This window comes from Paracoccus sp. JM45 (assembly GCF_003590715.1).
GTDB lineage: Bacteria > Pseudomonadota > Alphaproteobacteria > Rhodobacterales > Rhodobacteraceae > Paracoccus.
Genome location: NZ_QQVY01000001.1, coordinates 280676 through 337101, shown reverse-complemented (window position 1 = coordinate 337101; position 56426 = coordinate 280676). Strand labels below are relative to the sequence as shown.

Below are 56426 nucleotides of genomic sequence, written 5' to 3'. Positions count from 1 at the left end.
GATCTTGTCGCAAACACCCAGATACATCGCCGAATCAAAGCAGTCATGCGACAGTGCGACACCGGCGGCCAAGGCAATGACATCGCGGGAAAACAGCGACAGCTCCATCCCCGGGCGGCCTTGGGTCACGCCGTCACACATGGCCGGAACGCCACCTGCAACCTGAACCGTCGCGCCCGCCGCATGGCCTGCACTGCGGATCATCGCGGGATAATGTTCGAAAGGCTGATGCGCCGACAGCATGTCGTTATAGGCCGAAACGATGCCGATGTTCGGTTTGCGCGTCGTGGCCATGTCTTCCTTATCCGCCATCGCGGCATAAGCATGGGCCTGGTTGCCGCAGGACAGATGGGCGCGGGCGGGGCCGTTCTGGGCGGCGCGGGCGATCTTGTCCAGATAGGCGGCACGCGTTTTCAGCGAACGTTCGCGGATGCGGTCTGTCACCCGGTCGAGAGTGGCGTGAAGGGTCATGGCTGGCCTCCTTTGGGTTTGACCTACTATAGTCCGTTAGCGTTAACGGTTCAACCATTGCCTGTGATTATCGTGTCGCTAGATGGTCGATCATCGTATATTTTCCGATCAAAGCTAGGTGGCGCGCCTTGTGCGAAGGCGGGTCACATGTCAGATCAGCCGCGAAAGGATTTTTTCCAATGAATGATCTGCCCGTCATCCGCTTGCGTCCGAAATCGAAGCCTCAGGCAATCCGTCACGGATTCCCGTGGGTCTTTGCTGATGAGGCCGTGCTGGATCGCCGCACCAAGGCCCTGCCAGCAGGCGGCTTTGCCGTCCTAGAGGATGCTGAACGCCGCCCCTTGGGTCTGGTGACCGTCAACCCCGTGTCCAAAATCATCGGTCGGGTCATGGACCTTGACCCCGATGCGCAGATCGACGGCGCATGGCTGCGTGCCAAGCTGACCCGCGCGTTGGAAATGCGGACCCGTCTTTACGACGAACCCTTCTATCGTCTTGTCCACGCCGAGGCTGACGGCCTTCCCGGCCTGATCGTCGACCGCTTTGGCGATGCCGTCGTGATGCAGCCCAATGCGGCATGGTCCGACAATATGGCGCAGGATATCGCCGATGCGCTGGTCGAGGTTGTGGGCGTCAAGACCGTCATCGCCAACGGTCAGGGCCGTGCGCGCGGGCTGGAAGGTCTGGCCGAACGCATGGATGTGTTGCGCGGCGATGCGCCCGACGCGCCGGTGCAGGTGTCGATGAACGGCGCGATCTATCTGGCGGATATGATGGGCGGTCAGAAGACCGGCCTGTTCTATGACCAGCGCCCCAACCACGCTTTTGCACAGCGCCTGTCCAAAGGCGCGACCGTTCTGGATGTTTTCAGCCATGTCGGCGGTTTCGGTCTGGCAGCATTGGCCGCAGGTGCGACCCATGCAACCGCCGTGGACGGCAGCGCGCCTGCGCTGAAGCTGGCCGTCGGCGGTGCCGAAGCGATGGGTGCCACCGGCCGCTTTGAAACCATGCAGTCGGATGCCTTCAAGGCACTGGAAACGCTGGCCGAACAGGGACGACAGTTCGATGTCGTGATCTGCGATCCCCCCGCATTCGCGCCGTCGAAATCGGCGCTGGACGCCGGTCTGCGTGCGTATGAGCGTGTTGCCAAACTGGCTGCACCTTTGGTGTCGCCGGGTGGATATTTGGGGCTGTGCAGCTGTTCGCATGCCGCCGATCTGACCGCCTTCCGCAACTCCAGCGCGCGCGGTATCGGCCGTGGCGGGCGTCGCGGCGTTCTGATCCATTCGGGTCAGGCAGGCCCCGACCACCCGACGTTGCCGCAGCTGGCGGAAACCGGCTACCTCAAGTCGCTGTTCTTCCGGCTGGATTGATGCGCGCCGTTCTGGACGCCTGTGTGTTGTTCCCGACCATCCTGCGCGAGATCCTGTGCGATCTTGCCGCAGATGGCCGCTTCACCCCCTTGTGGTCGGAACGGATATTAGAGGAGTGGCGCCATGTGGCGCTGCGACTTGGTCCCGATGCGGGGCAGATCGCCGGTGCCGAAATCGCCCTGCTGCGGCTTGGGTTTCCCGATGCGGTTCAACCCCATGATGGGGATCGGGCCATTGATCTGGATTTTCCCGACCCCACCGACCGCCACGTGGTCGAGGCGGCATTGGCTGGTGATGCAGATGTGATCATCACCGCCAATCTGCGCGACTTTCCGCAACGGATGATGGCGGGGATCGGCCTGCGGGCTGTCCACCCCGATGCCTTCCTGCTGGACCTTTTCCGAAAAGACCCCGACCATGTCACCAAGGTTATCGGTGCCGTTTGTGACAAGGCTGTGGCTATGGGGGGTGATATGACCCCTGTACAAATGCTGAAACGTGGACAATTGCCGCGCATGGCCAAAGCGGTGCGATCTTGAAACGCATTGCCGTTAACGCTAACAACAGTTATGGCGAAAGCCACCCATAAGGAGGACAGCATGGTCTCGCGTGTCATTCCGGTCGAAGATTTCGACCTTGTGATCTTTGGCGCTACGGGCGACTTGGCCCACCGCAAGATTTTGCCCGGGCTTTACCGGCGCTTCAAGGCCGGGCAGTTCCCGACCACCAGCCGCATTATCGGTGCCGCAAGGACCGAACAGGATGACGCCGCTTTCCGCGTCGAGGCGTCCAAGGCCATTTGCGAATTTGCCAAAGTGTCGGAAGACGATCCGCAACTGGCGCAATTCCTTGAACTGCTGGGCTATGTCGCGATTGATGCGCGTGGCGAAGGCGGCTGGAAGGAATTGAAAACGCGGATGCGGCGCGGCACGGTGCATGCCTTCTATTTCTCGGTCGCACCGGCCCTGTTCGGGGATATCGCCGAACGTCTGGCAGGCCATAAGATCGCCGATGCCAACAGCCGCATCGTTGTGGAAAAGCCTTTTGGCCGCGATCTGGCCAGCGCCAAGGCGCTGAACGCCACGCTGGCGCTGCATTTCCAGGAAGACCAGATCTATCGCATCGACCATTATCTGGGCAAGGAAACCGTCCAGAACCTGATGGCCGTGCGCTTTGCGAACATCCTGTTCGAACCCTTGTGGAACGCGCAATTCATCGACCACGTCCAGATCACGGTGGCTGAAACCGTCGGCGTGGCCGGTCGCGGCAGCTATTATGACAAGTCCGGCGCAATCCGCGACATGGTCCAGAACCACATGATGCAGCTTTTGTGCCTGATCGCGATGGAGCCGCCCTATCACTTTGACCCCGATGCCGTTCGGGACGAAAAGCTGAAGGTGATCCGCGCGCTGGAACCGGTCGAAACATCCGATATCGTGCGCGGCCAGTATCAGGCCGATGAAGACACCACCGGCTATGTCGAGGATTCCGAGGATCCCAATTCGCGCACCGAAAGCTATGTCGCGATGAAGGTCCGTATCTCGAACTGGCGCTGGCAGGGGACGCCTTTCTATCTGCGCACCGGCAAGAAGCTGCGGTCGCGGACCAGCGAAATTGCGATCACGTTCAAGGAACCGCCGCATTCGATTTTTGACGACAGCGGCACGCCCAAGGCCAATGAACTGGTCATCCGCCTTCAGCCCAATGAAGGCATGAACATGAAGGTCATGATCAAGGAACCGGGTCCGGGCGGTATGCGTCTGGTGCAGGTGCCGCTGGACATGTCCTTTGCCGATGCTTTGGGACCGGAAGGTGCCGATATGCCCGACGCCTATGAACGTCTGATCATGGATGTGATCCGTGGCAACCAGACCCTGTTCATGCGCGGAGACGAGGTCGAGGCCGCTTGGGCATGGACCGATCCCATCATCAACGCATGGGAAGACAGCAAGCGTAAGCCGGAACCCTATGATGCCGGATCCTCGGGGCCGGAAGAAGCGTTGCGCCTGATGCACCGTGACAACCGCCGTTGGAGGGAGATCAGATCATGAGCATGCAGTTCAAGGAATATCCCGACCGCGAAATGCTGGCCCTGTCATTGGCAGACCAGCTGGCCTCGCAATTGACCCAGCACCTGCGCAGCAATGACAGCGCGACGCTTTGCGTGCCGGGCGGAACGTCGCCCGCGCCGGTTTTTGAAACTCTGTCCGGTGCTGATCTGGACTGGGGCCGCGTGACCGTGGTTCTGGGGGACGAACGCTGGGTGGATGGCGATCACAAGCGGTCGAACACCCGCCTGCTGCGCCGTCACCTGCTGAAGGATAAGGCGTTCACGGCTGATTACATCGATCTCTATACCGGCGATGCCTCGCCCGATCTGGCAACGGAAAGTCTGGCCGAACGGCTTCAGCCGCATCTGCCGTTGACCGTAGCGCTGCTGGGGATGGGCAATGACATGCACACCGCCAGTCTGTTCCCCGGTGCCGATCATCTTGAGGCCGCGATGGCGAATAATGCGCCGCCCCTGATGGCCATCCGTGCCGAAGGCGCCGAAGAACCGCGGATCACCCTGACGCGTCCGGTTCTGGCTGATGCGATCAATATCCACGTGCTGATCATGGGCCCCGAAAAGCGCGAGGCGCTGAACCGCGCCATGAAGCTATCCCCGATCGAGGCCCCGATCCGTGCCTTCCTTGATGCCGCCACCGTCCACTGGGCCGAATGACCAAAAGGAATAGCTTGATGTCCGACAGCTGGAACCTTCTGAAATCCCATCGCCAATCGCAGGGCGATACCCGCATTGACGGCCTGTTCGCCGCCGATGCGTCCCGTGCGACCGATTATTGCACGAATGCTGACGGGCTGGTCTTCGACTGGTCCAAGACCAGCATTGATGCCAAGGCCCGCGATCTGCTGCTGGATCTGGCCCGCAATGCCAAGGTCGAGGATCGTCGTGAGGCGATGTTCACCGGCGAAAAGATCAATGAAACCGAAGGCCGCGCCGTGCTGCACACAGCATTGCGCAACCTGTCGGGCAGCGTGACGGTTGACGGTCAGGACGTGATGCCAGCGGTGCGCGACACCTATGCCCGCATGGCCGCGTTTTCGCGCGATGTGCGGTCGGGTGCCTTTACGGGGCAGGGCGGCAAGATCACCGATATTGTTAATATCGGCATCGGCGGGTCCGACCTTGGACCTTATATGGCGGTGCTGGCGCTGGCCCCTTATCACGACGGGCCGCGCGCGCATTTCGTCAGCAACGTAGATGGCGCCGATATCGCCGACACGCTGAAGGGTCTGGACCCGACGACGACGCTGGTGATCGTCGCATCTAAGACCTTCACCACCATCGAAACCATGACCAACGCCAAAACCGCCCGCGACTGGATGGCGGCCAAGGTCACCGAACCTGCGGCGCAATTCGTGGCGCTGTCCTCGGCGGTTGATAAGACCGGCGACTTCGGCATCGACCAATCGCGCGTCTTCGGGTTCGAGGATTGGGTCGGGGGCCGTTATTCCGTCTGGGGTCCGATCGGCCTGTCGCTGATGCTGGCCATTGGCGACGAAGGCTTTGACCAGTTTCTGGCAGGCGGCGCGGCGATGGACGCCCATTTCCGCAATGCGCCCTTGGCCGAAAACCTTCCGGTGATGCTGGCTCTGGTCGGCATCTGGAACCATCAGGTTTGCGGCTATCCGACCCGCGCCGTGCTGCCCTATGACAACCGTCTGCTGCGTCTGCCCGCCTATCTGCAGCAGCTGGAGATGGAATCGAACGGCAAGCGCGTGGCGATGGACGGCAGCGATCTGGCAGTTGTGTCCGGTCCGGTCGTCTGGGGCGAACCCGGCACCAACGGCCAGCATGCGTTTTACCAGCTGATCCATCAGGGCACGACGCCGGTGCCATGCGAATTCATTCTGGCCGCCAATGGCCATGAACCCGAATTGGCACATCACCACATCCTGCTGGCCGCAAACTGCCTTGCCCAGTCCGAGGCGCTGATGCGGGGCCGCACGCTGGACGAAGCGCGCGCGCTGATGGAAGCCAAGGGTCTGACCGGCGACGAACTGGAACGTCAGGCACGTCACCGCGTCTTCCCGGGAAACCGCCCTTCAACCACGCTGCTGTTCGACAAGCTGACGCCTTATGTCTTTGGCCAGATCGTCGCGCTGTATGAACATCGCGTCTTCGTCGAGGGCGTGATTCTGGGCATCAACAGCTTTGACCAGTGGGGTGTGGAACTGGGCAAGGAACTGGCGCTGAAAGTTGCCCCCTTGCTGGAAGGTCAGGATGCACCGGGGCATGACGCCTCGACCCTGCATCTGGCATCGCTGATCGTCGCAGGTCGCGGCTGATACTTTCGGGCGGCGGCAGCCCCGTCGCCCGAACCCATCGTTGGTGGCTTTTCCTTTGCGCGCCAAACAGCTAGGGTCGGCCCGCATTAAATGAGGTCGGATCATGGCGTTTTTCTCGAAACTGCGCGAGCGGCTGAGCCGGTCTTCGACAAAGATCGGTTCGGATCTTGACGATATTGTGGGCGATACCCCGCAACCCGAAGCCCCCGCTGCCCCGCAGGTGACCCCGCTGGCGCTGCCGGATGTGGTTCCAGAACAGCCCGAACAAAAACCTGCCCCGCAACCCGGACTTGTCGGTCGCCTGTTTGGCCGGTCCGAGGCAAAGGTCGAAGAACCCCGCCGCGCGCTGGATGACGACATGCTGGAGGAGCTGGAGGACATGTTGGTCCAGGCCGATCTGGGTGTCGAAACTGCTTTGCGCGTCACCGCCAACATCGCCGAAGGCCGCATGGGCCGCCGCGTGTCCTCGACCGAGCTGAAAGAGCTGCTGGCCACCGAAGTCGCCCGCATCCTGCAACCGGTCGCGCGGCCCTTGCCGATTTACGCCAAGAAACCCCAAGTCGTGCTGGTTGTCGGCGTCAATGGCGCAGGCAAGACGACAACCATCGGCAAGCTGGCCAGCCAGTTCAAGGCGGCGGGAAAATCGGTGGTGATTGCCGCAGGCGACACCTTCCGTGCAGCAGCTGTCGAACAGTTGCAGATCTGGGGCGATCGCGCCGGCGTGCCGGTGATGGTTGCGCCGCAGGGCAGTGACCCTGCCAGCCTTGCCTTCGATGCGATGGTCAAGGCCGAGGCTGACGGTGCCGACCTGCTGTTAATCGACACCGCCGGTCGCCTGCAAAACCGTCAGGACCTGATGGAGGAACTGGCCAAGATCGTCCGTGTGATCCGCAAGAAAGACCCCGATGCGCCCCATAACACGCTGCTGGTTCTTGATGCGACCACGGGTCAGAACGCGCTGAGCCAGGTCGATACCTTCTGCAAGCTGGCCAATGTTTCGGGTCTGGTGATGACCAAGCTGGACGGCACGGCGCGGGGCGGTGTGCTGGTGGCCTTGGCCGACCGTTTCGGCCTGCCGATCCATGCCATCGGGGTGGGTGAACAGATCGACGATCTGGATGCGTTCGACGCGCAGGACTTTGCCCGCGCGCTGGTCGGTCTGTCCTAGGGACAGACCACCGCCATCGACGCCGATGTTCCCCTTTCGCGATAGGGGGTGCTGCCGTATTGCGCGCGGTAGCATTTCGAAAAATGCGACGGGCTGGAAAAGCCCGACGCCAGCGCAATCTCGATAATCGACATTTCGGTCTGCATCAGCAGATTGCGCGCCCGCGCCAACCGCGTTTCCATGTAATAGCGTTTCGGACTGCGGTTCAGGTATCGCCGGAACAGCCGTTCCAGTTGACGGGTGGACATGCCCGCGTCTGTGGCCAGTTTCGCGGGGCTGATTGGATCCTCAAGGTTCGCCTCCATCCGCGCGATCACGGCGGCAAGGCGCGGATGGCGCACGCCGATGCGCGTCGGGATCGACAGGCGCTGGCGGTCCTGATCAGTGCGAATCGCCGTATGCAACATCTGGTCGGCGACATCCGCCGCCAGCGCATCACCGTGGCTTTCGGCGATTAGATGCAGGATCAGGTCGATCGAACTGGTCCCGCCCGCTGCTGTCAACCGGTTGCCATCATGCACAAAGACCGAACGGAACAAATCGACCTGCGGGAAAGCCTCGGCAAAACCATCGTGGTTTTCCCAGTGGATGGTGGATTTTCGCCCTTCCAGCAACCCTGCTTCGGCCAGAATCCATGCGCCTGTGCAGACGGCCCCGATCGAGGCCCCGCCCCGTGCCTGTCGCCGCAGCCATGCCAGAACCGGACGGGTCGCCTCGCGCGCGATTTCGGTGCCACCGCAGACGATGATCACCTCGTCCCGACCGGGGGGCGGGGCATCTGCGTCCAGTCCTCCGTCCAATACGACCCGCGCGCCGTTCGAACAGACCGACATATCGCCCCGCGCGCCCACCAGCCGCCAATCATACAGCAATTGCCCTGAAGCACGGTTGGCCAGACGCAACGGTTCGATGGCCGCCGTAAAGGGCAGCATCGTGAAACGGTCCAGCAGCAGGAAGGTAAAGCGGCGTGGTTTGTCCGGTGTCATATGGGTGTCTTTGACCTGTCTAAGACCCGCAGCCAAACAGGCTTTCCGATCCACGGCAAGTGTCGCAGTCCTTTGGACGGAAACACTGCCTAACACGGCAGCAAGGTCTTTCCCTGACGGCCGTTCCCGACTATACCAGCCCGACAATTTTTCCAAGGAGCGCAGGACATGACGCAGGAGAACCGCAAGACCGCCGCCACCCAGAACTGGGACAAGGCAGGCTGGCGCGCCTATCCGCGCGTCCAGATGCCGGATTATCTTGATTCACCGGCGCTGGAGGCAGTTGAGGAACAACTGCGCCGTTATCCGCCGCTGGTGTTCGCAGGCGAGGCGCGTCGCCTTAAATCACAGCTGGCCGATGTGTCGGAAGGCCGTGGTTTCCTGTTGCAAGGCGGCGATTGCGCCGAAAGCTTCAGCGAATTCAGCGCCGATAATCTGCGCGACACCTTCAAGGTGATCCTGCAGATGGCGGTCGTGCTGACCTGGGGCGCGCAGATGCCTGTGGTCAAGGTTGGCCGTATGGCGGGCCAGTTCGCCAAGCCGCGCAGTGCGCCCACCGAAACAATCAGTGGTACGGAATTGCCCAGCTATCGTGGTGACATCATCAACGGCTTTGATTTCACCCCCGAAGCCCGCATTCCCGACCCCCAGCGGATGCTGGCGGCCTATACGCAGGCAGCGGCGTCGCTGAACCTGCTGCGGGCCTTCAGCACCGGCGGTTTTGCCGATATGCAACGCGTCCAAAGCTGGATCGCTGATTTTGTGGGCGGCCCCGAGGCGGCGAAATACCGTGAAATTGCAGGCCGGATCAGTGATGCGATGGCCTTCATGCAGGCCGCTGGCGTCAATTCCGACACCGCGCACCAGCTGTCCAAGGTCGATTTCTATACCAGCCACGAAGCGCTGTTGCTGGAATACGAAGAGGCTTTGGCACGCATCGATTCGACCTCGGGTCTGCCGGTGGCGGGTTCGGGTCACATGATCTGGATCGGCGATCGCACCCGTCAGCCTGACGGCGCGCATGTCGAATTTGCCCGTGGTGTGCAGAACCCGATCGGTCTGAAGTGCGGTCCCTCGACCACGGCGGACGACCTGAAGGTGCTGATGGCCAAGCTGAACCCCGAAAACGAGGCGGGCCGTCTGACCCTGATCGCACGCTTTGGTGCCGGTAAGGTCGGCGACCACCTGCCGCGTCTGGTTCAGGCCGTCAAGGAAGAGGGAGCGAAGGTCGTCTGGTCCTGTGATCCGATGCACGGCAACGTCATCAAATCCTCGACCGGTTACAAAACCCGCGCGTTTGATTCGATCCTGCGCGAAGTCCGCGAATTCTTTGGCGTGCATCAGGCCGAGGGTACCATTCCCGGTGGTGTGCACTTCGAGATGACCGGCAAGGACGTGACCGAATGCACCGGCGGCGTCCGCGCTGTGACCGATGAGGATCTGTCGGACCGTTACCACACGGCTTGCGATCCGCGCCTGAACGCAAGCCAGTCGCTGGAACTGGCATTCTTAGTGGCCGAAGAACTGCGCGCGCGTCGCGAAGGCGCTGCCGCCGAACTGGCTGCCAAAGCGGTCTGAAACTGCTGACACCAAATGAAACGGCCCAAGGTTTTCCTTGGGCCGTTTTCTTATGCGCGGGTCATTTCCAGCGGCGATGTATCCAGAACCATTGGTCCATATGCTGGCGGATCAACCTTTCCAGATCGTCGTTCAGGGCCTGCATCATCCGGCGTGGTTCGTCCTGTTCGACAGGTTCCCCGACATGCACGCGAAAGGCGAGGCCGTCGGGCTGGCGAATTCCCGAAATCGGCACCAGCAGCGCGTCATAGCGGGCGGCCAGCTCGGCAGGTGTCAGCACGGTTTTGGTCGGCAGGTCAAAGAACCGCAGCTCGGCCCCGTCGCGCAGATATTGGTCGAACCCCAATGCCAGCCCGCCGCCGCCTTTCAGAAAACGCAGCATCGCGGCAAAGCCTGATCGGCCACGGGGAAAGATGGGTTCCGCAATGGCGGTGATGGCCGGGATGTAATGGCGGTTAAAGGCCTGATTGTTCATCGGGCGGTAAAGCGCCCCCACGGGCCAGCCCCGTCCCGTCAGTGCGGCCCGCATGGCGTCGTAATTGCCAAAATGCGCGCAGGCCAGAATGACAGGGCGACCTTCTTCGAAAGCGGCTTCCAATGCGGGCAGGCCGGGACCTTCCAGCGGGTCGTCTTCGTGGATGCGTCGGGTGAATTCCTCACCTGCGTAAATCTCGGCCAGTGATCTGCCTGCATTGTCGGGGACAGCGCGGACAAGCGCCTCGACCTCGGGCTTGGTCAGATCGGGGCGGGCCAGATGCAGGTTGTCGCGGATACGGGTCCGCCAACCTGCGACCGGTGCGATCACGCGCGAAAACACCCAACCCATCGCCGGAATGCGGCGGTCATAGGGCAGCAGCCTTGCCATCGCGATGATCGCCAGAAATGCGGAATTCGCTACCCGATCCATGACCGAGGGTTGTTCGTCGCGCATCACGCCCCCTTTGTCACGCGGGCTTCACGCGACCAGACATACAGGCCCGCCACAACGATAAGCGTCGCGCCCGCAATCGTCCAGTTGTCGGGCAGGTTGTCGAAAAACAGCCAACCCCAGACGCCCGCCCAGATCAGACCGGTATAGCCGAAAGGCGCCAATGCCCCTGCCTCGGCGGCGCTGAAGGCGCGGACGAGCAGATATTGGCTGACGGTGCCGAAAATCCCCAAAAGGGCAAAGGCCCAAAGATCGCCTGCCGCAATCGGTTGCCAGAAGAATGGTGCCACAAGACTGGTCGCGACCGTTCCGACAACCGCCGACCACATGACCGAGGTGGCGACGGAATCCGACCGCACCATCCGCGTCAGCAAAGCACCCGCGGCATAGGTAAAAGCCCCCGCCAGCGGCAAAAGCGCGGCGGGTTGAAAGACGCCCAGACCGGGCCGGATGATCAGCAGCGCGCCGACCAGTGCTGCCAGAATGCCTGCGACGCGACGGGGGCCGATTTTTTCACCCAAGAAAAGCGCCGCGCCAAGCGTGATCAGAACCGGATTAAGATCCATGATCGCTGTCGCTTCGGCCAGCCCGATATATTGCAGGGATGTAAAGAACAGCCCCACTGATCCCAGTTGCATGAAAGCGCGGGCCAGTTGCATTTTCGGCTGACGTGTCCGCATCAGGGGGATCATGCCCTGCCGGAAGATCAGTGCAAAGATCAGCAGATTGCCGACGAAACGCGCCCAGATCACCTGAGCGGGGTGATAGGTCTGCGTCAAATGTTTGGCCGTGGCGTCCATCAGGGTGAAGCCCAGAACGGCGGCCAGCAACAATGCGATGCCCCGTGCCTGATCGGACCGTGCCTGATCGGACCGTGGCTGGCGCAGGCCGTCGCGTTCGCGGCCCATCAGGGCAAAGGCACGGGCAAGAGCGCGCATCAGGTCAGGTCCCTATAATGAAAGTCGCCACGGGAAAGCGGATGCTTCCCCGTGGCGATTGTAGTTCCGCCAAGGACGGTTCTTGGGATCACAGCATGCCTTTGACGTGCTCGACCACTTTTTCGGCGGTGATGCCGAAGTCGTTGTACAGTTCCGGTGCCGGGCCTGATGCGCCGAAGCCTTGCATGCCGACGAATGCCGATTTGGCCTCTTGTCCGCGTTCACCCAGCAGCAGCCAGTCCCAAGGTTGGCGAATGGCCGCTTCGATGGCTATGCGGACGGTCTGCGCGGGCAGAACTTCCTCTCGATAGGCGGCGGGCTGGTCGCGGAACAGCTCCATCGAGGGGACCGACACAACGCGGGTCGGGATGCCTTCAGCCTCTAGCACGTCGCGGGCAGCGACAGCGATTTCCACCTCGGAACCGGTGGCCATGAGGACCGCCTTGGGCGTGCCGCCAATGGCTTCGCGCAGGACATAGGCACCTTTGGCGGACAGGTTTTCACCACCATCTTGGCGCAGCGTCGGCAGGTTCTGGCGCGACAGGGCCATGACCGAAGGGGTGCTGTCCTGCGACAGTGCAATTTCCCATGCTTCGGCGGTTTCGATCTGGTCGCAGGGACGCAGCACCAGCGTGTTCGGCGTGGCGCGGCTGATGGCCAGATGTTCCACCGGCTGGTGGGTCGGACCGTCTTCACCCAGACCGATGCTGTCATGGGTCATGACGTAAACAACCGGCAGACCCATCAGCGCCGACAGACGCATCGCGCCGCGGGCATAATCGGTGAAGGTCATGAAGGTGCCGCCATAGGGGCGGAAACCGCCATGCAGCCAGATGCCGTTCATCGCAGCAGCCATACCGTGTTCACGGATACCGTAATGCAGGTAACGGCCCAGACGGTCTTCTGGGCTGAAGATGCCCTGATCGCTGGTCTTGGTGTTGTTCGAGCCGGTCAGATCGGCCGAGCCACCAAAGTTTTCCGGCATTTCCGCGTTCAGCACACCCAAGACATTCTCGCTGGATTTGCGGGTTGCCAGTTTGGGCTTTTCCTCAAGCGTCTTCGCTTTGAAGTCGGCGATGATCTTTTCCAGCTTGGGGTTGGTATCGGTGCCGATCCGGCGGGCGAATTCCCCGCGGTGGTCGCTGGACAGGGCGTCGACGCGGTCGTTCCAAGCCTTGCGGGCGTCCGCGCCCTGCTGGCCAATCTTGCGCCATTCGGACATGATCGCATCGGGAATATGGAACGGCTCGGCGTCCCAGCCATAGGCGGCGCGGGTCGCGGTGATTTCGTCTTTGCCAAGGGGCGAACCATGCGCCTTGTTGGTGTCGGCCTTGTTGGGCGCACCGAAACCGATGATGGTTTTGCAATCGACCAGAACCGGACGGCCATCGTCCTTGGCGGCTTCGGTCAGGGCGCGGTCGATATCGGCGGCATCATGGCCGTCACAGGACAGCACGCGCCATCCGGCGGCGGCAAAGCGGGCGTGCTGGTCGGTGGAATCCGACAGGCTGACACGACCGTCGATGGTGATGTCGTTATTGTCCCACATGACAACCAGACGGCCCAGCTTCTGGTGGCCGGCAAGGGCAATCGCCTCTTGGCTGATGCCTTCCATCAGGCAGCCGTCACCGGCGATAACCCAGGTGCGGTGGTCACACAGCGAATCGCCGTATTCCGCGCGCATGGCTTCTTCGGCGATGGCGAAACCGACAGCGGTGGCGATGCCCTGACCAAGCGGGCCGGTGGTTGTTTCGACACCTTCGACATGGCCGTATTCAGGGTGACCTGCGGTGATCGACCCCATCTGGCGGAAGTTGCGAATCTGGTCCAGCGTCATCTGTTCGTAACCGGTCAGATGCAGCAGCGAATAGATCAGCATCGAGCCGTGGCCCGCCGACAGGATAAACCGGTCGCGGTCGAACCAATGCGGCGCCGAGGCGTCGAATTTCAGGTGGTTTTTGAACAGGACCGTGGCAACATCGGCCATGCCCATGGGCATGCCGGGATGGCCGGAATTGGCGGCCTCGACCGCGTCCATGGACAGAACGCGGATCGCGCTGGCCAGATTCCAGTGGTCGGGGTTGGCGGTGCGGCGGGCAGCAATGTCCATGACGATCCCTTGCGGCTAAAAATGATGCAATCGTGTTAGGGGTGATGCGGGACGGTTGCAAGCCGCCCGCGCATTCCCAAGGCGTTAAGTTTCGGTGCCGTTCAGCATCACCAGTGGTCTGATACGCAGGCGTGTGATGCGGTTTTCACGTCTGGTCACCACTTCGAAGCGGTAACCGTGGAAGGAAAACACCTGTCCCTGTTCGGGGATCGACTGGGCCATATGGATGACCAGACCGGCAACGGTATTGGCTTCGTCATCGGGCAGGGTCCAGTCCAGCTGGCGGTTCAGGTCGCGGATGGTCATGCCACCCTCGACCAGATAATCGCCCTGCGCGTTGGGTTTCAGGGTCTGGTCGGCCTCGGTGTCATGCTCGTCGGCGATTTCACCGACGATTTCCTCAAGGATATCTTCCAGCGTGATCAACCCGCGCAGGCTGCCGTATTCATCCACGACCAACGCGAAATGCGTCCGGCGCTTCAGGAATTCGCGCATTTGTTCGTCCAGCGCGCTCGTTTCAGGCACGAAATAGGGGGCCATGACGACAGACATGATGTCAAAGCGCGCCGCTGCACTGGGGTCATTCGCCTCGCGCACGGCACGGTTGACGGCGCGCAGCAGGTCTTTGGCATGGACGACACCGACGACATTCTCTCGTTCGTCACGGAAAACGGGCAGGCGGGTATGCGGGCTGGCCAGAATAGTCTCGAGGATTTTTTCGGGCGGCAGATCCGCGTCGATCATCTGGATTTCGCTGCGGTGCAACATCACCTCTTCGACGGCGCGGTTGCCAAGGTCCAATGCGCCCAGCAGACGGTCGCGATCCTCTTTCAGGACAGCGCCCGATGCATGACCGATCGACAGCGCACCGGCGATTTCCTCCTCGACCGAAAACATATGGGAATCCGGATCGGTTCTCATGCCGAAGATGCGCAGCATGCCGCGTACGATCAGACGGACGACGGTGACAATCGGCGACAGGATGATCGTGATCAGACGGATAGGTCGCGCCACCTTGCTGGCCACCTTTTCAGGGGCGGAAATGGCATAGGTTTTCGGCATGACTTCGGAAAAGATCAGCACCAGAACCGTCATGACAATGGTGGCGATGGCCACGCCGCTGCCGCCAAGAAGGCGGGTGAACAGGGCGGTGGCAAGGCTGGCCGACAGGATGTTGACGACGTTATTGCCCAGAAGGATGGCGCCGATCAGACGCTCGCTGTCGGAAGACACTGCGATGGCGGCTTGCGCACCGGTATCGCCCTTATCGGCCCTTGCGCGCAACTTGGCGCGGCTGGCGGCCGTCAGGGCCGTTTCCGACCCCGAAAAAAAGGCCGACATTGCCAGAAGTACGATAATAGAGGCGGCGGTCAGCCACAAAGCAGCGTCGAGAGTACTTGAAGGATCGTCCATGGGTCCAAATCAGGTTGAGGTGTCGCCGGTATCCCGGCATTCGCCGGCAACGCGCGCCAGCGGGTGATGGTTCAAAACAAGGTCGCGCATCCGTTGGTCCAGCACATGGGTATAGATTTCGGTCGTGCCAAGATCGGCATGGCCAAGCAGCATCTGGATGCTGCGCAGATCGGCCCCGCCTTCCAGAAGATGGGTGGCAAAGGCGTGGCGGATGACATGGGGCGTGACGCGGGACGGGGAAATCCCCGCCTCGACCGCCATTTCGTTCAACAGGCGCGACAGGGTCTGGCGCGGCATATGGCCTGCGGCGCCGATCGCGGGAAACAGCCAGCGGGCGCTGTTGGTTTGCAACAAACGGTACAGCGGGCTACCTTGCGGGGCGGCGTCACGCAGCGTGATCCAGTCACGTAATGCGGTTTTTGCAGGGGTGCTAAGCGGGACCATGCGGTCCTTGCCACCTTTGCCGCGCACCACCAGCACCGAGGGATCACCGCGACAGCCAGCCACCGGCAGGGACACCAGTTCGGTTGCACGAAGGCCCGTGGCATAAAGCAGCTCGATCAGACAGGTGTTGCGGGCGCGGTCACGCTCGGTCCGGCCAAGACGACCGGCGGCGGATAGCAGGGCATTCACCTCGTCGCGGTCCAGCGTCTTGGGCAGGCGCTTGGCACGGCCCGGACCGGTAATACGCAAAGCGGGGTCGTCGGTGCGCCAGCCTTCTTCCAGTGCAAAGCGGGTGAACTGGCGGATGGCCGACAGGCGACGGGCGCGGGTGGCCCGCGACAGGCCCTGCGCGTCGCAATGGGCCAGATAGTCGTCGATCTGGTCGCGGGTCAGATTGGCCATGGTCAGCCTTTTGCGCCCCAGCCAGTCGGACAGATCACGCAGATCGCGCCCATAGGCCAACAGGGTGTTGCGCGCGGCCCCTGCCTCGGCGGCCTGTGCATCCAGAAAATCCGAAATGGCACGGTGATCGCTCATGTCGGGTCCTCGGACAGTTCGGGCAGCAAGGCAATCTGTGCGGCGGCGCGGTCGGCGTCATCGGTCAGCCCCAGCGCGCGCAGCATGGCCACACCGCGTGCGGCGCGGGCCGGATCGCCTTCGACGGCTGCGTCGATATCGGTCATCGCGGTCAGCAAAGCCTCGCCCTTGGCCGTTTCCGGCACGTGGGGCAGGGGAAGCGTTTCCAAAGGCTCGACGTCTTCCGGCACGGGGGCAATGTTCTGCCACGCCCGCAGCAGCGCAGTGATCCGCGCGGCTTCGGGGTCATCGCTGTCGGGCAGTTCCTGCGCGATCATGCCTGCCAGCAGATCGGCCATTCCCGCAGTGCGGAATTCATCGAAGGCGCGGGGCAGGGCCTGACTTAAATCGCCTGTGGGCAAGGCAGCCTCCAGCGTGCGCATCACACCGGCGCGTTCCCAGACCCCGCCCGAGGCCGCAGGTCGCTGTTCGGCATAAATCGACCGCAGCTGTTGGGGTGACAGGGCACCGGCGCGCACCAGACGTTCCGCCGCCTCGACCCGCGCCTTGAAGCCGTTGTTGATCCGCAGATCTGATTGGGCAAAGGCGACGGGCAGCGACGTGGTGGGCAGCGGCTGGCCGATCGCTTCGTGGATGCGGAACTCGATCGGAGTCATGCGGTCGCTGGGGTCCAGCAACTGGTCGCTGTCCACGAAAGCGTCGTCCAGAAAATGCGTCAGCAGGATGGCGCGGCGTTCGTCGATCAGGCCAAGCGCCTCGGCGCCATGCAGGCTGACGGCGGCAGCGGCCCAATCACCGGTCTGGGCCAGACAGAAGATACGGGCCGCGAAACTGGGGGCGATGCCGGGGGTGCTGTCCATAATGGCGCAGGCGCGTGATTCGTCGCCTTCCAGCAGGGCAATGTCGAACATGCGACGGAAGATTTCAGGCTCACCCGGACCGGCGGCAATCAACAGGCCTTGGGCGGATTGCAGCGCACCCATGTCCAGCAGGCGGTCGGCGCGGGCCAGAAACAGCTGTCCCGGATGCGAAGGCGATTCGGCGCTGCTTTGCTGCGGCGGCGTCAATTGTGCGGTCAGCACCCGCCGCATCAGGTTCTGCATCGCGGGCAGACGGGCAGGGGTGGACAGAACAAGCTGCGCCAGAACGACAGGATCGCTGCCGGCCCACAGATCGACCGGCAGACCGGCGCGACGGGCGCTTTGGGTGCCGGTGTGATCGGGGTTTGTCTGGTCCAGCCGTGTGACCTGCACCGCGCCGACCGCACCGCTTTCGGCAACCGCGCGCTTGCTGGGCTGGCCTTTGCGGTCCGGACGGCGACTGCCGACATCGCCGGGCCGCCATGCCGAACTTTCACGTTGCGGCCCGCGCACACTGCCCGACAGCCAGTCACTGGCCGACAGGGGCTGTTGCGCGACGGCGGCAAACGGCTGGACCGTCATGGCCGCTGTCAGGCATAACGCCAAGGTGCGCGTCAGGCAGGGACCGGCTTTAGTCACTGGCAGGCTCGGCCGTGTCATCAGTGGCGCCCAGTGCCAGCGGGCTGCGTGTTTCGGTGCGGTTTGGGGCCATATCACCGAAATAGGCATAGCCTGTAAGGCCGATCAGACCTGCCAGAACCAGCACAACCACTACTTTGATCATCCGCATCACATTCGCCTTTGCTCGACCGTGTTTTATTTGGCTTGGGCCGGTCTTACGCCGGTTTCTCCCGAATATATATGGCAATTTCCGAAAGATCACGTCATTCAGTGACCCGATTGACGGGGGTTGGAATGACCAAGGGCCTTACGCGCCATATCGTGCTGATCGGAATGATGGGTGCGGGGAAAACTGCCATCGGGACCGAGCTGGCCCGCAGGTTGCGGGTGCCATTCACTGATTCCGATGCGGAAATTGAATCGGCAGCCGCCATGACCATCAGTGAAATTTTCGACCGCGACGGCGAAGGCTTTTTCCGTGACCGCGAAAGTCAGGTGCTGACACGGCTGCTGGCAGCCCGTCCCGGCGTCGTGTCGACCGGCGGGGGGGCGTGGCTGCGGCCCGAAAACCGTGCCTGTATCCGCAGGCGTGGAATATCGGTCTGGCTGAACTGCCCGCCTGATGTTCTGTGGAACCGCGTGCGCCAGCGCAGCACCCGCCCGTTATTGAAAACCGCCGATCCCAAAGGCACATTGCTGCGGCTGCTGGCCGAACGCAGTCCGGTCTATGCCCGATCAGAGGTCGAATTCCTGTCCCATGCAGGTGACACCGTCGAGGGGTCGACCACACGGCTGATCGCGCAATTGCAGCAGGCCGATCCGAAACTGATCACCGAGGACAAATCATGACCGCACCTGTTACCGTCCATGTGCCTTTGGGCGACCGCGCCTATGACGTGCGGATCGGCACGGGTCTTATCAACCGCGCAGGGGTGGAAATCGCACCGCTGCTGGCACGGCCGCGTGTCGTTATCGTCACCGATGAAAATGTCGCCCCACTGCATCTGTCGCCCTTACAGGCCGCATTGAAGGCCGAAGGCATTGCGCATGAAACCCTGATCCTGCCTGCCGGTGAATCCACGAAAAGCTGGCCGCATCTGACCCGATGCGTCGAATGGTTGCTGGAACAGAAGGTCGAACGCCGCGATGTCGTTCTGGCCCTCGGGGGCGGGGTGATCGGCGATCTGGTCGGCTTTGCCGCATCGATCCTGCGGCGGGGGGTGCGGTTCGTGCAACTGCCGACATCGCTTCTGGCGCAGGTCGACAGCAGCGTCGGTGGCAAGACCGGCATCAACAGCGCACAGGGTAAAAACCTGATCGGTGCATTCCACCAGCCATCGCTGGTCTTGGCGGATATTTCAGTGCTGGAGACCCTGACGCCGCGCGATTTTCTGGCAGGCTATGGCGAGGTCGTCAAATACGGCATGCTGGGTGATGCCTTGTTTTTCGAGTGGCTGGAAAAGAATGCAACCGGACTGCGCGATGATCCAGCCCTGCGCCAGCAGGCGGTCGCCCATTCGGTGGCCATGAAAGCAGGTATCGTCACCCGCGACGAAACCGAACAGGGCGAACGTGCGCTGCTGAATTTGGGCCATACCTTCGGGCATGCGCTGGAACAGGCGACCGGATATTCCGATCGGTTGTTGCATGGCGAAGGTGTGGCCATCGGCTGTGCTTTGGCGTTCGATCTGTCGGCGCGAATGGGGCTGTGCAGTCAGGAAGACCCCAGCCGTGTTCTGGAACATCTTCGGCGGATGGGCATGCCGGCGCGCCTGTCCGATATTCCGGGTGATCTGCCCGATGATGCGGCGCTGATCGCCCTGATGGGACAGGACAAGAAGGTCGTGGACGGTCAGCTGCGCTTTGTTCTGGCGCATGGCATCGGACAGGCTTTTGTCAGCGATGGCGTTGACACCGACACGCTTGGCGCTGTCTTGCGCGACGCGCGCTAAGGCAGCAAGCGCCGCCATCCCCCATCAAGGGGAATGGCGGCGCTGGACGGCTGCGCCGTCCTGACTCTTTACCGCGACGCTGGTTCAGGTTTTGCGGGTTTTCAACATCTCTTCGACCATCTGATCGGCGATCTGGCTGGTCTGTTTTCCTTCGGTGCGTGCACGGGTCAGCATCTGGTCAACGCGACCCGCGATGGCAACCAGACGTTCCAGCCGCCATGCATCCGGCTTGGAGTGAATTTCGCTTGCGACGCTGATGATTCCGCCTGCGTTGACGACGTAATCGGGCAGATAGGTAATATCACGCGCGGCCAGCAGATTGGCGACATCTTCGGTGGCCAGCTGATTGTTGGCAGCGCCGCAGACCAGACGCGCTTGCAGCATGGGCACGCTGTCTTTGGTCAACACACCACCAAGGGCGCAGGGGGCGAAAATATCCATCGGTTGCTGGAAAACCTGATCGGGGGGGCAGATCGAGGCGCCAAGGCGGGATTGTGCGTCATCAAGTGCCATTTGATTGATGTCGGTGACCGTCAGCCTTGCGCCGGCTGCATGCAGCTTTTCGGCCAGTGACAGGCCGACATGGCCCAACCCTTGCACCAACACACGACGCCCCGTCAAGTCATCCGTGCCAAAGACATGCGCCGCACCAACTTTCAGGCAGCGAAACACCCCTTCGGCAGTCCAGGGCGAGGGATCGCCCGATGCACCGGACAGACCGACCGCATAGGGCGTCTGGCTGGCGGCATGGGCCATGTCTTGGGGTGAAATGCCGACATCCTCGGCGGTGAAGTAACGACCGGCCAGTGCATCGACGGCACGACCGAATGCCTGCATCAGCTGGGGCGTCTTGTCGTAACGGGCATCGCCGATGATGACGGATTTTCCACCGCCCAGCCCCAGATCGGCCATGGCGTTCTTATAGGTCATGCCGCGTGACAGCCGTGTCACGTCATGAATGGCCGCCTGATCATCGGCATAGGACCACATCCGGCACCCCCCCGCAGCAGGGCCAAGGGCCGTCGAATGGATGCAGATCAAAGCGCGCAGACCGGCATCGGGATCTTGGGCCAGCACCAACTGTTCGAATCCATCCGGGGTGGTCATATCGGTCAGAGTCAGTGCCATTGCATGTTTTCCTTGGGTAACGTGGATGTGCGGGGTGTGACCTCAGACCCCGACGCGGGCTATATTGCAAGTGCAGGATCATTTGCAAAGCCAAGGGCGGCGATTGCGCAAGACCTGTGCGTCCTGATGCGGATCACAGCAATGTCGGTCATTCCCAAAATTGGATACGGGCGACCCGTAGGCCGCCCGTATCAGATTTGATTCGTTGTTTTGGCCTGATCAGAACGGAATTTCGTCGTCGTAATCGGGACGACCGCCGCCCTGCGAACCACCGCCCGAACCGCCCGATGCCGGACCCGAGCCATAGCTGTCATAGCCGCCCTGATCGCGACCGCCGCCGCCCATGCCGCCACCGCCGCCGCCGCCCATGCTGCTGCCGCCTTCGCCGCGACCGTCCAGCATCTGCAAGGTGCTGTTGAAGCCGCGCAGGACAACCTCGGTGCTGTATTTATCCGCGCCGGACTGGTCCTGCCATTTGCGGGTTTCCAGCTGGCCCTCGATATAGACCTTGCTGCCTTTTTTCAGAAAACGTTCGACGACATTGACCAGACCCTCGGACAGGATCGAAACGCTGTGCCATTCGGTGCGTTCGCGACGTTCGCCGCTGGTGCGGTCTTTCCACTGTTCGGATGTGGCAATACGCAGGTTGGCGACCTTGCCGCCGTTCTGGAAACTGCGGATTTCCGGGTCGCGGCCCAGATTGCCGATCAGGATGACCTTGTTGACGCTGCCTGCCATGACGGAATTCCTTGGTGATGTTTTTCGGTTTCACAGGGGTCTATCGCAGCGCGACAGGGGCCTGCAAGCTATTCGCATTATAGCTTGAAGGCAGGAAGTCGCCCAGCCGCAATATGGCGCAAAGCAAGCAAGGTGGCATGCGCTTCCATTTCATGTATAGTCTGGGACAAAACAGGCGACAGCCAAAGCTGACAAGGACGAGGGACCGGAGATATGCGGATCAGAACTTCTGTGAAGGCGGTACTGTGCGTGGCATTGATGGGCGCCGTCGCGACGCCCGTCATGGCCGAGGGATTGCGACTTTCCGGCAGCTCCTCCAAATCCCGCGCCGACCAGTTTGCCCGACAGACACGTCTGATGGATTCGCGTCTTTCAACGCAATACCAGCAATCGACACGCCTGCAGCCCGGTGGGGCCAAAACCAATGTCGTGGTCGAGGAAGCGGTCAATATTCCGCGTTATACCGGTCGCCGCACCGAATATCTGCCCCATGCCCGCGCCGCCGCACAGCGCAACGGCATCCCCGAGGATCTGTTCCTGCGGCTGGTCCAACAGGAATCGGGTTGGAACCCCAACGCCAAGTCGCATAAAGGCGCGATGGGTCTGGCACAGCTGATGCCCGGCACGGCGGCAAAACTGGGCGTGAATGCCAGCGATCCGGTGCAGAATTTGAATGGCGGCGCGCGGTACCTGCGGATGATGTACAACCAGTTCGGCAATTGGAACCTTGCACTGGCGGCCTATAACGCCGGTCCGGGGGCTGTGCAGAAATACGGTGGTATTCCGCCATATCGCGAAACGCGCAATTATGTGCGGATTATCGCAGGCGGCTAAACGGATGAAAAAAGGGCCCTTCGGGGCCCTTTATCATTGTCAGCTGCGAAGTCCGGTCTTTTTCAGCAAACCCTTACGCTTGGCTTCATAGTAATAGCCCCGCGCATACCAGCCGACTGCCTTGTCAGGATCGCCATCGGCCACCATCCATGCGCCGCGCAGATATTTGACGCCGTAACGCAGGTTGGTATCGGCATCCAGCAATCCTGAATCCGGCCCCCGATACCCCATCGTCCGCGCCGTCTGTGGCACGATTTGCATCAGCCCGTAATAGGGGCCGTTGCGGGCATCGGGACGGTGATGGGATTCGCGCAAAATCACCCGCTGTACCAATGACGATGGTACGCCGTAATGGCGCGACCAGAAATTGATGCGCTGGCGCAGATAGGGCGTTTCATTGGGATAAAGACCGCTGGATTTCAAGCGGCTTGGTTTGCTGTTGCTGCTGTCACCGCAAGCGGCCAGTGCCAACAATGAAAGGACGGCAAAGCGCCGCCCCATCATCATACCGGTAGTTTTTGGGGGCATGGCCCCCCGATCTGCCGCCAGAGTGGCGTCAGACATGGATTGCCCCGCCGCCACAAGCCAAAGCAGCTTCGCGCACGGCTTCCGAGACTGTCGGATGCGCGTGGCAGGTCAGGGCCAGATCCTCGGCGGAGGCACCGAATTCCATGGCTACGCAAACTTCGTGGATCAGATCGCCAGCCGAGGGGCCGATGATGTGGCAGCCAAGGATACGGTCAGTTTCCGCATCGACGATCAGCTTCACAAAACCGTCGGCCTGCATCATCGCCTTGGCGCGCGCATTGCCCATGAAGGGGAACTTGCCGACCTTGACCTTACGGCCACCGGCCTTGGCAGCCTCTTCGGTCAGGCCGACGTTGGCAACCTCGGGGGTGGTATAGATGACGCCCGGAATCACGTCGTAATTCACATGACCATGCTTGCCTGCGATCACCTCGGCGACGGCCATGCCTTCGTCCTCGGCTTTATGGGCCAGCATCGGGCCGGGAACGGCGTCGCCGATGGCATAGATGCCTTTGACGCTGGTCGCCCAATGCTTATCGACATCGACATAACCGCGATCGGTCATCTTGACGCTCAAGCTGTCCAGACCCAGACCATCGACGGTCGGGCGACGGCCTGTAGCGACCAGCACGCAATCCGCCTCGATCACATGTTCGCTGTCGTCTTTTTTCAGGGCATAGGTAACTTTGCCTTTGCCGTCAGTGACCTCGGTGCTTTTGACCGCTGCGCCCAGAACGAATTTCAGGCCCTGCTTGGTCAGCAGCTTCTGGAATTGCTTTTGCACTTCGGCGTCCATGCCGGGCGTGATGACGTCCAGATATTCGACAACCGTAACATCCGCACCCAGACGCGAATAGACCGAGCCCAGTTCCAGCCCGATGACGCCTGCACCGATAACGACCATCGACTTGGGGATATTGGGAAGGGCCAGCGCACCGGTGCTGTCGACGACAACGCCGCCTGCATTGTCAACAGTGACGCCTTTCAGTTCGGAAGGTACCGAACCGGTGGCGATGACGATGTTCTTCGCCTCATGCACGGTGTCGCCGACCTTGACCTTGCCAGCGGCCTCGATTTGGGCCCAGCCCTTCAGCCAGTCGATCTTGTTCTTCTTGAACAGGAATTCGATGCCCTTGGTGTTGCCGTTGACGGTGTCCTGCTTATAGCCCTGCATCGTTGCCCAATCGACATCGACCTTTGCATTCATCAGACCCATCTTAGCGAAATTTTCGTGCGTTTCATGCAGCATATGGCTGGCATGCAGCAGCGCCTTCGACGGAATACATCCGACGTTCAGGCAGGTGCCGCCAAGGGTTTCGCGGCCTTCGACGCAAGCCACTTTCAGGCCCAGCTGTGCGGCCCGAATGGCGCAGACATAGCCGCCGGGACCGGCGCCGATCACGATCAGATCATACATGGAAATTCCTTTCTTTCGGACCGCAGGACAGGGGGCGTTGCGCCGCCCGTATCTTGACGGGATATTTTACATAAGCGTTCAGAACAGCGCCGCCACAATCATCACAACGGTCGCGGCAAATCCAACCGCCCAGATGACAGAGCGCCAAGGCACCCAGCCAAGGACATAGGCAGGCACATAAAGGATGCGGGCCAAAAGATAGACCCACGCGCATACTGCCGTCAGCCCCGAGGAAGCATCGCCAATCGTCACCACGACCACCGCAAGGGTGAACATGATCAGCCCTTCGAAGTGGTTGTTGAAGGCGCGCTGCAAACGGCCCGCCCGTCCGGTCAGCTGGGTCGAGATATTGTCGCGCGGGCTAAGTGCCGCAGCACGCCCGACCTGACGCTGCGCCACGACGGAATATGTGGCGAATTGTGCGACCTGTAACAAACCGGCAAGCGCAAGTGCGGTAACCTCGGCGGGCATGTTACGCAGTCTCCAGGAAATGGGCATCGCTGGCGGTGATACCGGCCTGCGTTTCAAAGACCTTGGCGGCACCCTGCAGATAATCGCGGGCCGCTTTGGCATCATTCACCTGATACAGCGCCCATGAATGACCGTCGCCTTCGGACCAGAGCTGCAGCAATGACAATCCATTGCGTCCCCGATCTTCGGCGTCGGCATCGAATGCCGTGCGGAAATCCGTGATGTTCTGGTGGGTATAGCGGATGATCAGCTGCATGATCTTGGCTCCGGTAAGGGTGGGATCATTTTCTGCCCTTGGCGCGAATGATGCAAGTCCGATCACATAACGCAGCGGGCGAAGGTGGAAGGAAACGCAACGGCGCGGCCTTCAGATCCATCCTGATGCGCATAGACAGGAAAAGGGGCCCGCCTAAGCGGACCCCCGATATCAGATCAAAGATCCATCAGCAGGCGGCGCGGATCTTCCAATGCTTCCTTGACGCGAACCAGGAAGGTCACAGCACCTTTGCCGTCAACGACGCGGTGGTCATAAGACAGCGCCAGATACATCATCGGACGGATCACAATCTGACCGCCGACAACGACCGGACGCTCCTGAATCTTATGCATGCCCAGAATGCCCGACTGCGGAGGGTTCAGAATGGGCGAGGACATCAGCGACCCATAAACACCACCGTTCGAGATGGTGAAGGTGCCGCCCTGCATTTCAGCCATCGACAGTTTGCCGTCGCGGCCTTTCAGACCCAAAGCGCCAATTTCTTTCTCGATCTCAGCAAAGCTTTTCTGGTCGGCGTCGCGGACAACCGGAACCACCAGACCCGAGGGCGTGCCAACAGCGACGCCCATATGGACGAAGTTCTTATAGACAACATCGGTGCCGTCGATTTCGGCGTTAACTTCCGGCACTTCTTTCAGCGCATGGCAGCATGCTTTGACGAAGAAGGACATGAAGCCCAGCTTGACCTTATGCTTCTTTTCGAAGGCATCTTTATATTCGTTGCGAAGCTGCATGACGCCGGACATGTCGGCCTCATTATAGGTGGTCAGCATCGCCGCGGTGTTCTGGGCGTCTTTCAGGCGGCGCGCGATGGTCTGGCGCAGGCGGGTCATCTTGACGCGTTCTTCACGGTCGGCGTCGCTGGCCGATGACGGCGCGCGGGGCGCAGCAGCAGGCGCTGGTGCCGATGCTTTGGCCACGTCTTCCTTCATAACACGACCGTCACGGCCCGAACCCTGAACCTGATCACGGCTGACGCCTTTTTCGGCCATGGCTTTTTTGGCCGACGGCGCATCCTCGACGTCCGAACGCAGGCGGGTTTCTTCGGGGCCTGCGTTTTTCAGCACGGTTTCCTGCGCGGTTGCAGGGGCGCTTGCTTTACCGGCGGCACCTTCGGTGATGATGGCCAGACGGGCCTTGGCATCGACCGTCGCGCCTTCTTCGGCCAGAATTTCGGCCAATACGCCCGCGGCAGGGGCCGGAACCTCGACCGAGACCTTATCGGTTTCCAACTCGCACAGCATCTCGTCGACCTCGACGCTGTCACCGGCTTTCTTGAACCAGGTTGCAACGGTCGCCTCGGTGACGCTTTCGCCCAGGGACGGAACCATCACGTCCACAGATTTACCGCTCATCTTGTCTTGTCCTTCGGGTGTTTCGGCGGCCTTGGGTTCTTCGGCCTTCTTGGTGGGGACAGCGGCACTGCCTGCCTCGTCGATCTGGGCCAGCAGAGCATCGGGGCCGACGGTTTCACCTTCGGCTGCCACAATTTCTGCCAACACACCAGCCGAGGGGCTGGGCACTTCGACGGTGACCTTATCGGTTTCCAGCTCGCACAGCATCTCGTCGATCTCGACGCGGTCGCCGGGTTTTTTGAACCAGGTGGCGATGGTGGCCTCGGTGACGGATTCGCCCAGTGCGGGCACGCGGACTTCGGTTGTCATCGGATCATCCTTCAAGGTTCAGTGCTTCGGCGACCAGCGCCGCTTGTTCAGTTTTATGGCGCGATGCCAGACCGGTGGCGACCGAGGCAGCAGCATTCCGACCGGCATAGCGGGCGCGCGAATGCTTGGCACCAAGACGTTCCAGCACCCATTCCAGATAGGGTTCGACAAAAGTCCAACCGCCCTGGTTCTTGGGTTCTTCCTGACACCAGACAACCTCGGCCTGCTTGAAGCGGCCCAGTTCCTTGATCATCGCCTGTGCGGGGAACGGATAGAACTGTTCCAGACGCAGCAGATAGACATCGTTGACGCCTGCTTCGTCGCGTTGTTTCAGCAAGTCGTAATAGACCTTGCCCGAACAGACGACGACGCGCTTGATCTTGTCATCCTCGACCAGTTTGGTGGGCGAAAGACCGCGCTGCGCATCATCCCACAGCACGCGGTGGAAGGTCGAACCGGTCTGGAATTCTTCCGCCTTGCTGACGGCCAGCGGATGGCGCAGCAGCGATTTCGGCGTCATCAGCACCAGCGGTTTACGGAAGCCACGATGGATCTGGCGGCGCAGGATGTGGAAATAGTTGGCCGGCGTCGTGCAGTTCGCGACGATCCAGTTGTCTTCCGCACAGCCTTGCAGGAAACGTTCCAACCGGGCCGAGCTGTGTTCGGGACCCTGACCTTCGAAGCCATGCGGCAGCAGCATGACCAGACCGGACATTCGCAGCCACTTCTTTTCGCCCGAGCTGATGAACTGGTCGAACATGATCTGTGCGCCATTGGCGAAATCGCCGAACTGCGCTTCCCACATGACCAGACTGTTCGGTTCGGCCAGCGAATAGCCGTATTCAAAGCCCAGCACCGCATATTCCGACAGCATCGAGTCGATGACTTCGTAGCGTGCCTGATCTTCGGTAATGTTGTTCAACGGATAGTAGCGCTGTTCGGTCTTCTGATCGGTAAAGGCCGAATGACGATGGCTGAAGGTACCGCGGGTGCTGTCCTGTCCGGCCAGACGAACGCCGTGACCTTCCGTGACCAGCGAGCCGAAGGCCAATGCTTCGGCGGTGGACCAGTCAAAGCCTTCGCCGGTTTCCAGCATCTGCTTTTTCGCCTCGAGCAGGCGACCGACGGTCTTATGCAGGTTCATGCCTTCGGGCACTTTGGTCAGCGCAGCGCCGACACGGGTCATCACCTCGGGTGAGATACCGGTTTCACCGGCAACATATTCCGCACCTTCGCGCGACAGGCCGGTCCATTTGCCATCCAGCCAGTCGGCCTTGTTCGGCTTATAATTTTTGCCGATCTCGAATTCTTCATTCAGATGCGCCTGGAACGCGCTCTTCATGTCATCGATCTCGCCTTCAGGGATCAGACCCTCTTTTGCAAGACGGTCGGTGTACAGCTGCAAGGTTGTCTTGTGCCCCTTGATGCTGTTGTACATCGCGGGGTTGGTGAACATCGGTTCGTCGCCTTCGTTGTGACCGAAGCGGCGATAGCAGAAGATGTCCAGAACAACGTCCTTGCGGAACTTCTGGCGGAATTCGGTGGCAACCTTGGCGGCATGGACCACAGCTTCGGGGTCGTCGCCGTTGACGTGGAAGATCGGTGCTTCCACCATCAGCGCGATATCCGTCGGATAGGGCGAGGTGCGGCTGAAATGCGGTGCAGTGGTGAAACCGATCTGGTTGTTCACGATGATATGCATGGTGCCGCCGGTGCGGTGACCGCGGATACCCGACAACTGCAGACATTCGGCCACGACGCCCTGACCGGCGAATGCCGCATCACCATGCAGCAGGATTGGCAGCACCGAGGTGCGCGCCTTGCGGTCGCCCATCTGGTCGGTCTTGGCGCGGGCTTTGCCCAGCACAACCGGGTTCACAGCCTCAAGGTGGCTGGGGTTCGCGGTCAGTGACAGGTGGACATTGTTGCCGTCGAATTCACGATCCGAGCTGGCCCCAAGGTGGTATTTCACATCGCCAGAGCCATCCACATCCTCGGGCTTGAAGCTGCCGCCCTGAAATTCGTGGAAAATGGCGCGGTAAGGTTTGGACAACACATTGGCCAGAACCGACAGACGACCGCGGTGCGGCATGCCGACCACAATATCCTTAACGCCCAAGGCACCGCCGCGCTTGATGATTTGTTCCATCGCGGGGATCAGCGCCTCGGCACCGTCCAGACCGAAACGCTTGGTGCCCATGTATTTAACATGCAGGAACTTTTCAAAGCCCTCGGCCTCGACCAGTTTGTTCAGGATCGCACGGCGGCCTTCGCGGGTGAAGGCGATTTCCTTGCCATAACCTTCGATCCGTTCCTTCAGCCATGCAGCCTCTTCGGCGTTCGAGATATGCATGTATTGCAGCGCGAATGTGCCGCAATAGGTCCGCTGCATCAGGTCGGCAATCTGGCGGATCGAGGCAACCTCGAGGCCCAGAACATTGTCGATGAAGATCGGGCGGTCCATATCGGCAGGGCCGAAGCCATAGGTTGCAGGCTTCAGTTCGCCATTGTCAGGCACGTCGCGCAGACCCAGCGGGTCCAGATCGGCGTGCAGGTGACCACGGATGCGGAACGCACGGATCAGCATCAGCGCGCGGATGCTGTCCAGCACGGCCTGACGCATCTGGTCGGTCGTCAGCTTGACGCCTTTTTCTTCCGCTTTGGCGGCAATCTTCTTGATGGCGGCATCTGCATCGCCCTTGGACGCAGCGGGCCATTCGCCCGTCAGCGCGGCGGTGGTGTCATCCTGCGGGACGGGGGGCCAGTCGGTACGCTTCCAGCTGGCGCCTTCAGCCTCGCGGACGGCATCGGCTTCGGCATCGCCAAGATCGCGGAAAAACGCGTCCCATGCCTGATCGACCGCAGCCGGATCCTTGGCCCACTGGCCATAAAGCTGTTCCACATAGGCCGCATTATGGCCCTGCAGGAACGATGAATCGTGGAAATCAGAGTTTTTTGGCTGGTCGGTCATGGCTGGTCCCCGTTCAGGGCAAGGAGAGGGAAATGCGGTGTCAGGCGCAGTGGATATCGAAGATGCGGGCGCCGGGATCGGCAAATGGGTCAATGCGCGGCTGTTGGACAATGCGCAACGGCGCCCGTCGTTCCAACCCGCATAGCGCCACCGCTGCCTGCGATTCGGCATTTGGCGGTGCGGTCGAGGGGTGATAGATCACCCGCCAGCCGAAATCCCTGCGCGCGACTGTCCGCACCGAGGCGGGCGGAAGACCGCTGGCCTGATGCAGATTAGTGCGCGCCGGAATGCCGCCGGGCAGAATGTCGGTCGTCATGCGATCACCGCAGGACGCAAGGGTCAGAAACGCCAGCACCGACAAAGGAAATCCACGCCCGGTCGCTGGGTGCGTCCGGCATGGCTGCGGCTCGGGGGCGCGCTGTCCAGTCAATGTCACGGTTCTGTCCCTTCATACTATCTGCCCCCCATAGTTAGACGTGGGGGGCAAACAGTCAAATCATCAGGCGTTGATCGCCTTCAGAACGGCTTCGCCAAGACCTGCGGGGCTGTCTGCAACGACGATACCGGCCTTTTTCATGGCTTCGATCTTCGATTCCGCATCGCCTTTGCCGCCCGACACGATCGCACCGGCATGGCCCATGCGACGACCCGGAGGTGCGGTGCGACCGGCGATAAAGCCTGCGGTCGGCTTCCACTTGCCCTTGCGCTTCTGCTCGGCCAGGAATTCGGCTGCTTCTTCTTCGGCGGAACCACCGATTTCACCGATCATGATGATGGATTCGGTTTCATCGTCATCAAGGAACATCTGCAGCACGTCGATGTGTTCCATCCCCTTGATGGGGTCGCCACCGATACCAACAGCCGAGGACTGGCCCAGACCGACGTCGGACGTCTGCTTGACTGCCTCATAGGTCAGGGTGCCCGAACGCGACACAACGCCGACCGAACCACGGCGGAAGATGCTGCCCGGCATGATGCCGATCTTGCATTCGTCCGGCGTCATGATGCCCGGGCAGTTCGGGCCGATCAGGCGCGATTTGCTGTTCATCAGGGCGCGCTTGACGCGCATCATGTCCAGAACCGGAATACCTTCGGTGATCGCGATGATCAGCGGGATTTCGGCGTCGATGGCTTCCAGAATCGAATCCGCTGCGAACGGGGGCGGGACATAGATCACGCTTGCATTTGCGCCGGTCACGGCCACGGCTTCATGGACCGAGTTGAAGACAGGCATGCCCAGATGGTCCATGCCGCCTTTGCCGGGGGTCACACCGCCGACCATCTTGGTGCCATAGGCGATTGCCTGTTCGGTGTGGAACGTGCCTTGGGATCCGGTGATCCCCTGGCAGATGACTTTGGTATTCTTGTCAACGAGAACGGCCATCATGGCCTCCTTGCGTAGGGGTGCGACTTGGCGCACCGATGTTCCGGAACGCCGCGCCAGCAAGGCGCGGCCAGAGGATCATGCTTAGCCTTTGACCGCTTTCACGATCTTCTGCGCTGCATCCGACAGGTCGTCGGCTGCGATCACATTCAGGCCGCTACCCGCAATGATCTCTTTGCCCAGTTCGACATTGGTGCCTTCCAGACGGACCACCAGCGGAACCTGCAGGCCGACCTCTTTCACGGCGGCAATAATGCCTTCCGCGATGATGTCGCAGCGCATGATGCCGCCAAAGATGTTGACCAGAATGCCTTTGACGTTCTGGTCGCTGGTGATGATCTTGAAGGCCTCGGTGACCTTTTCCTTGGTCGCGCCGCCACCTACGTCAAGGAAGTTGGCGGGTTCGGCGCCGAACAGCTTGATGATGTCCATAGTGGCCATGGCCAGACCGGCACCGTTCACCATGCAGCCAATTTCGCCGTCCAGCGCGATGTAGTTCAGGTCGAACTTGGAAGCTGCCAGTTCTTTGGCATCTTCTTCGGTTTCGTCGCGCAGGGCCAGCATGTCGGCCTGACGATAAAGGGCGTTGTTGTCGAAGCCCATCTTGGCGTCCAGGCACTTGATGTTGCCTTCGGGCGTCACGATCAGCGGGTTGATCTCCAGCATCTCCATGTCTTTGTCGATGAACAGGCGATACAGGTTGCGAACCAGCGCAACACACTGCTTGACCTGCTGGCCTTCCAGACCCAACGCGAAAGCAACGCGGCGGCCATGGAAATCCGACAATCCCGATGCGGGATCAACGCTGAAGCTGACAATTTTCTCGGGGGTGTTGGCGGCAACATCCTCGATGTCCATGCCGCCTTCGGTCGAGGCAACAAACGACACGCGCGAGGTCTGGCGATCAACCAGCATCGCCAGATACAATTCGCGGGCAATGTCCGAACCGTCTTCGATATAGATGCGGTTGACCTGCTTGCCTGCGGGACCGGTCTGGTGCGTAACCAGCGTGCGGCCCAGCATCTGACGGGTCAGTTCTTCGGCTTCGGTGACGGATTTTGCCAGACGAACGCCGCCTTTTTCACCGGCTTCGGCTTCTTTGAAATGGCCCTTGCCGCGTCCACCTGCGTGGATCTGGGCTTTCACAACCCAAAGCGGGCCGTCCATTTCGCCTGCTGCCGACTTTGCTTCGTCGGCCTTGGTCACGATGCGACCATCGCTGACGGGCGCGCCGTATTGACGCAACAGCGCCTTGGCCTGGTATTCGTGGATGTTCATCTCGACCCCCTCATTCGGTTCGACAGATTTGGGGGCAATGTTGCATATGGGAAAGGGCCACTAAAACGTTTTTCCCTTAAAATGCAGAAAACAGGCGGGTTCTTGCTTAATGTGATCACACGTTGAAACGCTGTGATCACAAAGATTGCGACGGATGGCACGGGCTGCTTGATTCGGATGCGCTTTGCCGGCGACCTAGTTCAAAAGCAGCATATACAGAACCGCACGGCCGCCGAACATTTGCAGGAAGGCTTCCAGATTATCCGATCCGACGGTCAGGCCCGGTCGCAGATAGGGCAGGGCGGCGGTCCCCTGAACCCAATCCGCCACCCCGACCGGTTGCGGATCTTGCAGCCACATGGACAGATCAACGCCATATCCCGGCGCAAAACGCCAGAAAGGGACCAGCATCTTGCCCTTCAACACCTGATCCATGTCATCCAGCACCGTCAGCCAAAGCGCCCCTGTCCCCTCGGGCAGAACAAAGCCCGCAGCAGCCTGTTGGGTGTTATTGGGAATCCATTCGCGATCATTGTCGGTTTCCGCCTTCACGGCCTGCCAGAAATCAATATTTGCGGTCACCATATCCTGCAAATGACGGCTGGCGGTGCGGGTCAGTTCGGGGTCCGGCTGCTGGCGCAATGTCTGCACAACCACGGCAAGGCGATCGACCAGCGGGCCGTATTGCTGTGCCTGCCGGTGCAGGTTCGGCGCACGCGCCATCTGTCCCGGAGGCTGGGCGAATTGCTGGGTCAATATGTCTGTCAGCTTGATTTGTTCCGCCAGCGCAGGCGCGGGATCGAAGGCAAGGACCAGCGTGGCAGCAGCCTCGACCAGATGGGTATAGGCGCGCAGCCAATGCATATCGGACGTGTCAAAGCGGATCGGGGTCAGGTCGTCTGTACGAAAGAAGACGGTCAGAGGGACCAGATCTTCATCCTTGGTCCGGATGCCGTCGGCGTTCACATCCAGCCATAGATCGTCCAGATCCAGCACCAGCGCCGCATCGGTGGCGGGCAGGGCGCTGCGGGTGTTCTGCATCGCCTGCGCCAGATCGGTCATGATGGTATTAACGGCGTCGGCCTGCATCGGCTGCGGATCGGGGTTAGGTGGCAAAGACGTGCCGAGCAGGGGCAGCGGCACCAGTGGTTCGGTCGCACCAATGCGCCAGCGGGCCTGATATCCAGCCTCTATTCCTGCAAGAAAGGTCACAGCCGACAGCGCCATGTCGCGTTCCGGCGAGGGTGGTTGCGCCGACAGCGTTTCAGCCGTGCGCGCCAGCCCCGTTTCGGCAATCATCCCCGAGGTGGTGGTATCATCCGCAAAGGCCGGACCGGCGATCAGGCTTAGAACAGCAAGCAAACGGCGCATCCGGCACCCCTTTGAATGTGAAAACGGCGCGCCAAACATGGCGCGCCGTTCCCAAAGTCACAAGTCGCCGGATCGATTATGCCAGCGAGGCGTCGATGCCCTTACAAGCCGCGACCAGACCTTTGACGGCGTCGGTCGACTTGTCGAACATCGCCTGTTCGTCCTTGTTCATCGCAATCTCGATGACTTTTTCAACACCGTTCGCGCCGATCACGGTCGGAACGCCGACATACATGCCGTCAAGGCCGTAAGCGCCCGACACATGTGCCGCGCAAGGCAGAACGCGCTTCTGGTCTTTCAGATAGGCTTCGGCCATTTCGATGGCGCTGGTCGCGGGCGCATAGAAGGCGCTGCCGGTTTTCAACATGCCGACGATTTCTGCGCCGCCATCACGGGTGCGCTGGACGATGGCGTCCAGTTTTTCCTGCGTGGTCCAGCCCATCTTGACCAGATCGGGCAAAGGAATGCCTGCGACGGTCGAATAGCGGGTCAGCGGAACCATGGTGTCGCCGTGGCCGCCCAGAACGAATGCGGTAACGTCCTTCATGGACACATCGAATTCCAGCGACAGGAAATGGCGGAAGCGTGCCGAATCCAGAACGCCAGCCATGCCGCAGACCTTGTTATGGGGCAGGCCGCTGAATTCGCGCAGCGCCCAGACCATCGCGTCCAGCGGGTTGGTGATGCAGATCACGAATGCGTCCGGTGCGTGGGCTGCAATGCCTTCGCCGACCGACTTCATGACTTTCAGGTTGATGCCCAGCAGGTCATCACGGCTCATGCCCGGCTTGCGCGGAACGCCAGCGGTCACGATGCAAACATCTGCGCCGGCGATGTCGGCATAGTCGTTGGTGCCCTTCATGCGGGCGTCAAAGCCTTCGGACGGGCCCGACTGGGCAATATCCAGTGCTTTGCCCTGCGGCGTTCCTTCGCTGATGTCGAACATGATGACATCGCCAAGTTCTTTCATCGCAGCCAGATGTGCCAGCGTGCCGCCAATTTGCCCCGCACCGATAAGTGCGATTTTGGGTCGGGCCATGGGTAACCTCCGAATACATTATGGAATGTTGCGTAGGGGTTAAGGCGTTGCGCAATGAATCGCAAGTGAGTCGTGCTGCAACGCGGCGGTCGGCACAGCACCACTTGCCAAAATTGCGCGTCCACGCCAAGCCTTGCACGTCATGCAAGGGGGTGGGGATATGCTTGATCTGACAGTGGCGGGATGGATTCTGGCGGTGATTTCGGCGACGGCTGTCGGCTTGTCGAAGGGGGGATTGGCGATGGTGGGAATCATCTCGGTCCCGTCGATGTCGCTGGTGATGTCGCCCGTTCAGGCAGCGGGTCTGCTTTTGCCGATCTATGTGATTTCCGATGTCGGCGGGCTGCTGGCCTTTCGCCGTGACTTTGATTTGCGGGTGCTGGCCTGTTCGTTGCCAGGGGCAATGGTCGGGATATTTGTCGGCTGGGCGACGGCGTCTGTCGTGCCGGTCTGGGGCGTGACGCTGATTGTGGGGGTCATCGGTCTGGGCTTTGCGCTGAATGCGTTGCTGCGTCCGCGGCTGGATAAGGCGCCGCGCCGTCCGTCGCTGTTTGCAGGCAGCCTTTGGGGCAGTCTGGCCGGATATACCAGCTTTGTCAGCCATTCCGGCGCGCCCTTATGGCAGGTTTATGCCCAGCCGTTGCGCCTGTCGCCGTTGATCTTTGCGGGTACCACGACGTGGTTCTTTGCTGTGGGCAATTGGGTCAAGCTGATCCCCTATGCGCTGTTAGGGCAGTTTTCATCCGCCAATCTGGCGACTGCAGCCGTGTTGATGCCGGTCTCGCTGGTGGCGGTTTGGGTCGGCCTGCGGGTGGTCAAGATCATTCCCAAAGACCTGTTTTACAAGCTGATCACATGGGGCCTTTTGCTGGTTTCCCTACGTTTGATCTGGCAGGCTTTCGCAAGCTGACGCCGCACTGCGGCAAGTTTTATATTGCGATTCATGCCGCGTCGCGGCAGTCTGACGCAACTTTGTTACCCAGAGGATGCCATGGCCCGCCCTTACCGTTCCGTTCTGTATATTCCCGCCGCCAACGACCGCGCCATGGAAAAGGCGCGGGGTCTGCCCGCCGATGCAATCATTTTCGACCTTGAGGATGCCGTTGCCCCCGATCAGAAAGCCGCCGCCCGCCAAGGGTTGCAGCAGGCTTTGTCACAGCATTACGGCCCGCGCGCCCGTATTCTGCGGATCAACGGGCTGGCCACCGAATGGGGCAGGGATGATGCGCGGGCCTGTGCAAAGCTGGCCGATAAGATCGACGCCGTTCTGATCCCCAAGGTGGACAGCCCGCAGGATCTGGATGCCATTGCCGACCTGATCCCCGACACGCCGCTTTGGGCGATGATGGAAACGCCCTTGGGAATGCTGAACGCCGCCGCTATCGCCGTGCATCCGCGTTTGCAGGGGATGGTGATGGGCACCAATGATCTGGCAAAAGATCTGGGCACCCGCTTTTGCGCCGACCGCCTGCCGATGATGGCGGGGCTGGGGTTATGCCTGTTGGCGGCCAAAGCGCATGGGGTGGTGATCATCGACGGGGTCTTCAACGCCTTCAAGGATGACGATGGGTTGCGCGCCGAATGTGATCAGGGCCGCGATATGGGTTTCGACGGCAAGACGCTGATCCATCCTGCCCAGCTGGAGATTGCGAACCAAGCCTTCGCCCCGACAGATGCCGAAATCGACCTTGCCCGCCGCCAGATCGACGCATTCGATGATGCCACCGCCCAAGGCAGGGGTGTCGCTGTCGTCGATGGCAAGATCGTCGAGAACCTGCATGTCGCCACCGCACGCGACATTTTGCAAAAGGCGCAGGCGATTGCGGAAATGGCGCATTAAGCGCAAGGTGCCGTCAAACGCATTCCAGCAAAAGGAAGCCAGATGCTGATCCTGATCCTTGGTGTTGCCCTGTGGTGGGCTGCACATCTTTATAAACGCGCGGCACCTGCCCAACGGGCCGCAATGGGCGGTAAGGGACGCAAGATCGTCGCCGGATTGCTGGCCTTGTCGATTCTGCTGATGATCATCGGCTATCGCATGGCGGACGGTGCGTTTTTCTGGGGCCCCAGCGCGCCCTTGGTGGGCATCAACAACCTTCTGGTTCTGGCGGCTTTCTATATGTTCGCCGCATCGGGCATGAAAACCCGTGTCACCGCCTATACCCGCCATGCAATGCTGTGGGGCTTTTCGCTTTGGGCCGTCGCGCATTTGGTGGTCAATGGCGATACGCCGTCATTCATTCTGTTCGGCGGCTTGCTGGTCTGGGCGCTGGTTGAAATGCAGGTCATCAACCGCGCGTCCGAATTGGTCCGCCCCACCGGTCCCTTCCCGATCAGGAAAGAGATGATGGCTCTTGCAGGCGCAGTGATCGTCATGCTGGTTGTCGGCGCAATCCACGGCCTTATCGGCCCCTCACCCTTCGGAGGCGCATGATGCCCACCCTTTACCGTTTCATCACCGATGACGACACATCGCAATTCTGCCATCGCATCAGCGAGGCTTTGTCCAAGGGCTGGGCGCTGCAGGGCGATCCCGCCATGTCGTTCGATGCCGCACGTGGTGTCATGCGCTGCGGTCAGGCCGTCACCAAAGAGGTCGAGGCGGAATACCATCCCGACATGAAGCTGGGGCAGCAATGACCAAGACCAATGCCGGACGGTTCTTCGATGATTACACCCTTGGTCAGGTCATCCGCCACGCCTCTCCGCGCACCATCGCAGAGGGCGAGCGGGCGTTGTATCACGCGCTTTATCCGATGCGCCATGCGCTGTATTCATCCGATGAATTCGCGATCTCTGTCGGCTTGGATGGCAGTCCGCTGGATGATCTGCTGGCGTTCCATACGGTCTTTGGCAAAACCGTTCCCGATATCAGCCTGAATGCCATCGCCAATCTGGGTTATGCCCAAGGGCGCTGGCTGCAGCCTGTCTGGCCGGGCGACACGCTGCGGGCCGAAAGTCAGGTGATCGGGTTAAAGGAAAACTCGAACGGAACATCGGGCGTGGTCTGGGTGCGGACCTGCGGGCTGAATCAGGTTGACGAACCGGTGCTGGATTACGTCCGCTGGGTGATGGTACGCAAACGCGATGCCAGCAGCCCCGCACCCACGACGGTCATTCCCGATCTGCCCGATGCGGTCACGGCCAGCGATCTGGCCATCCCGACCGATCTGGATTTCACCGAATATGACTTCAGTCTGGCGGGGGAACCGCATTGCTGGGGCGATTACGCCATTGGCGAACGCATCGATCATGTGGACGGCGTGACCATTTCCGAGGCTGAACATATGCTGGCCACCCGCATGTGGCAGAACACCGCCAAAGTGCATTTCGACGCGACCCATCGCGAAGACGGCAAGCGTCTGGTCTATGGCGGGCATGTTATCAGTCTGGCGCGGGCGCTATCCTTTAACGGGTTGGCCAACGCGCAGATGATCGTGGCACTGAACGGTGGCACCCATGCGAACCCCTGCTTTGCAGGCGATACCATCCGCGCATGGTCCGAGGTGCTGGACAAAGCCGAAACCGCTGCCCCGGGCGTCGGTGCCATCCGCTTGCGTCTGGTCGCGACCAAGGGCGACAGCGCGGAATTCCCGTTGCACGGTGCTGATGGCAAATACCTGCCGCAGGTGCTGCTGGATCTGGATTACTGGGCGCTGATCCCGACGAATGGCGACTCGGTCCACTGACAAGGACTTCGGGTCCGACCTGTCAGGGGCAACCGGACATGGCACGGCGTGAACTGCGCCCTGCCATGTGATCACACGCTGTGCAGCTGTGATCACAAAGGCGGAAAACCGCGGCATTTCATCACGCGGGGTGGTATCTGTCCGTGACAGGTGCCAATATCAGGATCAATAAAGGCGCCAATCGCCAGCCCGCGCGGCCAGCCCAGGATGTCTGCCTTAGGGTATCTGCGACGGGATAAGCCAGAACCGACATAGGAGGGCCGACTATGGCCGACGTGAACCGGGGTAACCGGCCGCTTTCCCCCCATCTTCAGGTCTATCGCCTGCCGTTGCCGGCAATTACCTCCATACTGACACGCATTACCGGCCATGCGCTGGTGGCGGGCATTCTGTTGCTGGTCTGGTGGCTGGTTGCCGCTGTCAGCAGCCCCGATGCCTTTGCAACCGCCGACTGGGTCCTGCGGTCCTGGCTGGGCTTTCTGATCATGACGGCATCGACTTGGGCGCTGTGGTTCCACGCGCTGTCGGGTGTCCGTCACCTGTTCTATGACAACGGTATGGGCCTTGAGATCGAGGACGCCAAACGCGCCTCTTGGGGCATCATCATCGGTTCGGTCGCGCTGACCGTGCTGAGCCTGATCATCTTCTTCATCGGCTGAGGGCAACATGCGGTACATCACACCACGTAAAGCGGCCCAAGGTCTGGGCTCGGCACGCGCCGGCACGGCGCATCACCAAAGCATCACGATGAGCAGCTATGCGCTGATCATCCTGACCCCGTTGTTCCTGATTGCCGTGGGCGGCGCCATCGGCCTGCCTCAGGATCAGGTTATGGCGCACTTCGGACGTCCGTTCCCCGGCATCATCACTGCGATGTTTGTGATCGTGGGAATGCTTCACTTCATCAAAGGCTCTCAGGGTGGGGCGATCGCGGATTATGTCCACGGCAAGACCCAGCAACTGACCATGGTTGCCATCGCAATTTTCGGCTGGGGCGTTATTGCCGCCGCGATCTTTGCACTGGCAAAGATGGCCTTCACCACCCCAGCGATCTGAGGACGACATGGCTGCATACGAAATCCAAACGCATGAATATGACGTCGTCGTGGTTGGCGCTGGTGGCGCAGGTCTGCGCGCGACGCTTGGCATGGCTGAACAGGGTCTGCGCACCGCTTGCGTGACCAAGGTCTTCCCGACCCGTTCGCACACCGTTGCCGCACAGGGCGGCATCGCTGCGTCGCTGTCCAACATGGGGCCCGACAACTGGCAGTGGCATATGTATGACACCGTTAAGGGCTCGGACTGGCTGGGCGACACGGACGCCATGGAATATCTGGCGCGAGAGGCCCCCAAAGCCGTTTACGAGCTGGAACATTACGGCGTTCCCTTCAGCCGCACCGAAGATGGCCGCATTTATCAGCGTCCTTTCGGCGGCCACACCACCGAATTCGGCGAAGGCCCCCCCGTGCAGCGCACCTGCGCCGCTGCCGACCGCACCGGCCACGCCATCCTGCACACGCTTTACGGTCAGTCGCTAAAGCATAACGCGGAATTCTTCATTGAATATTTTGCGCTGGACCTGATCATCACCGACGGTCGCTGCACCGGCGTTGTCTGCTGGAAGTTGGACGACGGCACCATGCATGTCTTCAACGCCAAGATGGTGGTGCTGGCGACGGGCGGTTATGGCCGCGCCTACTTCAGTGCAACCAGCGCCCATACCTGCACCGGCGACGGTGGTGGCATGGTGGCCCGCGCGGGTCTGGCCCTGCAGGATATGGAGTTCGTGCAGTTCCACCCGACCGGCATCTATGGCTCGGGCTGTCTGATCACCGAAGGTGCACGCGGCGAGGGTGGTTACCTGACCAACAGTGAAGGCGAGCGTTTCATGGAACGCTATGCGCCGACCTATAAGGACCTTGCCAGCCGCGACGTGGTCAGCCGCTGTATGACGATGGAGATCCGCGAGGGTCGCGGCATCGGCGCAGATCAGGATCACATCTTCCTGAACCTGATGCACCTGCCGCCGGAAAGTCTGGCCGAACGTCTGCCGGGTATCAGCGAGTCGGCGAAAATCTTTGCGGGCGTTGATGTCACCAAGGAACCGATTCCGGTGATCCCGACCGTGCATTACAACATGGGCGGTATCCCCACAAACTATTGGGGCGAAGTGCTTGCGCCCACGGAAGAAAACCCCGATGCGACCTTCCCCGGCCTGATGGCTGTGGGCGAGGCTGGTTGTGCATCGGTCCATGGTGCGAACCGCCTTGGCTCGAACAGCCTGATCGACCTTGTGGTCTTCGGACGTGCCTCAGCGATCCGTGCGGGCGAAGTCATCGACCGCGAGGGTGCCGTTCCCGCCACCGACCAATCACAGGTCGATAAGGCGCTGGCGCGGTTTGATGCATTGCGCAACGCCAACGGATCGACCCCGACGGCTGTCCTGCGCGACCAGATGCAGCGCACCATGCAGGCCGATGCTGCTGTCTTCCGCACCGACGCCACGCTGGCCGAAGGTGTCCAGAAGATGGAAGCCATCGCTGGCAAGATGGACGACATCAAGGTCACGGATCGCGGTCTGATCTGGAACACCGACCTGATGGAAGCGCTGGAACTGACGAACCTGATGCCGAACGCATTGGCGACCATTGTCGCTGCCGAAGCGCGCAAGGAAAGCCGTGGCGCGCATGCCCATGAAGACTATCCCGAGCGGGATGACGCCACATGGCGCAAGCATTCGCTTGCACGTGTGGACGGGAACAAGGTTAAACTGGACTATCGTCCCGTCCACCTTGACCCGCTGACCACTGTCGAACAGGGCGGCATTGACATGAACAAGATCGCTCCGAAGAAAAGGGTTTACTGATGCGCTTCAATCTTATCGCCGCCTTTGGCCTGACCGCCGCCACGCTGGCGGGCTGCGTTGCACCGGTTCCGGTTGCCGGCCCCGCCGTGCCATCGGCACCGGTGTCCACGCCCACCACGCCGACGGTTCTGGATGCAGCATCGCGGACCGTGGCCCGCAATGTCGTGAATTCGGAAATGCAAAAGCGCCTGCCGGGCGTGGACGTGTCGCCCTACACCGATTGTGTCGTCAACAACGCCTCGACGGCTGAACTGATCGACATCGCACAGGCATCGCGCGCCGGCGCAAGCGGAACGGCAGATAGCGTTGCATCGATCGTGTCGCGCCCCGCCACGACGCAATGCATCGCCTCGGCTGCCCGTTCGGCCTGATGGTATGACGGTGCAGGCAACCCCCTTGGCTGCGGTATCGCTTCTGGCGATGCTGTCGGCTTGCGGTCCGATCCCTGTGGATCAGGCCGAAAGGGTTTGCCTGCGTGACGCCGAATTGGCCCGTGCGCCGCAGACGGATATGTCTGTGGGTATTGGCACAGGTTCGGGCGGAACACACAGTTTCGGCCGGATCAATATGCAGATCAGCGGTGATTACATTGCCGGTCGTGATCCCGCGCAGGTGTTTGACGATTGTGTCATGCGCCGTTCGGGTGAAACGCCGCAGCGCGGTTTGGGCGAACAACCCGGCTGGCAGGGGCGGGCCTGATGCAGCAGGACAACGACCAGAACCCGATGCGTCCCCTGATCGTGCATTTCGGGGTGCAAAAAACCGGCACAACCTCGCTTCAGCGGTTCTTGAAGCTGAATGCCGACAGTATCGCCGACCAGTTGATCATCCGCACGCCCGAAGAAGGGACACCCATGCGTCCTTTGGGTCGCGCGGCCATTGCGGCCAGCCTTGGCGACAGTGACGATCTGCGCAAAGCCCTGCGCGTTGCATTCGAAGACGTGCTGGACACCATTCCCGACGGGCCGCAGGGCGTGCTGCTAAGCCATGAAAATCTGGCGGGTGCCATGCCGGGAAATGCTGGTGTGACGCGTCTTTTTCCCGCCCTGCCGCGCTTGCTGAAGGTGCTGGATACGGTCGCACATGCCCGCGGTTTCGATCCGCATTACGTATTCTACACGCGCAAGATGGATGCGTGGAAATCCTCGGTCTGGGCACAGGCGGTGCGGACCGATGGCTATAGCGACACCCGTGACGCCTTTCTGGCGCAGGTTGCCGATCTGCCCGGTTGGGGCGATCTGGAACGCCGCTTGACCAAGGTGTTGGGCAAGGACCGCGTCACCCGCCTGATGCTTGGGGCGGAAACCCATCCCGACCGTCCGGGGCAACAACTGCTGGCGCTGGCCGGAATGCCGGCTGCGCGTATCAATGCGTTGCCGCCGTTGCAAGGCCGCGCGATGGAGCGTCTTAACGACGGCTCGACCGAATTTCTTCGCCGGCTCAACGGGCTGGCGCTTAATCCCCATGCGCGGGGCAAGGTCGTTGATCTTGTCTCGCAATCACAAACTCTGTTCACGGCTGACATGCCGTCCGAAGGCACTCTCTGAAAGGAGCACCCAATGGTCCAGTTCACGCTACCCAAGAACAGCCAGATCCGCGTTGGCAAGACCTGGCCCAAGCCCGAGGGCGCGACCAACGTCAAGAAGTTCAAGATCTATCGCTGGGATCCGGAAACCGGTGAAAACCCGCGTCTGGACACCTATTTCATCGATCTGGACAAATGCGGTCCCATGATGCTGGACGCGCTGATCAAGATCAAGAACGAGATCGACCCCACGCTATCCTTCCGCCGGTCCTGCCGTGAAGGCATCTGCGGATCTTGCGCAATGGTCATCGACGGCGGCAACCACCTTGCCTGTATCTATGGCATCGACGAGGTTGCGGGCGATGTCGCCATCTATCCACTTCCACATTTGGCCGTGGTCAAGGATCTGATCCCCGATCTGACGCATTTCTATGCGCAGCATGCCTCGGTGAACCCCTATCTGCAGACGAAATCACCTACGCCCGGTAAGGAATGGAAGCAGTCGATCGAAGACCGCAAGAAGCTGGACGGACTTTACGAATGCATCCTCTGTGCGTCCTGTTCGACGGCTTGCCCGTCCTATTGGTGGAACGGCGATCGCTATCTCGGACCGGCCGCGCTGTTGCACGCCTATCGCTGGATTGCGGACAGCCGCGACGAAGCCACGGGCGAGCGTCTGGACGAGCTGGAAGATCCGTTCAAACTGTATCGTTGCCACACGATCATGAACTGCACGAACACTTGCCCCAAGGGTCTGAACCCTGCCAAGGCGATTGCGTCGATCAAGCACATGATGGTCGAACGTTCGGCCTAAGATATCACCAAGGGGCCGCGTGCCCCTTGGACCTGTCATGCAAAAGGGCCAGAGGTTTTAGCCTCTGGCCCTTTTTGTTGTCGAATGGCTGGATCAGCCTTCGATGCGCGTAAAATCCGCAACCTGACGACCGGCTTCGCGAATCCGCGACAGCAAGTTCAAGCGGTTGCGACGCACGATCTGGCTGTCGGTATTGACCTGCACAGCCTCGAAAAAGGCGTCAATGGGGGTGCGTAGGGCCGCAATGGCAGCCATGGCAGCGGGGAAATCCTCGGACATCATGGCAGCTTTGATCGCGGGTTCGGCTGTGTCCAATGCGGTGAACAGGTCGCGTTCCTGATCGGTCTCGGCGAATTTTACATCCGCGCCATAGCTGTATTCGACGCCGTCCTTTTCCTCGGCCTGCGTCAGGATATTGCTGGCGCGTTTCAGGCCTTGGGTCAGGTTCTGACCATCGGTCGTGGTCAGCATCGCATTCAGCGCCGTGGCACGGTTGACCACCTGCACTAGATCATCATTCCCATCCTGCGCCAGCACCGCGTCGATGATGTCATGACGGATGCCTTGGTCGCGCAGATAGACCTTGAGGCGGTCGTGGAGGAAGGAAAGGAGATCGCGCACCTTCTCTGGCTGACCGGCAAGGACATCGGCCCGCATCTGCGCGACTACGCGTTCGCGGTCATTATGCGGAACGTTCTCGTCCTCCATTCTTACGAAGGAGCTCAGGGGTTCTTCTGCATTCCAGCTTTCGATGGAATGGAGTAATGGCTTCGAAATGCCGCTGCCGAGAATGAGGGGGGCATCTTCAAAGCTGTTAATGAACCGGTCCGCTTCAGCACGACGGAAGGGGTGGGGTAGAACCGAAGAAAAAGCAACTTTTTTGCTAGAGGTTAGCACCAATCGGAGCACCCCCAAAGCCGAACGACGCAATGCAAATGGGTCTTTCGATCCCGTCGGCTTTTCGTCGATGGCCCAGAAGCCTGTCAGCGTGTCCAGCTTGTCAGCCAGCGCAACGGCGACCGAAACGGGGGCGGTGGGGACCTCGTCCGAGGGGCCGAGCGGCGAGTAATGGTCGCGGGCGGCTTCGGCGATGGCTGCGTCGTGACCTGCGGCAAGGGCATAGTAGCGGCCCATCGTGCCTTGCAGTTCGGGGAATTCGCCGACCATGGCGGAACGCAGGTCCAGTTTCGCCAGACGCGCCGCCTGTTCGGCCTGATCGGGGTCTGCGCCGACCAGCGGGGCGATTTCACGCGCCAAGGCAGCGATACGGGCGACGCGGTCTGATTGCGACCCCAGTTTGTTGTGGAATGTGACCGAATTTAGGCCATCGGCCCATGCCGTCATTCCGGAATTGGCTTCGCGCAGGTCGTTTTCATAGAAGAAGGCGGCGTCGGACAGGCGGGCGGCCAGAACGCGCTGGTTACCGGCCAGAATCGTCGCGCCGTCATCGGGTGTTTCGATATTGGCGACGGTGATAAAGCCTTCGATCCGGCCCGTCTTGGGATTGCGGGTCGAGAAGAACTTCTGGTGCTCCTTCATCGAGGTTTGCAAGACCTCGGGGGGAAGGTCGAGGAAACGGTCCTCGATCACGCCCATCAGGGCGACGGGCCATTCGACAAGGCCCGCCACTTCGGACAGCAGGCCGTCATCTGGGACGACGGTCCAGCCGCGGGCGAAGGTCAGGTTGTCGCATTGCTGGCGGATTTCCGCTTCACGTTCTTCGGCGTCCAGCATGACGCGGGCGCGGCGCAGTTTGGTGGCGTAATCGTCGAAATTGTTGACGGTGAAAGCATCGGGGGCCATGAAGCGGTGGCCGCGCGTGGTGTTGCCTGCCGTGATCCCATCGACGGTCAGATCGACGGTGGTGGCGCCCGCCTCATCCGACAGGATGCACAGGATCGAATGCAGCGGGCGAACCCAACGCAGCGAGCCAGAACCCCAACGCATGGATTTCGGCCAGGGGAAGTTGCGGATCGCATCCTCCAGCACCTCGGCGACGATATCGGCGGCGGGGCGGCCTTCTTTGGTAATCGTGGCGAACCAGACCTGACCCTTCTTGTCATCGCGCGCTTCCAACTGGTCGCGGGTCAGACCGGTGGAGCGCAAAAAGCCCTCCAGCGCCTTTTCGGGGGCGTCGGTGCGGGGGCCTTTGCGTTCTTCGCGGGTGGTGGGGCTGTGGTCGTTCAGCCCTTCCACGGTCAGGGTCAGGCGGCGCGGGGTGCTGAAGGCACCGGCGCTGGCATAGGTCAGACCGGCCTGAACCAGACCATCCGTCACCACACGTTTCAGATCCGCACGGGCACGCGCTTGCATGCGGGCAGGAATTTCTTCCGAAAAAAGCTCGATCAGCAGGTCGGCCATCAGTCCATCACTCCGCGTTCCGGGGTTTTGTCGTTATATTGGTGCCATCCAAAGACGCGGCCGTCGGGATAGACGGCCAGCACGCGGTCCACATCGGGCCGGATTTCGGCCTGTGACAGGACACCGCGGGCGGCACCGGATTCCAGATCGGCACCGATCTGCTGGGCGTCGAAACAATCGAACCAGCCGGGGGCGATCAGGGGTGTAGGGTCGTCAAAGGGCACCACATCGGTGGGCATATCGGTCACAACCGCGCAGGCCCGCCACCGTAGGGGGGAACTGTCGGCGTCGATGCCTTCGAAACCGGTCAGGGCCAGCGCGGTGACGCCGGCATCCGTGGTGATATCGATGCGGGCATCGGGGCCTTCAGTGTCGATACGGTCGTAATAGCCGTATTCCTGCGCATACCACATGCCTCCGCCCGCCGCGATGGCGGCCAGCGTGATGGCAGCGGCTGCGACTTTGCCCCAGTTCATGCGGTGGCACCGCCTGCATCTGTGGTCAGGAACAGATCCGCGCAGCCTTTGGACAATGCCCGCACGCGGCCGATATAGGCCTGACGTTCGGTCACGGAAATCACGCCGCGCGCGTCCAGCAGGTTGAACAGATGGCTGGCCTTGATCGCCTGATCATAGGCGGGATGCGCCATCGGAATGCGGCGACCGGCACTGTCGGTTTCGGCGGCGCCGAGGATACGGGCACATTCAGCCTCGGCGTCCTTGAAGTGCTGGAACAGCATCTCGGTATCGGCCTGATCAAAGTTCCAGCGCGAATATTCCTGTTCGGTCTGGCGGAAAATATCGCCATAGGACAGGGGAGTCGGGCTGTCCGGGTCGTTGAACGGCATATCCATGACATGTTCGACGCCCAGCACATACATCGCCAGACGTTCCAGACCATAGGTCAGCTCGCCCGAAACCGGTTTGCAATCATGCCCGCCGACCTGTTGGAAATAGGTGAACTGGCTGACTTCCATGCCATCGCACCACACCTCCCATCCAAGGCCCCACGCGCCGAGGGTGGGGGATTCCCAATCATCCTCGACGAAGCGGACGTCATGGACCATGGGGTCCAGACCAATGGCGCGCAGGCTGCCCAGATACAATTCCTGCAGATCGGGCGGCGATGGTTTGATAATCACCTGATACTGATAGTAATGCTGCAATCGGTTCGGGTTTTCACCGTAACGCCCGTCGGTGGGGCGGCGCGAGGGCTGGACATAGGCTGCGGCCCACGACTTGCTGCCCAAGGCGCGCAATGTGGTCGCGGGATGGAAGGTGCCTGCACCGACCTCCATGTCATAGGGCTGCAGGACGGCACACCCTTTGGTCGCCCAATAGGTCTGCAGACGCAGGATAATTTCCTGAAAACTGCGGGGTTGGTTTGGGCTGGTCATCGGGCCATCCTTTTGCGTAGATCGGGCGAGGCTTTTGCGTCTTCTAGGCGCGTGAATGAACAGGGTCAATAAAGGCCCGCAGGAAGACATCGAAGGAGGCTGCGATGCGGCGGTTAGCGGTAATGGTTCTGGCGGCAACGCTGCCCGGGGCGGCGATGGCGCAAGATGCGCTTATCCGGCTGGAGGCAAAGCAGACGGCGGATGTCGCGGCAACCTCGGCGGCGGGCTGGGCCAAGCAGTTCGATGACGTGGTGACGTTGCCCCTGCAGGGCGGCTGGACGGGGATTGCCCTTGGGCCGATGGACCGCGATGCGGCCTTGGCGCGGCTGGCCGATCTGAAGGCCAAGGGCGTGGTGCCCGCAGACAGTTTTGTCACCGAAGCTGCCGCCGGAACCGAACTGACCCCGTTGGGTGATGCCCCTGTGGCAGCGGCGACCGAACCTGTGCCTGCGCCCCCTGTCGGCAGCTATCTGCAGTTAGAATCCTTTCAGGACCGCGCCGAGGCTGACGCTGCCCTGACCCGCAACCGTCAGGAATTCGCCGGTGCGGGACTTTGGGAACTGCCGAACGGCTGGTTCACCATTGCCATCGGCCCTGTCGAGGAAGATGTCGCCCGCGCGTGGCTGCCTGTTCTGAAAGGGGCCGAACTGATCCCCAAGGACGCATTGGTGACCCAAGCCGCCGATCTGGGGCAGGCGCTGGATAAGGGGCAGGCACCCGAATTGGGCGCTGTGGGTCCGTCAGAACCCATGCCGCCCTTGGATCAGGTCCAGCGTGCGCTGCGTTGGGCGGGGTTTTACGACGGCCAGATCGACGGTCGTGACGGCCCCAAGACCCAAGCGGCCATCAAGGCCGAAATCGCCACGGCCCGCGTCAGCACCGATGCGGGCACGGCGATGCGCCTTCTGGCCGAACGGCGCGATGAATGGCGTCAGACGATGGGGCTGGAAACGCTGGATGATGCGGCAACCGGCCTGACCCTGACCGCGCCGATGCAGGCGCTGACCTTTGATCGCGCCGAACGCGCATTGTCCATCTATGGTCCGGCCAACGGGTCGGGGGCGGCGATGATCCTGTTCAGCCAACCGGGTGGTCAGCAAGAGCTGCTGGATCTGGCCGGTCTGGTCACGGCGCTTGGATGGGTGCCGTCACCCGAACGCATGATCAAGCGCGGGCATGTCACCTTGGCCGGTGAAAACAACGATCATATCGGGGCGGCAGAAGGCTGGGTCCGTGATGGCCGTGCCGAAGGCTATGTCCTGATCTGGCCGGTGGCCGACCGTGACAACCAACCACGCGTTCTGGCCGAACTCAGCGACAGCCTGACCCGCAAATCCCCCGGCCAGAACGAGGAAATGGGCCCCGCGCCCCTGCCGGTCGAACCCGAACCAGCACAATAACAGGCGGCCTCAGGGCCGCCAGAATCTGGGCATCAGCAGAACAAGGACGGACACCAGCTCCAACCGTCCCAGATACATGCCCAGAATCATCATCCATTTGGCCGAGGTCGGAAAATCAACGACCGAGCCGTTGGGCGATACCTCGGGCCCCCAGAGGGGACCGATATTGGCAATGGCCGTCCATGCGGCGGTCAGCGCCGTGCGCGGATGCAGCCCTGTCAGTGCCAACCCCACGATCAGCAGGCCGAAGGTCAGCATGAACAGGGTAAAGAACCCCATCACCGAATCGACAATGCTTTTGTCCAGCGGCTGGCCTTCGTAACGCAGGGGATAAACGCGGTGGGGCGAATGCATGCGGCGGATCTGGGCGCGCACAGCCTCTAGCAGGACCAGATAGCGGAAGATCTTGACCGAACAGCCGGTCGATCCGGTGCAGCCGCCGATCAGCCCCACGATGATCAGCAATGTCAGCGGCAGATGCCCCCATGTTGTCATATCGGTCGAGGCGAACCCCGTGCCCGAAAACACGGAAATGGTGTTGAACACCGTTTCGCGCAGCATTTCCCCGACGTCGCTGTCCTGACCCAGATAGACCAGCCGGTAGATCATGATGATCGCGCAGACATAGCAGATCCAGCGCAGATAGGTCCGCACCTGCCGGTCCTGCCACAATGGCACATGATTGCCCCGCAGCGCCTGCACCAGCCGGATAAACGGCACCGAGGCCATGACCATAAAGACCGATGCCGCCCATTCCGGCCCCCCCAGATAGGTGCCCATACTGGCATCGTAATTCGAAAACCCGCCCGTCGAACAGGTGGTCAGCGCATGGATCACCGCGTCAAAACCAGACATGCCCAGCAACATGAAGGTGATCGTGCAGGCACCGGTCATCAGCAGATAGACCATCGTCATTTCGGTCGCGATTTCGCCCGCGCGGGGCAGGACCTTGCCAAGGGTGTCGAACCCCTCGGACCGGAAAAACTGCATGCCACCGACCTTCATCACCGGCAGGAAGACCATCGCCACGACGACAATCCCCAAGCCGCCGATCCATTGCAGCAACGCGCGCCACAGGTGGGCGCCATCGGGCATGATGTCCAGTTCGGGAAAAACCGTGGTGCCGGTAGTGGTAACACCCGACATCGCCTCGAAATAGGCATCGACGATGCTGACATGGGGCTGGCCCAGAATAAAGGGCAGCGCGCCGAAGACCGGCAAGGTCGCCCAGATTCCCGAGGTCAGCAAAAAGGCCTGCTGGATTTTCAGGGTCTTTTGTTCGCCGCGCGTGGCCACGACCACAAGCAGTCCCGAAACAATCGTGATGATCGCGCATTCCAGAAAGACCTGCCAATGGGGGTCATTGTTCCAGATATCGACCAGCATCGGCGCAAGCATGAACCCGCCCAATGCGATGACGATTTTTCCAATCGGATGGGCAACGGGTCGCAGATCGATCATGCCACCTGATTGCAGCGCCCCATGCTGGCCGTCAAGCACCCGCGACGTCAGGTGATGCGCTTTTGCGACGGGTGATTGACATATCAAAGCCTGAATATAACGTACCGAAGAAAACTGGTGAGGTCGTATTTTGAAAATCCGCAGCGTGATGCAGGCCATGCCGATCCTTGACTGGGGGCGGCGCTATGACGGTGCAATGCTGCGCAATGACCTGATCGCGGCGGTGATCGTGACCATCATGCTGATCCCGCAATCGCTGGCCTATGCGATGCTGGCGGGCCTGCCGCCCGAGGCGGGGATCTATGCCTCGATCCTGCCGATCATTCTGTATGCGGTGTTTGGCACCTCTAGCGCACTGGCGGTCGGTCCGGTGGCGATTGTATCGCTGATGACGGCGGCGGCGGTGGGGCAGGTGGCCCAGACGGGGACTGCGGGCTATGCGGTGGCGGCGCTGACGCTGGCGGCGCTGTCGGGGGTGATCCTGCTGGCGATGGGAGTGTTCCGGCTGGGATTTCTGGCTAATTTCCTGTCGCATCCGGTGATCGCGGGGTTCATTTCGGCGTCGGGCATCCTGATTGCGGTGGGGCAGGTCAAACACCTTCTGGGCGTCAGCGCATCGGGTGATACCCTGCCCGCAATGCTGATGTCGCTGGGACAGCATCTGGGGCAGGTCAACATGCAAACGCTGGTGATCGGGGTGGCCGCGACGGGGTTCCTGTTCTGGGTCCGCAGGGGGCTAAAGCCTGCGCTGATGCGGGCGGGCCTGTCGCAGGGGGCGGCGACCATTGCCACCCGTGCGGGGCCGGTGGCGGCGGTTGTGCTGACCACGCTGGCGGTCTGGGGGTTGGGCATGGACGTCAAGGTGGTCGGCACGGTGCCCCAAAGCCTGCCGCCGCTGACATTGCCATCCGTTGATCCGGCGCTGATCCGGACGTTGCTGGTGCCTGCGCTGTTGATTTCGGTCATCGGGTTTGTCGAATCGATCAGCGTGGCGCAGACCTTGGCGGCCAAGCGTCGCCAGCGCATCAACCCGGATCAGGAACTGATTGGATTGGGGGCGGCCAATCTGGGGGCGGCCTTTACCGGCGGCTATCCGGTGACAGGTGGTTTTTCGCGGTCGGTGGTGAACTTCGATGCCGGTGCGGAAACCCCTGCGGCGGGGGCGTTTACGGCCATCGGGCTGGCGGTGGCGGCGGTCGCCTTGACGCCGCTGGTGCATTACCTGCCGAACGCCACATTGGCCGCGACCATTATCGTGGCGGTGCTGTCACTGGTTGACCTGCGCATCCTGCGCCACGCATGGGCCTGCAGCCGCGCCGATTTTGCCGCTGTGGCGGTGACCATGGTGCTGACGCTGACCTTGGGTGTGGAAACCGGCGTTTCAGCGGGGGTGATGCTGTCGGTGGCGCTGCATCTCTATAACACCTCGCGCCCGCATATCGCCGAGGTGGGGCTGGTTCCGGGCACCCAGCATTTCCGCAATATCCTGCGCTATGATGTCACGACGCATCCGGCCCTGCTGACCATCCGTATCGATGAAAGCCTGTATTTCGCCAACGCAAGGATGCTGGAGGACCGCGTGCTGGACCGCGTGGCCGGCGATGCGGCGATCCGTGATGTTGTTTTGATGTGCTCTGCCGTGAACAGCGTCGATCTGTCGGCGCTGGAAACGCTGCATGCGCTAAATGCGCGGCTGGCCGATATGGATGTGCGTCTGCACCTGTCCGAGGTGAAAGGCCCCGTCACCGACCGCCTGTCGCACAGCCCTTTGGCGCGTGATCTAACGGGACAGATATTCCGGTCGCAATGGGACGCGGTGGCCGCGCTGACACCGGCGATTTGCCAGTCTGCGGCAAGGGCAACCTGAACGTGTAAGAATCAATTCGGGTCTATCGGCCCGATCTGGACCGCTGGCCCTTGATTGGCCCCCCGCGGCACGTTACCTTTTGTTTAACTTGTCATCGGAGGGCGTAACATGACGCCCAAGCGTCCTGCGGGTGCAGACGCGTTCCCGATAAAAACGGTAGAGCCGTCAGGCACCCTGAAATCCGAGGAGGGGGCGCTGTATGCTGCCCTCGACCTTGGCACAAACTCGTGCCGGATGCTGATTGCCCGTCCAACGGGCAGCCAGTTCCAGGTCATCGACAGCTTTTCCAAGCCCGTGCAGCTTGGTCACGGGCTGGAAGCTTCGGGACGTTTGTCCCGCGGGTCGATGGCGCGCACCATCCATGCGCTGCACGTGTGCAAGCGCAAGCTGGATCAGCATAAGGTGCAGAATATGCGCCTTGTGGCCACAGAAGCATGTCGTCGTGCCCGCAACGGGCGCGATTTCATGCGTTCGATCCGTCGAGACACCGGCCTGCCGATCGAAGTGATCGGCGCCGAGGAAGAAGCACGTCTGGCCGTTATTTCCTGCGCGCCCCTGGTCAGTCACAAGACCGAGACGCTGATGGTTGTCGATATCGGCGGCGGGTCAACCGAACTGGTCTGGATCGATCTGGAAGATGTCGAACCCAAGGAACGTCCACGCGCGATCATGCGGCTGTCGGACGGTTTCGGCAATCCGCAGCCCGGTGGGGCGCGGGTGGTCGACTGGATCAGCGTTCCCTTGGGCGTGGCAACCTTGCGCGACCAATTCGTCGATGTGCTGGACGATCAAGCGCGTTTCGCCCTGATGAGCTGGTTTTTCGAGGAAGCCTTGGCCAATTTCAGCCCCTATGCCGACGGATCGCCGGATGACGGTTTCCAGATCATCGGCACCTCGGGGACTGTGACGACGGTGGCGGCCAGTTTCCTGAACCTGCGCCGCTATGACCGGACCAAGGTCGACGGGCTGGAAATGACCAGCGACCAGATCGACCGTGTGATCCATTCCTATCTGCAACTGGGGCCGGACGGTCGCCGTGCAGACCCCCGCATCGGCCGCGAACGTCAGGCGCTGATCATGTCGGGAGCGGCAATTTTGCAGACGTTGATGCGTGTCTGGCCGACAAATAAGCTGTCGGTTGCCGATCGTGGCCTTCGAGAGGGGTTGCTTTATGCCCAGATGGTGCGCGATGGGGTGTTAAAGCCTGACGGACTGAACGGAGTGGCATAATGACGAAACAACCTATCAGCCGGGCAGGCAAGACAAGCGGGCGCGGCGCACGGGATCTGAAGGTGCGTGTGAAAACCGCCAAGGGTCGCAAGATGTCCAGCAAGCTGTGGCTGGAACGGCAGCTGAACGACCCTTATGTCATCCGCGCCAAGCGCGAAGGCTATCGCGGGCGGGCGGCCTATAAAATTCTGGAACTGGACGACAAATACCGCTTCCTTGTTCCCGGTGCCCGCGTGGTCGATCTGGGCTGTGCGCCCGGCGGCTGGTGCCAGATTGCCGTGGCACGTGTGAATGCATTGGGCGAAAAATCCGGCAAGGCCATCGGCACGGTTCTGGGGCTGGACCTGCAAGAGGTCGATCCGATCGTCGGCGCGGACATCCATGTGCTGGATTTCCTGTCCGAAGGGGCAGATGATCTGGTCAAGGGTTGGCTGGGCGGGCCGGCCGATGTGGTGATGTCGGACATGGCCGCATCGGCATCGGGTCACAAAGGCACCGATCACCTGCGTATCGTTGCCTTGGTCGAGGCTGCGGCCCAACTGGCCTTTGACGTCCTAGAGCCGGGTGGAACATTTGTCGCCAAAGTTCTAGCAGGCGGTGCTGAAACCGACATGCAGATCATGCTGAAGAAGAACTTTGCCAAAGTGGTGAACGTCAAGCCGCCCGCCAGCCGCAGCGATTCGTCCGAAAAATTTGTTGTCGCGACCGGCTTTTATGGCCGCAACCGTCACACCGACCCCGAGGCTGGCGAAGACAGCTGACGCATCTGCGCCCTGAACACCTCGGGTGTGCGGCCCGTTGCCTCGACGAAGGCACGGGTCAGATGGGTCTGGCTGGCATAGCCCAGATCGACTGCGATGCGGCCCATTGGCCGGTCGGTGTGGCGCAGCAGTTCGGCGGCCCGTTCCAGACGTAATTCATGCAGTAACTCGACGGCGCGACGGCCTTTCGCCTCTTGGCAGGCGCGGTCAAGCTGGGCCAGCGTTGTGCCCAGATCCTGCGCTGTGTCGGCCAATGTCCTTAGCGATCCCAATTCGCGTTCCGAAATGGCAAGGAACTGGTCCACCAAGGGCCGGTCGACCGTTGCTTCCTGCTGGCGGGTGACCTGATGCTGTTCGGGGTCCAGTCTGGACAGACGCAAGGACAACAGGTTCAAATGACATGTCAGGGCATGCCGGTCAGGTGCCGAGGTTGCCTCGGCCACCAGTTCCTGCAGATTGACCAACATAGCGGGGCCGGACTGTCCAACGCTGCCTGCCGTCATGCTTTGGGGCAGGGCGGGATCGACGTCGGTCGTCAGTTCCGGTGAAATCGTCAGCACATGCCCTTCGGCACCTGTCTGCGGAACTGCGGAAAAAGCGGTGCCCGACGGGATATAACGTATATCACCGGCCCCCAGCAGAACCGAATTGCGTGGCAAATCCAACCGCATGCTACCTTGGGTCACCCAAATCAGCGTGTGGTCGGGACGCGTGCGGGGGCGGACCGGGTTACCGGTGCTGCCCCAAGTGAACGCGCCCAAGGGGAACAACCGCAGGCTGGCTTTGCGCGGCGCATAACGGCGCGATAACGGCGTGACCCGTACCGCCAATGCATCGGGCACAATGATTCGTCCCGCCGGCGCAGCCCTTCGCAACCATGGGGTGCGACGTGTGTGTGGCATACCGGCATCAGGCACTGTTGCTGCCGTGACATCCACCTGTGCGTCCGCTGTCCGGCCCTGTGGCCGGAGGCGCGTCTGGGAGAATGGAAATCCCCCCGTCCAGCCTGTGCGTTCCCAAAGTGACATCTTGATACGTTCCCAAGTAGGATAGGCGGATTATTGCCCATATACAAGGAAACTCAAGAACCCTCTTTTGGTTTCACAAAGCCTTTGACGGAGACAGCCCATCGTTGCCGGCTTGCCACATATCCCAGTCCTTCATGCGGTTCCGGAACCAGATCCGCTGCGATTTTGCGTATTGCCGCGATGCGATGACCGCCAGCTGTGTCGCCTGCGCCAGATTGGGACCGCCTTGCAGATGCGCGACCAGTTCGGGGGCGCCGATGGCCTTGGCCCATTGGCGGGCCGGGTCCCAATGCGGCAACATGGCGCGCACTTCTTCCAACGCACCCTCGGCCAGCATGATGTCGAACCGGCGTGCAATCCGCTTGGCCAGCCAGTCGCGGTCGGATGTGATGACGATCCGCTGGCAATCGCGGGGCGCGATCAGCGGGGGCGGGGTATCGGCCTGCCAGTCGGCAATGCCGCGACCGGTGGCCTGCAACACCTCCCATGCGCGCTGGACGCGGACGGGGTTCTGCAGGTCGATATTGCCGCGGGTGGCGGGGTCCAGTGCGTCGATCATGGATTGCAGCCCGCCTGATTCCCGCAGTCGCGCATCTGCGGTTGCCCTGATTTCGGGCGGCGCGGCGGGAATTTCGGCAAGGCCGCGTGTCAGGGCGGTCAGGTATAATCCGGTGCCGCCGACGATAATCAGCCGCTGTCCGGTCAGTTCACCAACCTGCCGCAACCAGTCGCCGACGGAATAGCTTTGGTCGGGGGTGACATGGCCATAAAGCGTATGGGGCGCAATGTTTTCATCGGCTTGGGACGGACGCGCGGTCAGGACGCGCCAGCAGGACCAGACCTGCAAGGCGTCGGCATTGACGATCAGCCCGCTCTGCGCCTGTGCCACCGCCAGTGCCAGCGCCGATTTGCCGCTGGCGGTCGGGCCTGCGATCAGCAGGTGGCGCGACGCGTCAATCTGTGTCAGGTGAGAATTCAGCATGGGCCATCCGGACAGTTGATCCTGCGGGTCTTTTGCGACATTTAACGGCGCGATGAAAGCGACCCGGCGATAGGAGCCCCAGATGACCACCGAGACACCAAAGCAATATGGCCGCGTGATGCTCAAAATCTCGGGCGAGGCGCTGATGGGCGACCAGGGCTATGGCCTGCATCCGCCCACCGTCGCCCGCATCGCCAATGAGGTCGAGGCCGTG

At 61.3% G+C, this 56426-nt stretch carries 55 protein-coding genes (2 of these 55 running past the window's edge); 27 read left to right on the top strand and 28 right to left on the bottom strand.

Translation table 11 applies throughout. The annotated features are described in order from the left end of the window. Positions 1–471, bottom strand: partial view of a phosphogluconate dehydratase gene (gene edd / locus DWB67_RS01715; RefSeq protein ID WP_119805759.1) — the beginning only. 1332 nt of this gene lie to the left of the window's left edge; only the first 471 of its 1803 coding nucleotides appear in the window; the start codon lies at positions 469–471; its stop codon lies off the left edge, out of view. Positions 472–650: 179 nt separating this feature from the next. On the opposite strand from edd, the gene DWB67_RS01710 reads away from it, so the two are divergent. The 6 genes from DWB67_RS01710 (at position 651) to ftsY (ending at position 7365) form a co-directional block, all read left to right on the top strand. Further along, positions 651–1844 (top strand): RSP_2647 family RNA methyltransferase, encoded by a 1194-nt coding sequence (locus DWB67_RS01710; RefSeq protein WP_119805758.1) that lies wholly within the window; start codon positions 651–653, stop codon positions 1842–1844. Then, complete coding sequence (locus DWB67_RS01705) at positions 1844–2383, top strand: RSP_2648 family PIN domain-containing protein (protein ID WP_119805757.1); 540 nt, start codon at positions 1844–1846, stop codon at positions 2381–2383. The genes DWB67_RS01710 and DWB67_RS01705 overlap by 1 nt, the downstream gene beginning before the upstream one ends. A 60-nt stretch (positions 2384–2443) precedes the next feature. Next, positions 2444–3895 carry a glucose-6-phosphate dehydrogenase gene (gene zwf / locus DWB67_RS01700; protein WP_119805756.1) on the top strand — a complete coding sequence of 484 codons (1452 nt, stop codon included), beginning with the start codon at positions 2444–2446 and terminating at the stop codon, positions 3893–3895. A 2-nt stretch (positions 3896–3897) separates the two neighbouring features. Then, positions 3898–4569, top strand: coding sequence for a 6-phosphogluconolactonase (gene pgl / locus DWB67_RS01695; RefSeq protein ID WP_119806148.1), 672 nt, complete (start codon positions 3898–3900; stop codon positions 4567–4569). A gap of 17 nt (positions 4570–4586) precedes the next feature. After that, positions 4587–6197 carry a glucose-6-phosphate isomerase gene (gene pgi / locus DWB67_RS01690; protein ID WP_119805755.1) on the top strand — a complete coding sequence of 537 codons (1611 nt, stop codon included), beginning with the start codon at positions 4587–4589 and terminating at the stop codon, positions 6195–6197. A gap of 103 nt (positions 6198–6300) precedes the next feature. Continuing rightward, positions 6301–7365 carry a signal recognition particle-docking protein FtsY gene (gene ftsY, locus DWB67_RS01685; protein ID WP_119805754.1) on the top strand — a complete coding sequence of 355 codons (1065 nt, stop codon included), beginning with the start codon at positions 6301–6303 and terminating at the stop codon, positions 7363–7365. Here ftsY and DWB67_RS01680 read toward each other — a convergent pair. Then, positions 7362–8351 (bottom strand): GlxA family transcriptional regulator, encoded by a 990-nt coding sequence (locus DWB67_RS01680; protein WP_119805753.1) that lies wholly within the window; start codon positions 8349–8351, stop codon positions 7362–7364. The two genes, ftsY and DWB67_RS01680, sit on opposite strands and share 4 nt — an antisense overlap. 168 nt (positions 8352–8519) lie before the next feature. On the opposite strand from DWB67_RS01680, the gene DWB67_RS01675 reads away from it, so the two are divergent. Beyond that, a complete protein-coding gene (locus DWB67_RS01675; RefSeq protein ID WP_119805752.1) occupies positions 8520–9929 on the top strand; it encodes a class II 3-deoxy-7-phosphoheptulonate synthase in 1410 nt (469 codons plus the stop codon). Between the two features lie 61 nt (positions 9930–9990). On the opposite strand, the gene DWB67_RS01670 is transcribed toward DWB67_RS01675, so the two are convergent. The 7 genes from DWB67_RS01670 to DWB67_RS17975 all read right to left on the bottom strand — a co-directional run bounded on the left by DWB67_RS01670 (position 9991) and on the right by DWB67_RS17975 (position 17949). Then, complete coding sequence (locus DWB67_RS01670; protein ID WP_119805750.1) at positions 9991–10860, bottom strand: lysophospholipid acyltransferase family protein; 870 nt, start codon at positions 10858–10860, stop codon at positions 9991–9993. After that, positions 10860–11795, bottom strand: a complete 936-nt coding sequence (locus tag DWB67_RS01665) for a DMT family transporter (protein ID WP_255418504.1) — start codon at positions 11793–11795, stop codon at positions 10860–10862. The genes DWB67_RS01670 and DWB67_RS01665 overlap by 1 nt, the downstream gene beginning before the upstream one ends. An 88-nt stretch (positions 11796–11883) precedes the next feature. Continuing rightward, positions 11884–13905, bottom strand: a complete 2022-nt coding sequence (gene tkt / locus DWB67_RS01660; RefSeq protein WP_119805749.1) for a transketolase — start codon at positions 13903–13905, stop codon at positions 11884–11886. Positions 13906–13989: 84 nt separating this feature from the next. After that, positions 13990–15318, bottom strand: a complete 1329-nt coding sequence (locus tag DWB67_RS01655) for an HlyC/CorC family transporter (RefSeq protein WP_119805748.1) — start codon at positions 15316–15318, stop codon at positions 13990–13992. Positions 15319–15327: 9 nt separating this feature from the next. Next, positions 15328–16299, bottom strand: a complete 972-nt coding sequence (locus tag DWB67_RS01650) for a tyrosine recombinase (RefSeq protein ID WP_119805747.1) — start codon at positions 16297–16299, stop codon at positions 15328–15330. Next, positions 16296–17819, bottom strand: a complete 1524-nt coding sequence (locus tag DWB67_RS01645; protein WP_119805746.1) for a hypothetical protein — start codon at positions 17817–17819, stop codon at positions 16296–16298. The genes DWB67_RS01650 and DWB67_RS01645 overlap by 4 nt, the downstream gene beginning before the upstream one ends. Further along, positions 17791–17949 (bottom strand): hypothetical protein, encoded by a 159-nt coding sequence (locus tag DWB67_RS17975; RefSeq protein WP_182911480.1) that lies wholly within the window; start codon positions 17947–17949, stop codon positions 17791–17793. The genes DWB67_RS01645 and DWB67_RS17975 overlap by 29 nt, the downstream gene beginning before the upstream one ends. 125 nt (positions 17950–18074) lie before the next feature. Here DWB67_RS17975 and DWB67_RS01640 point away from each other — a divergent pair, with 125 nt between their 5' ends. Next, the gene (locus tag DWB67_RS01640; RefSeq protein WP_119805745.1) at positions 18075–18629 is read left to right on the top strand and encodes a shikimate kinase; all 555 of its coding nucleotides are present in this window, start codon (positions 18075–18077) and stop codon (positions 18627–18629) included. Further along, positions 18626–19732, top strand: a complete 1107-nt coding sequence (gene aroB / locus DWB67_RS01635; protein WP_119805744.1) for a 3-dehydroquinate synthase — start codon at positions 18626–18628, stop codon at positions 19730–19732. The genes DWB67_RS01640 and aroB overlap by 4 nt, the downstream gene beginning before the upstream one ends. Positions 19733–19816: 84 nt before the next feature. On the opposite strand, the gene DWB67_RS01630 is transcribed toward aroB, so the two are convergent. Continuing rightward, on the bottom strand, positions 19817–20860 hold the full coding sequence (locus tag DWB67_RS01630) for a Glu/Leu/Phe/Val dehydrogenase dimerization domain-containing protein (protein WP_119805743.1): 1044 nt from the start codon (positions 20858–20860) through the stop codon (positions 19817–19819). A gap of 219 nt (positions 20861–21079) precedes the next feature. Further along, entirely contained in the window at positions 21080–21598 is a 519-nt protein-coding gene (gene ssb, locus DWB67_RS01625) for a single-stranded DNA-binding protein (RefSeq protein ID WP_119805742.1), read from the bottom strand. Positions 21599–21856: 258 nt separating this feature from the next. Here ssb and DWB67_RS01620 point away from each other — a divergent pair, with 258 nt between their 5' ends. Beyond that, positions 21857–22432 carry a lytic transglycosylase domain-containing protein gene (locus DWB67_RS01620; RefSeq protein ID WP_119806146.1) on the top strand — a complete coding sequence of 192 codons (576 nt, stop codon included), beginning with the start codon at positions 21857–21859 and terminating at the stop codon, positions 22430–22432. Between the two features lie 39 nt (positions 22433–22471). On the opposite strand, the gene DWB67_RS01615 is transcribed toward DWB67_RS01620, so the two are convergent. From DWB67_RS01615 to mdh, 11 genes are all read right to left on the bottom strand, one after another. After that, entirely contained in the window at positions 22472–22936 is a 465-nt protein-coding gene (locus tag DWB67_RS01615; protein ID WP_370453563.1) for a transglycosylase SLT domain-containing protein, read from the bottom strand. Between the two features lie 52 nt (positions 22937–22988). Beyond that, entirely contained in the window at positions 22989–24383 is a 1395-nt protein-coding gene (gene lpdA / locus DWB67_RS01610) for a dihydrolipoyl dehydrogenase (RefSeq protein ID WP_119805740.1), read from the bottom strand. Between the two features lie 72 nt (positions 24384–24455). After that, positions 24456–24848: an MAPEG family protein gene (locus DWB67_RS01605; protein ID WP_119805739.1), complete on the bottom strand. Its 393-nt coding sequence runs from the start codon at positions 24846–24848 to the stop codon at positions 24456–24458. A gap of 1 nt (position 24849) precedes the next feature. Beyond that, a complete protein-coding gene (locus tag DWB67_RS01600; RefSeq protein ID WP_119805738.1) occupies positions 24850–25104 on the bottom strand; it encodes a hypothetical protein in 255 nt (84 codons plus the stop codon). A gap of 176 nt (positions 25105–25280) precedes the next feature. Continuing rightward, positions 25281–26789, bottom strand: coding sequence for a 2-oxoglutarate dehydrogenase complex dihydrolipoyllysine-residue succinyltransferase (odhB, locus tag DWB67_RS01595; protein WP_119805737.1), 1509 nt, complete (start codon positions 26787–26789; stop codon positions 25281–25283). 4 nt (positions 26790–26793) lie between these two features. Further along, positions 26794–29760 (bottom strand): 2-oxoglutarate dehydrogenase E1 component, encoded by a 2967-nt coding sequence (locus DWB67_RS01590; RefSeq protein WP_119805736.1) that lies wholly within the window; start codon positions 29758–29760, stop codon positions 26794–26796. Positions 29761–29800: 40 nt separating this feature from the next. Next, a complete protein-coding gene (locus DWB67_RS01585; protein WP_182911459.1) occupies positions 29801–30076 on the bottom strand; it encodes a hypothetical protein in 276 nt (91 codons plus the stop codon). Positions 30077–30259: 183 nt separating this feature from the next. Beyond that, positions 30260–31144 (bottom strand): succinate--CoA ligase subunit alpha, encoded by an 885-nt coding sequence (sucD, locus tag DWB67_RS01580; protein WP_119805734.1) that lies wholly within the window; start codon positions 31142–31144, stop codon positions 30260–30262. Between the two features lie 84 nt (positions 31145–31228). Then, the gene (gene sucC, locus DWB67_RS01575; RefSeq protein ID WP_119805733.1) at positions 31229–32422 is read right to left on the bottom strand and encodes an ADP-forming succinate--CoA ligase subunit beta; all 1194 of its coding nucleotides are present in this window, start codon (positions 32420–32422) and stop codon (positions 31229–31231) included. Between the two features lie 195 nt (positions 32423–32617). Then, the gene (locus DWB67_RS01570; RefSeq protein WP_119805732.1) at positions 32618–33793 is read right to left on the bottom strand and encodes a hypothetical protein; all 1176 of its coding nucleotides are present in this window, start codon (positions 33791–33793) and stop codon (positions 32618–32620) included. A 76-nt stretch (positions 33794–33869) separates the two neighbouring features. Next, positions 33870–34832 (bottom strand): malate dehydrogenase, encoded by a 963-nt coding sequence (gene mdh, locus DWB67_RS01565; protein ID WP_119805731.1) that lies wholly within the window; start codon positions 34830–34832, stop codon positions 33870–33872. A 160-nt stretch (positions 34833–34992) separates the two neighbouring features. Between mdh and DWB67_RS01560 the strand changes: the two genes are divergently transcribed. The 12 genes from DWB67_RS01560 (at position 34993) to DWB67_RS01505 (ending at position 43726) form a co-directional block, all read left to right on the top strand. Then, on the top strand, positions 34993–35742 hold the full coding sequence (locus DWB67_RS01560) for a sulfite exporter TauE/SafE family protein (protein WP_182911458.1): 750 nt from the start codon (positions 34993–34995) through the stop codon (positions 35740–35742). A gap of 81 nt (positions 35743–35823) precedes the next feature. Next, a complete protein-coding gene (locus DWB67_RS01555; protein ID WP_119805730.1) occupies positions 35824–36672 on the top strand; it encodes a CoA ester lyase in 849 nt (282 codons plus the stop codon). 42 nt (positions 36673–36714) lie between these two features. Next, positions 36715–37266, top strand: coding sequence for an NnrU family protein (locus DWB67_RS01550; RefSeq protein ID WP_119805729.1), 552 nt, complete (start codon positions 36715–36717; stop codon positions 37264–37266). Continuing rightward, positions 37266–37472, top strand: a complete 207-nt coding sequence (locus DWB67_RS01545) for a DUF1737 domain-containing protein (protein WP_119805728.1) — start codon at positions 37266–37268, stop codon at positions 37470–37472. The genes DWB67_RS01550 and DWB67_RS01545 overlap by 1 nt, the downstream gene beginning before the upstream one ends. Beyond that, on the top strand, positions 37469–38521 hold the full coding sequence (locus DWB67_RS01540; protein ID WP_119805727.1) for a MaoC family dehydratase: 1053 nt from the start codon (positions 37469–37471) through the stop codon (positions 38519–38521). The genes DWB67_RS01545 and DWB67_RS01540 overlap by 4 nt, the downstream gene beginning before the upstream one ends. Before the next feature lie 266 nt (positions 38522–38787). Then, positions 38788–39180, top strand: coding sequence for a succinate dehydrogenase, cytochrome b556 subunit (gene sdhC / locus DWB67_RS01535; protein WP_119805726.1), 393 nt, complete (start codon positions 38788–38790; stop codon positions 39178–39180). Between the two features lie 7 nt (positions 39181–39187). Beyond that, the gene (locus DWB67_RS01530; protein ID WP_119805725.1) at positions 39188–39577 is read left to right on the top strand and encodes a succinate dehydrogenase, hydrophobic membrane anchor protein; all 390 of its coding nucleotides are present in this window, start codon (positions 39188–39190) and stop codon (positions 39575–39577) included. 7 nt (positions 39578–39584) lie between these two features. Continuing rightward, entirely contained in the window at positions 39585–41387 is a 1803-nt protein-coding gene (sdhA, locus tag DWB67_RS01525) for a succinate dehydrogenase flavoprotein subunit (protein ID WP_119805724.1), read from the top strand. Beyond that, positions 41387–41758, top strand: a complete 372-nt coding sequence (locus tag DWB67_RS01520; protein WP_119805723.1) for a hypothetical protein — start codon at positions 41387–41389, stop codon at positions 41756–41758. The genes sdhA and DWB67_RS01520 overlap by 1 nt, the downstream gene beginning before the upstream one ends. A 10-nt stretch (positions 41759–41768) precedes the next feature. Then, positions 41769–42086: a hypothetical protein gene (locus DWB67_RS01515; RefSeq protein WP_255418503.1), complete on the top strand. Its 318-nt coding sequence runs from the start codon at positions 41769–41771 to the stop codon at positions 42084–42086. Continuing rightward, entirely contained in the window at positions 42086–42934 is an 849-nt protein-coding gene (locus tag DWB67_RS01510; RefSeq protein WP_119805721.1) for a hypothetical protein, read from the top strand. The genes DWB67_RS01515 and DWB67_RS01510 overlap by 1 nt, the downstream gene beginning before the upstream one ends. A 12-nt stretch (positions 42935–42946) precedes the next feature. Then, complete coding sequence (locus tag DWB67_RS01505; protein WP_119805720.1) at positions 42947–43726, top strand: succinate dehydrogenase iron-sulfur subunit; 780 nt, start codon at positions 42947–42949, stop codon at positions 43724–43726. 93 nt (positions 43727–43819) lie between these two features. On the opposite strand, the gene glyS is transcribed toward DWB67_RS01505, so the two are convergent. Genes glyS through DWB67_RS01490 form a run of 3 tightly spaced genes read right to left on the bottom strand, consistent with a single transcriptional unit; the run spans position 43820 to position 47483 of the window. Beyond that, on the bottom strand, positions 43820–46087 hold the full coding sequence (glyS, locus tag DWB67_RS01500) for a glycine--tRNA ligase subunit beta (RefSeq protein WP_119805719.1): 2268 nt from the start codon (positions 46085–46087) through the stop codon (positions 43820–43822). Further along, positions 46087–46563 (bottom strand): DUF6446 family protein, encoded by a 477-nt coding sequence (locus tag DWB67_RS01495; protein ID WP_119805718.1) that lies wholly within the window; start codon positions 46561–46563, stop codon positions 46087–46089. The genes glyS and DWB67_RS01495 overlap by 1 nt, the downstream gene beginning before the upstream one ends. Further along, on the bottom strand, positions 46560–47483 hold the full coding sequence (locus DWB67_RS01490; protein ID WP_119805717.1) for a glycine--tRNA ligase subunit alpha: 924 nt from the start codon (positions 47481–47483) through the stop codon (positions 46560–46562). The genes DWB67_RS01495 and DWB67_RS01490 overlap by 4 nt, the downstream gene beginning before the upstream one ends. 104 nt (positions 47484–47587) lie before the next feature. On the opposite strand from DWB67_RS01490, the gene DWB67_RS01485 reads away from it, so the two are divergent. Beyond that, positions 47588–48883: a peptidoglycan-binding protein gene (locus DWB67_RS01485; RefSeq protein ID WP_119805716.1), complete on the top strand. Its 1296-nt coding sequence runs from the start codon at positions 47588–47590 to the stop codon at positions 48881–48883. Between the two features lie 9 nt (positions 48884–48892). Here the strand turns inward: DWB67_RS01485 and DWB67_RS01480 are convergent, their stop codons facing one another. After that, entirely contained in the window at positions 48893–50344 is a 1452-nt protein-coding gene (locus DWB67_RS01480) for a TrkH family potassium uptake protein (protein WP_119806144.1), read from the bottom strand. 148 nt (positions 50345–50492) lie between these two features. On the opposite strand from DWB67_RS01480, the gene DWB67_RS01475 reads away from it, so the two are divergent. From DWB67_RS01475 to DWB67_RS01465, 3 genes are all read left to right on the top strand, one after another. Then, complete coding sequence (locus DWB67_RS01475; protein WP_182911478.1) at positions 50493–52211, top strand: sulfate permease; 1719 nt, start codon at positions 50493–50495, stop codon at positions 52209–52211. Between the two features lie 108 nt (positions 52212–52319). Continuing rightward, entirely contained in the window at positions 52320–53441 is a 1122-nt protein-coding gene (locus DWB67_RS01470; protein ID WP_119805715.1) for a Ppx/GppA phosphatase family protein, read from the top strand. Further along, on the top strand, positions 53441–54202 hold the full coding sequence (locus tag DWB67_RS01465) for an RlmE family RNA methyltransferase (protein WP_119805714.1): 762 nt from the start codon (positions 53441–53443) through the stop codon (positions 54200–54202). Before DWB67_RS01470 ends, DWB67_RS01465 begins: the two co-directional genes overlap by 1 nt. Here DWB67_RS01465 and DWB67_RS01460 read toward each other — a convergent pair. Next, on the bottom strand, positions 54169–55044 hold the full coding sequence (locus DWB67_RS01460) for an AraC family transcriptional regulator (RefSeq protein WP_182911457.1): 876 nt from the start codon (positions 55042–55044) through the stop codon (positions 54169–54171). The two genes, DWB67_RS01465 and DWB67_RS01460, sit on opposite strands and share 34 nt — an antisense overlap. Positions 55045–55303: 259 nt before the next feature. Further along, the gene (miaA, locus tag DWB67_RS01455; protein ID WP_119805712.1) at positions 55304–56212 is read right to left on the bottom strand and encodes a tRNA (adenosine(37)-N6)-dimethylallyltransferase MiaA; all 909 of its coding nucleotides are present in this window, start codon (positions 56210–56212) and stop codon (positions 55304–55306) included. Between the two features lie 82 nt (positions 56213–56294). Between miaA and pyrH the strand changes: the two genes are divergently transcribed. Beyond that, a protein-coding gene (gene pyrH, locus DWB67_RS01450; RefSeq protein WP_119805711.1) for a UMP kinase crosses the window boundary here: on the top strand, positions 56295–56426 show its start. 594 nt of this gene lie beyond the right edge of the window; only the first 132 of its 726 coding nucleotides appear in the window; its start codon is at positions 56295–56297; its stop codon lies beyond the right edge, outside the window.

Excerpts from the sequence above, each read along its gene's own strand:
- DWB67_RS01710 (WP_119805758.1), top strand. The coding sequence starts at position 651 with ATGAATGATCTGCCCGTCATCCGCTTGCGTCCGAAATCGAAGCCTCAG.
- DWB67_RS01705 (WP_119805757.1), top strand. The coding sequence starts at position 1,844 with ATGCGCGCCGTTCTGGACGCCTGTGTGTTGTTCCCGACCATCCTGCGC.
- zwf (WP_119805756.1), top strand. The coding sequence starts at position 2,444 with ATGGTCTCGCGTGTCATTCCGGTCGAAGATTTCGACCTTGTGATCTTT.
- pgl (WP_119806148.1), top strand. The coding sequence starts at position 3,898 with ATGCAGTTCAAGGAATATCCCGACCGCGAAATGCTGGCCCTGTCATTG.
- pgi (WP_119805755.1), top strand. The coding sequence starts at position 4,587 with ATGTCCGACAGCTGGAACCTTCTGAAATCCCATCGCCAATCGCAGGGC.
- ftsY (WP_119805754.1), top strand. The coding sequence starts at position 6,301 with ATGGCGTTTTTCTCGAAACTGCGCGAGCGGCTGAGCCGGTCTTCGACA.
- DWB67_RS01680 (WP_119805753.1), bottom strand. The coding sequence starts at position 8,351 with ATGACACCGGACAAACCACGCCGCTTTACCTTCCTGCTGCTGGACCGT.
- DWB67_RS01675 (WP_119805752.1), top strand. The coding sequence starts at position 8,520 with ATGACGCAGGAGAACCGCAAGACCGCCGCCACCCAGAACTGGGACAAG.
- DWB67_RS01670 (WP_119805750.1), bottom strand. The coding sequence starts at position 10,860 with ATGCGCGACGAACAACCCTCGGTCATGGATCGGGTAGCGAATTCCGCA.
- DWB67_RS01665 (WP_255418504.1), bottom strand. The coding sequence starts at position 11,795 with ATGCGCGCTCTTGCCCGTGCCTTTGCCCTGATGGGCCGCGAACGCGAC.
- tkt (WP_119805749.1), bottom strand. The coding sequence starts at position 13,905 with ATGGACATTGCTGCCCGCCGCACCGCCAACCCCGACCACTGGAATCTG.
- DWB67_RS01655 (WP_119805748.1), bottom strand. The coding sequence starts at position 15,318 with ATGGACGATCCTTCAAGTACTCTCGACGCTGCTTTGTGGCTGACCGCC.
- DWB67_RS01650 (WP_119805747.1), bottom strand. The coding sequence starts at position 16,299 with ATGAGCGATCACCGTGCCATTTCGGATTTTCTGGATGCACAGGCCGCC.
- DWB67_RS01645 (WP_119805746.1), bottom strand. The coding sequence starts at position 17,819 with ATGACACGGCCGAGCCTGCCAGTGACTAAAGCCGGTCCCTGCCTGACG.
- DWB67_RS17975 (WP_182911480.1), bottom strand. The coding sequence starts at position 17,949 with ATGCGGATGATCAAAGTAGTGGTTGTGCTGGTTCTGGCAGGTCTGATC.
- DWB67_RS01640 (WP_119805745.1), top strand. The coding sequence starts at position 18,075 with ATGACCAAGGGCCTTACGCGCCATATCGTGCTGATCGGAATGATGGGT.
- aroB (WP_119805744.1), top strand. The coding sequence starts at position 18,626 with ATGACCGCACCTGTTACCGTCCATGTGCCTTTGGGCGACCGCGCCTAT.
- DWB67_RS01630 (WP_119805743.1), bottom strand. The coding sequence starts at position 20,860 with ATGGCACTGACTCTGACCGATATGACCACCCCGGATGGATTCGAACAG.
- ssb (WP_119805742.1), bottom strand. The coding sequence starts at position 21,598 with ATGGCAGGCAGCGTCAACAAGGTCATCCTGATCGGCAATCTGGGCCGC.
- DWB67_RS01620 (WP_119806146.1), top strand. The coding sequence starts at position 21,857 with ATGGGCGCCGTCGCGACGCCCGTCATGGCCGAGGGATTGCGACTTTCC.
- DWB67_RS01615 (WP_370453563.1), bottom strand. The coding sequence starts at position 22,936 with ATGATGGGGCGGCGCTTTGCCGTCCTTTCATTGTTGGCACTGGCCGCT.
- DWB67_RS01605 (WP_119805739.1), bottom strand. The coding sequence starts at position 24,848 with ATGCCCGCCGAGGTTACCGCACTTGCGCTTGCCGGTTTGTTACAGGTC.
- DWB67_RS01600 (WP_119805738.1), bottom strand. The coding sequence starts at position 25,104 with ATGCAGCTGATCATCCGCTATACCCACCAGAACATCACGGATTTCCGC.
- odhB (WP_119805737.1), bottom strand. The coding sequence starts at position 26,789 with ATGACAACCGAAGTCCGCGTGCCCGCACTGGGCGAATCCGTCACCGAG.
- DWB67_RS01590 (WP_119805736.1), bottom strand. The coding sequence starts at position 29,760 with ATGACCGACCAGCCAAAAAACTCTGATTTCCACGATTCATCGTTCCTG.
- DWB67_RS01585 (WP_182911459.1), bottom strand. The coding sequence starts at position 30,076 with ATGACGACCGACATTCTGCCCGGCGGCATTCCGGCGCGCACTAATCTG.
- sucD (WP_119805734.1), bottom strand. The coding sequence starts at position 31,144 with ATGGCCGTTCTCGTTGACAAGAATACCAAAGTCATCTGCCAGGGGATC.
- sucC (WP_119805733.1), bottom strand. The coding sequence starts at position 32,422 with ATGAACATCCACGAATACCAGGCCAAGGCGCTGTTGCGTCAATACGGC.
- DWB67_RS01570 (WP_119805732.1), bottom strand. The coding sequence starts at position 33,793 with ATGCGCCGTTTGCTTGCTGTTCTAAGCCTGATCGCCGGTCCGGCCTTT.
- mdh (WP_119805731.1), bottom strand. The coding sequence starts at position 34,832 with ATGGCCCGACCCAAAATCGCACTTATCGGTGCGGGGCAAATTGGCGGC.
- DWB67_RS01560 (WP_182911458.1), top strand. The coding sequence starts at position 34,993 with ATGCTTGATCTGACAGTGGCGGGATGGATTCTGGCGGTGATTTCGGCG.
- DWB67_RS01555 (WP_119805730.1), top strand. The coding sequence starts at position 35,824 with ATGGCCCGCCCTTACCGTTCCGTTCTGTATATTCCCGCCGCCAACGAC.
- DWB67_RS01550 (WP_119805729.1), top strand. The coding sequence starts at position 36,715 with ATGCTGATCCTGATCCTTGGTGTTGCCCTGTGGTGGGCTGCACATCTT.
- DWB67_RS01545 (WP_119805728.1), top strand. The coding sequence starts at position 37,266 with ATGCCCACCCTTTACCGTTTCATCACCGATGACGACACATCGCAATTC.
- DWB67_RS01540 (WP_119805727.1), top strand. The coding sequence starts at position 37,469 with ATGACCAAGACCAATGCCGGACGGTTCTTCGATGATTACACCCTTGGT.
- sdhC (WP_119805726.1), top strand. The coding sequence starts at position 38,788 with ATGGCCGACGTGAACCGGGGTAACCGGCCGCTTTCCCCCCATCTTCAG.
- DWB67_RS01530 (WP_119805725.1), top strand. The coding sequence starts at position 39,188 with ATGCGGTACATCACACCACGTAAAGCGGCCCAAGGTCTGGGCTCGGCA.
- sdhA (WP_119805724.1), top strand. The coding sequence starts at position 39,585 with ATGGCTGCATACGAAATCCAAACGCATGAATATGACGTCGTCGTGGTT.
- DWB67_RS01520 (WP_119805723.1), top strand. The coding sequence starts at position 41,387 with ATGCGCTTCAATCTTATCGCCGCCTTTGGCCTGACCGCCGCCACGCTG.
- DWB67_RS01510 (WP_119805721.1), top strand. The coding sequence starts at position 42,086 with ATGCAGCAGGACAACGACCAGAACCCGATGCGTCCCCTGATCGTGCAT.
- DWB67_RS01505 (WP_119805720.1), top strand. The coding sequence starts at position 42,947 with ATGGTCCAGTTCACGCTACCCAAGAACAGCCAGATCCGCGTTGGCAAG.
- glyS (WP_119805719.1), bottom strand. The coding sequence starts at position 46,087 with ATGGCCGACCTGCTGATCGAGCTTTTTTCGGAAGAAATTCCTGCCCGC.
- DWB67_RS01495 (WP_119805718.1), bottom strand. The coding sequence starts at position 46,563 with ATGAACTGGGGCAAAGTCGCAGCCGCTGCCATCACGCTGGCCGCCATC.
- DWB67_RS01490 (WP_119805717.1), bottom strand. The coding sequence starts at position 47,483 with ATGACCAGCCCAAACCAACCCCGCAGTTTTCAGGAAATTATCCTGCGT.
- DWB67_RS01485 (WP_119805716.1), top strand. The coding sequence starts at position 47,588 with ATGCGGCGGTTAGCGGTAATGGTTCTGGCGGCAACGCTGCCCGGGGCG.
- DWB67_RS01480 (WP_119806144.1), bottom strand. The coding sequence starts at position 50,344 with ATGATCGATCTGCGACCCGTTGCCCATCCGATTGGAAAAATCGTCATC.
- DWB67_RS01475 (WP_182911478.1), top strand. The coding sequence starts at position 50,493 with ATGCAGGCCATGCCGATCCTTGACTGGGGGCGGCGCTATGACGGTGCA.
- DWB67_RS01470 (WP_119805715.1), top strand. The coding sequence starts at position 52,320 with ATGACGCCCAAGCGTCCTGCGGGTGCAGACGCGTTCCCGATAAAAACG.
- DWB67_RS01465 (WP_119805714.1), top strand. The coding sequence starts at position 53,441 with ATGACGAAACAACCTATCAGCCGGGCAGGCAAGACAAGCGGGCGCGGC.
- miaA (WP_119805712.1), bottom strand. The coding sequence starts at position 56,212 with ATGCTGAATTCTCACCTGACACAGATTGACGCGTCGCGCCACCTGCTG.